This is a genomic window from Acinetobacter sp. 22512 (genome assembly GCF_052044755.1).
Classification (GTDB): Bacteria; Pseudomonadota; Gammaproteobacteria; order Pseudomonadales; family Moraxellaceae; genus Acinetobacter; species Acinetobacter pittii.
Window position 1 is genome coordinate 1 of sequence record NZ_JBQENP010000009.1, and the last position, 57,671, is coordinate 57,671.

The 57,671-nt window shown below is 40.1% G+C and carries 50 protein-coding genes and 1 pseudogene (1 of these 51 running past the window's edge); 33 read left to right on the plus strand and 18 right to left on the minus strand.

The window, feature by feature from the left end:
• Positions 1–422 precede the first annotated feature (422 nt).
• Both ACTJJG_RS11045 and ACTJJG_RS11050 read left to right on the plus strand, forming a co-directional pair.
• A complete protein-coding gene (locus ACTJJG_RS11045) occupies positions 423–980 on the plus strand; it encodes a TetR/AcrR family transcriptional regulator (protein ID WP_311080223.1) in 558 nt (185 codons plus the stop codon).
• 103 nt (positions 981–1,083) lie between these two features.
• On the plus strand, positions 1,084–1,728 hold the full coding sequence (locus ACTJJG_RS11050; RefSeq protein WP_311080221.1) for a glutathione S-transferase family protein: 645 nt from the start codon (positions 1,084–1,086) through the stop codon (positions 1,726–1,728).
• Between the two features lie 67 nt (positions 1,729–1,795).
• On the opposite strand, the gene ACTJJG_RS11055 is transcribed toward ACTJJG_RS11050, so the two are convergent.
• Entirely contained in the window at positions 1,796–2,080 is a 285-nt protein-coding gene (locus ACTJJG_RS11055; protein ID WP_001277471.1) for a DUF1330 domain-containing protein, read from the minus strand.
• 62 nt (positions 2,081–2,142) lie between these two features.
• The gene (locus tag ACTJJG_RS11060) at positions 2,143–2,805 is read right to left on the minus strand and encodes a GntR family transcriptional regulator (RefSeq protein ID WP_372552597.1); all 663 of its coding nucleotides are present in this window, start codon (positions 2,803–2,805) and stop codon (positions 2,143–2,145) included.
• 152 nt (positions 2,806–2,957) lie between these two features.
• On the opposite strand from ACTJJG_RS11060, the gene ACTJJG_RS11065 reads away from it, so the two are divergent.
• The 10 genes from ACTJJG_RS11065 to ACTJJG_RS11110 all read left to right on the plus strand — a co-directional run bounded on the left by ACTJJG_RS11065 (position 2,958) and on the right by ACTJJG_RS11110 (position 12,685).
• Complete coding sequence (locus tag ACTJJG_RS11065; protein WP_078224509.1) at positions 2,958–3,560, plus strand: amino acid synthesis family protein; 603 nt, start codon at positions 2,958–2,960, stop codon at positions 3,558–3,560.
• Complete coding sequence (locus ACTJJG_RS11070; RefSeq protein WP_017385537.1) at positions 3,529–4,320, plus strand: alpha/beta fold hydrolase; 792 nt, start codon at positions 3,529–3,531, stop codon at positions 4,318–4,320. The genes ACTJJG_RS11065 and ACTJJG_RS11070 overlap by 32 nt, the downstream gene beginning before the upstream one ends.
• 30 nt (positions 4,321–4,350) lie before the next feature.
• Positions 4,351–5,283 (plus strand): flavin-dependent trigonelline monooxygenase reductase component, encoded by a 933-nt coding sequence (gene tgnA / locus ACTJJG_RS11075; protein WP_372552599.1) that lies wholly within the window; start codon positions 4,351–4,353, stop codon positions 5,281–5,283.
• A 2-nt stretch (positions 5,284–5,285) separates the two neighbouring features.
• Positions 5,286–6,323, plus strand: a complete 1,038-nt coding sequence (tgnB, locus tag ACTJJG_RS11080; RefSeq protein WP_372552601.1) for a flavin-dependent trigonelline monooxygenase oxygenase component — start codon at positions 5,286–5,288, stop codon at positions 6,321–6,323.
• A gap of 11 nt (positions 6,324–6,334) precedes the next feature.
• Positions 6,335–7,804 carry a (Z)-2-((N-methylformamido)methylene)-5-hydroxybutyrolactone dehydrogenase gene (tgnC, locus tag ACTJJG_RS11085; protein WP_372552603.1) on the plus strand — a complete coding sequence of 490 codons (1,470 nt, stop codon included), beginning with the start codon at positions 6,335–6,337 and terminating at the stop codon, positions 7,802–7,804.
• Between the two features lie 121 nt (positions 7,805–7,925).
• A complete protein-coding gene (locus ACTJJG_RS11090; RefSeq protein ID WP_075382724.1) occupies positions 7,926–8,069 on the plus strand; it encodes a hypothetical protein in 144 nt (47 codons plus the stop codon).
• A gap of 38 nt (positions 8,070–8,107) precedes the next feature.
• Positions 8,108–9,514 (plus strand): purine-cytosine permease family protein, encoded by a 1,407-nt coding sequence (locus ACTJJG_RS11095; protein ID WP_017385541.1) that lies wholly within the window; start codon positions 8,108–8,110, stop codon positions 9,512–9,514.
• 25 nt (positions 9,515–9,539) lie between these two features.
• Positions 9,540–10,709 (plus strand): hypothetical protein, encoded by a 1,170-nt coding sequence (locus tag ACTJJG_RS11100; RefSeq protein ID WP_372552605.1) that lies wholly within the window; start codon positions 9,540–9,542, stop codon positions 10,707–10,709.
• 138 nt (positions 10,710–10,847) lie between these two features.
• Positions 10,848–12,305, plus strand: a complete 1,458-nt coding sequence (locus ACTJJG_RS11105) for an NAD-dependent succinate-semialdehyde dehydrogenase (protein WP_440608941.1) — start codon at positions 10,848–10,850, stop codon at positions 12,303–12,305.
• On the plus strand, positions 12,302–12,685 hold the full coding sequence (locus ACTJJG_RS11110; RefSeq protein ID WP_206221655.1) for a carboxymuconolactone decarboxylase family protein: 384 nt from the start codon (positions 12,302–12,304) through the stop codon (positions 12,683–12,685). The genes ACTJJG_RS11105 and ACTJJG_RS11110 overlap by 4 nt, the downstream gene beginning before the upstream one ends.
• Before the next feature lie 57 nt (positions 12,686–12,742).
• Here ACTJJG_RS11110 and ACTJJG_RS11115 read toward each other — a convergent pair whose 3' ends face one another.
• On the minus strand, positions 12,743–13,654 hold the full coding sequence (locus tag ACTJJG_RS11115) for a LysR family transcriptional regulator (protein ID WP_372552609.1): 912 nt from the start codon (positions 13,652–13,654) through the stop codon (positions 12,743–12,745).
• A 98-nt stretch (positions 13,655–13,752) separates the two neighbouring features.
• On the opposite strand from ACTJJG_RS11115, the gene ACTJJG_RS11120 reads away from it, so the two are divergent.
• Entirely contained in the window at positions 13,753–14,349 is a 597-nt protein-coding gene (locus ACTJJG_RS11120) for an NAD(P)H-dependent oxidoreductase (protein WP_372552611.1), read from the plus strand.
• 56 nt (positions 14,350–14,405) lie between these two features.
• Here the strand turns inward: ACTJJG_RS11120 and pobR are convergent, their stop codons facing one another.
• Positions 14,406–15,221: an IclR family transcriptional regulator PobR gene (pobR, locus tag ACTJJG_RS11125; RefSeq protein ID WP_017385546.1), complete on the minus strand. Its 816-nt coding sequence runs from the start codon at positions 15,219–15,221 to the stop codon at positions 14,406–14,408.
• A gap of 141 nt (positions 15,222–15,362) precedes the next feature.
• On the opposite strand from pobR, the gene pobA reads away from it, so the two are divergent.
• The gene (gene pobA / locus ACTJJG_RS11130; RefSeq protein WP_372552613.1) at positions 15,363–16,577 is read left to right on the plus strand and encodes a 4-hydroxybenzoate 3-monooxygenase; all 1,215 of its coding nucleotides are present in this window, start codon (positions 15,363–15,365) and stop codon (positions 16,575–16,577) included.
• A 149-nt stretch (positions 16,578–16,726) separates the two neighbouring features.
• Here the strand turns inward: pobA and alr are convergent, their stop codons facing one another.
• Positions 16,727–18,019 (minus strand): alanine racemase, encoded by a 1,293-nt coding sequence (gene alr, locus ACTJJG_RS11135; protein ID WP_039765601.1) that lies wholly within the window; start codon positions 18,017–18,019, stop codon positions 16,727–16,729.
• A 1,244-nt stretch (positions 18,020–19,263) separates the two neighbouring features.
• Here alr and ACTJJG_RS11140 point away from each other — a divergent pair.
• From ACTJJG_RS11140 to phnX, 7 genes are all read left to right on the plus strand, one after another.
• Complete coding sequence (locus ACTJJG_RS11140; protein WP_032056467.1) at positions 19,264–19,986, plus strand: UTRA domain-containing protein; 723 nt, start codon at positions 19,264–19,266, stop codon at positions 19,984–19,986.
• Positions 19,987–20,077: 91 nt separating this feature from the next.
• On the plus strand, positions 20,078–21,115 hold the full coding sequence (locus ACTJJG_RS11145) for a putative 2-aminoethylphosphonate ABC transporter substrate-binding protein (protein ID WP_032070488.1): 1,038 nt from the start codon (positions 20,078–20,080) through the stop codon (positions 21,113–21,115).
• A 22-nt stretch (positions 21,116–21,137) separates the two neighbouring features.
• Positions 21,138–22,340 (plus strand): ABC transporter ATP-binding protein, encoded by a 1,203-nt coding sequence (locus tag ACTJJG_RS11150; protein ID WP_372552615.1) that lies wholly within the window; start codon positions 21,138–21,140, stop codon positions 22,338–22,340.
• The gene (locus tag ACTJJG_RS11155; protein WP_372552617.1) at positions 22,334–24,043 is read left to right on the plus strand and encodes a putative 2-aminoethylphosphonate ABC transporter permease subunit; all 1,710 of its coding nucleotides are present in this window, start codon (positions 22,334–22,336) and stop codon (positions 24,041–24,043) included. The genes ACTJJG_RS11150 and ACTJJG_RS11155 overlap by 7 nt, the downstream gene beginning before the upstream one ends.
• A gap of 102 nt (positions 24,044–24,145) precedes the next feature.
• Positions 24,146–25,300 (plus strand): TIGR03364 family FAD-dependent oxidoreductase, encoded by a 1,155-nt coding sequence (locus ACTJJG_RS11160; protein WP_204084777.1) that lies wholly within the window; start codon positions 24,146–24,148, stop codon positions 25,298–25,300.
• Between the two features lie 26 nt (positions 25,301–25,326).
• Entirely contained in the window at positions 25,327–26,514 is a 1,188-nt protein-coding gene (gene phnW / locus ACTJJG_RS11165; RefSeq protein WP_372552640.1) for a 2-aminoethylphosphonate--pyruvate transaminase, read from the plus strand.
• 36 nt (positions 26,515–26,550) lie between these two features.
• On the plus strand, positions 26,551–27,366 hold the full coding sequence (phnX, locus tag ACTJJG_RS11170) for a phosphonoacetaldehyde hydrolase (RefSeq protein WP_069119006.1): 816 nt from the start codon (positions 26,551–26,553) through the stop codon (positions 27,364–27,366).
• Positions 27,367–27,590: 224 nt separating this feature from the next.
• Here the strand turns inward: phnX and ACTJJG_RS11175 are convergent, their stop codons facing one another.
• Positions 27,591–28,841 (minus strand): MFS transporter, encoded by a 1,251-nt coding sequence (locus tag ACTJJG_RS11175; RefSeq protein ID WP_032056460.1) that lies wholly within the window; start codon positions 28,839–28,841, stop codon positions 27,591–27,593.
• Between the two features lie 61 nt (positions 28,842–28,902).
• Positions 28,903–30,054, minus strand: coding sequence for an acyl-CoA dehydrogenase family protein (locus tag ACTJJG_RS11180; protein ID WP_000617420.1), 1,152 nt, complete (start codon positions 30,052–30,054; stop codon positions 28,903–28,905).
• 331 nt (positions 30,055–30,385) lie between these two features.
• On the opposite strand from ACTJJG_RS11180, the gene ACTJJG_RS11185 reads away from it, so the two are divergent.
• Both ACTJJG_RS11185 and ACTJJG_RS11190 read left to right on the plus strand, forming a co-directional pair.
• Entirely contained in the window at positions 30,386–31,603 is a 1,218-nt protein-coding gene (locus ACTJJG_RS11185; RefSeq protein WP_069119008.1) for a CaiB/BaiF CoA transferase family protein, read from the plus strand.
• Between the two features lie 186 nt (positions 31,604–31,789).
• A complete protein-coding gene (locus ACTJJG_RS11190; RefSeq protein WP_000996082.1) occupies positions 31,790–32,635 on the plus strand; it encodes an IclR family transcriptional regulator in 846 nt (281 codons plus the stop codon).
• 66 nt (positions 32,636–32,701) lie between these two features.
• Here ACTJJG_RS11190 and ACTJJG_RS11195 read toward each other — a convergent pair whose 3' ends face one another.
• Positions 32,702–33,511 (minus strand): enoyl-CoA hydratase, encoded by an 810-nt coding sequence (locus tag ACTJJG_RS11195; RefSeq protein ID WP_069119010.1) that lies wholly within the window; start codon positions 33,509–33,511, stop codon positions 32,702–32,704.
• Between the two features lie 230 nt (positions 33,512–33,741).
• Between ACTJJG_RS11195 and ACTJJG_RS11200 the strand changes: the two genes are divergently transcribed.
• A complete protein-coding gene (locus ACTJJG_RS11200) occupies positions 33,742–34,713 on the plus strand; it encodes an NAD(P)H-dependent flavin oxidoreductase (protein ID WP_069119012.1) in 972 nt (323 codons plus the stop codon).
• A 39-nt stretch (positions 34,714–34,752) separates the two neighbouring features.
• On the opposite strand, the gene ACTJJG_RS11205 is transcribed toward ACTJJG_RS11200, so the two are convergent.
• The 6 genes from ACTJJG_RS11205 to ACTJJG_RS11230 all read right to left on the minus strand — a co-directional run bounded on the left by ACTJJG_RS11205 (position 34,753) and on the right by ACTJJG_RS11230 (position 41,325).
• Complete coding sequence (locus ACTJJG_RS11205; protein ID WP_032052957.1) at positions 34,753–35,925, minus strand: MFS transporter; 1,173 nt, start codon at positions 35,923–35,925, stop codon at positions 34,753–34,755.
• Positions 35,926–35,988: 63 nt separating this feature from the next.
• A complete protein-coding gene (locus ACTJJG_RS11210) occupies positions 35,989–36,831 on the minus strand; it encodes an IclR family transcriptional regulator (protein WP_032052955.1) in 843 nt (280 codons plus the stop codon).
• Positions 36,832–36,940: 109 nt separating this feature from the next.
• Complete coding sequence (locus ACTJJG_RS11215) at positions 36,941–38,146, minus strand: 3-oxoadipyl-CoA thiolase (RefSeq protein WP_069119014.1); 1,206 nt, start codon at positions 38,144–38,146, stop codon at positions 36,941–36,943.
• A gap of 14 nt (positions 38,147–38,160) precedes the next feature.
• Positions 38,161–39,684, minus strand: a complete 1,524-nt coding sequence (locus ACTJJG_RS11220; RefSeq protein ID WP_069119016.1) for a 3-hydroxyacyl-CoA dehydrogenase — start codon at positions 39,682–39,684, stop codon at positions 38,161–38,163.
• 61 nt (positions 39,685–39,745) lie between these two features.
• Complete coding sequence (locus ACTJJG_RS11225; RefSeq protein ID WP_069119018.1) at positions 39,746–40,507, minus strand: SDR family oxidoreductase; 762 nt, start codon at positions 40,505–40,507, stop codon at positions 39,746–39,748.
• A gap of 29 nt (positions 40,508–40,536) precedes the next feature.
• Positions 40,537–41,325, minus strand: coding sequence for an enoyl-CoA hydratase (locus ACTJJG_RS11230; RefSeq protein WP_069119020.1), 789 nt, complete (start codon positions 41,323–41,325; stop codon positions 40,537–40,539).
• Between the two features lie 311 nt (positions 41,326–41,636).
• Between ACTJJG_RS11230 and ACTJJG_RS11235 the strand changes: the two genes are divergently transcribed.
• From ACTJJG_RS11235 to ACTJJG_RS11260, 6 genes and pseudogenes are all read left to right on the plus strand, one after another.
• Positions 41,637–42,791 carry an acyl-CoA dehydrogenase family protein gene (locus tag ACTJJG_RS11235; RefSeq protein ID WP_000617391.1) on the plus strand — a complete coding sequence of 385 codons (1,155 nt, stop codon included), beginning with the start codon at positions 41,637–41,639 and terminating at the stop codon, positions 42,789–42,791.
• Positions 42,792–42,849: 58 nt separating this feature from the next.
• Complete coding sequence (locus ACTJJG_RS11240; protein ID WP_019767847.1) at positions 42,850–44,133, plus strand: MFS transporter; 1,284 nt, start codon at positions 42,850–42,852, stop codon at positions 44,131–44,133.
• A gap of 47 nt (positions 44,134–44,180) precedes the next feature.
• Positions 44,181–44,849 carry a 3-oxoacid CoA-transferase subunit A gene (locus ACTJJG_RS11245; protein ID WP_000608704.1) on the plus strand — a complete coding sequence of 223 codons (669 nt, stop codon included), beginning with the start codon at positions 44,181–44,183 and terminating at the stop codon, positions 44,847–44,849.
• Positions 44,849–45,502 carry a 3-oxoacid CoA-transferase subunit B gene (locus ACTJJG_RS11250; protein ID WP_000116039.1) on the plus strand — a complete coding sequence of 218 codons (654 nt, stop codon included), beginning with the start codon at positions 44,849–44,851 and terminating at the stop codon, positions 45,500–45,502. The genes ACTJJG_RS11245 and ACTJJG_RS11250 overlap by 1 nt, the downstream gene beginning before the upstream one ends.
• 36 nt (positions 45,503–45,538) lie before the next feature.
• A pseudogene (dcaP, locus tag ACTJJG_RS11255) lies at positions 45,539–46,855 on the plus strand (outer membrane trimeric porin-like protein DcaP).
• Between the two features lie 18 nt (positions 46,856–46,873).
• Complete coding sequence (locus tag ACTJJG_RS11260) at positions 46,874–48,094, plus strand: MFS transporter (RefSeq protein WP_069119022.1); 1,221 nt, start codon at positions 46,874–46,876, stop codon at positions 48,092–48,094.
• A gap of 16 nt (positions 48,095–48,110) precedes the next feature.
• Here the strand turns inward: ACTJJG_RS11260 and ACTJJG_RS11265 are convergent, their stop codons facing one another.
• On the minus strand, positions 48,111–48,560 hold the full coding sequence (locus ACTJJG_RS11265) for a PaaI family thioesterase (RefSeq protein ID WP_079284144.1): 450 nt from the start codon (positions 48,558–48,560) through the stop codon (positions 48,111–48,113).
• A gap of 306 nt (positions 48,561–48,866) precedes the next feature.
• Between ACTJJG_RS11265 and ACTJJG_RS11270 the strand changes: the two genes are divergently transcribed.
• Positions 48,867–50,669, plus strand: a complete 1,803-nt coding sequence (locus ACTJJG_RS11270; RefSeq protein ID WP_032070495.1) for an acyl-CoA dehydrogenase C-terminal domain-containing protein — start codon at positions 48,867–48,869, stop codon at positions 50,667–50,669.
• Positions 50,670–50,866: 197 nt separating this feature from the next.
• A complete protein-coding gene (locus ACTJJG_RS11275) occupies positions 50,867–51,670 on the plus strand; it encodes a thioesterase family protein (protein ID WP_032056434.1) in 804 nt (267 codons plus the stop codon).
• A gap of 61 nt (positions 51,671–51,731) precedes the next feature.
• Here the strand turns inward: ACTJJG_RS11275 and ACTJJG_RS11280 are convergent, their stop codons facing one another.
• Positions 51,732–55,214, minus strand: a complete 3,483-nt coding sequence (locus ACTJJG_RS11280; RefSeq protein ID WP_372552619.1) for an indolepyruvate ferredoxin oxidoreductase family protein — start codon at positions 55,212–55,214, stop codon at positions 51,732–51,734.
• A 204-nt stretch (positions 55,215–55,418) separates the two neighbouring features.
• On the opposite strand from ACTJJG_RS11280, the gene ACTJJG_RS11285 reads away from it, so the two are divergent.
• Positions 55,419–56,360 carry a LysR family transcriptional regulator gene (locus ACTJJG_RS11285; RefSeq protein WP_005069913.1) on the plus strand — a complete coding sequence of 314 codons (942 nt, stop codon included), beginning with the start codon at positions 55,419–55,421 and terminating at the stop codon, positions 56,358–56,360.
• A gap of 248 nt (positions 56,361–56,608) precedes the next feature.
• Here ACTJJG_RS11285 and ACTJJG_RS11290 read toward each other — a convergent pair whose 3' ends face one another.
• Positions 56,609–57,511 carry a hydroxymethylglutaryl-CoA lyase gene (locus ACTJJG_RS11290; RefSeq protein ID WP_032056428.1) on the minus strand — a complete coding sequence of 301 codons (903 nt, stop codon included), beginning with the start codon at positions 57,509–57,511 and terminating at the stop codon, positions 56,609–56,611.
• Positions 57,508–57,671, minus strand: partial view of an acetyl/propionyl/methylcrotonyl-CoA carboxylase subunit alpha gene (locus tag ACTJJG_RS11295; RefSeq protein ID WP_032056427.1) — the 3' portion only. 1,828 nt of this gene lie beyond the right edge of the window; only the last 164 of its 1,992 coding nucleotides appear in the window; its start codon lies beyond the right edge, outside the window; its stop codon occupies positions 57,508–57,510. Before ACTJJG_RS11295 ends, ACTJJG_RS11290 begins: the two co-directional genes overlap by 4 nt.

Consider the following 57,671-nt stretch of genomic DNA (forward strand, 5'->3'; position numbering starts at 1 on the left):
TGGCATAGAGCACACCTCATAAGTTTTAAAAGTCTAACTTATGGGGTGCAGTTCAGAACGGGAGGGGGACACCTTCGGGTGTGCTGGCTCTATGACCAGTCCGTCAACCCTCTTTCGTTCTGCCACCATAAATTTAATGTCTGGCAGAACTCCAAATAAAAAGGAGTTGGCTTTGCACATCCATTATTTCTTGGCAGCCCTTGCCATAAGCTATCACGACACAGCTTAGACGTTTAAAGCAGTTTGATTGCCCTAAGGTTTTCAAGCTTTAAATCGTCACGACCAAAAAACTTAATCAACAATAAAACTTGAGATGTGCCAAGCACAGTCTTTATGGCTTTGCTGTGCCTTTTTTTCTCCCAAAAGGGGCACAGGCTTTTTTATCTCATTTACAAACAACAAGAATTTATAACGGTAAAACTATGCCAAAGTTAGTGCTTTCTTTCCGTGCCATACAAGTCATCAACAAGTCGATTGATTTATTTCACCATCGTGGCTTTCATACCGTTGGGGTAGATCGAATCGTCAAAGAGTGTGCAATCACCAAAGCGACTTTTTATAACTTTTTTCATTCAAAAGAGCGGTTTATTGAAATCTGCTTGATCGTCCAGAAAGAACGATTAAAAGAAAAAGTGGTCTCAATTGTTGAGTACGGCCAAGACACAAGCGCGACCGATAAACTCAAACAGCTTTATTTCTTACATACCGATGTAGAGGGGATGTATTACCTCTTATTTAAAGCCATGTTTGAAACGAAACTGACCTATCCAAAAGCCTATATCACCGCAGTGAGATATCGCACATGGCTGCTGAATGAAATCTATAGCCAGCTTATAAAACTAAAAACCGATGCGACCTTTCAAGATGCCAAACTATTTTTATATATGATTGAAGGCGCAATCATTCAGCTTTTAAGTTCAGATGGGGCAATCGATCGGGAAAAGATGTTGGATTGTTTTTTATGCAGTTTAGGTAGGTGATGTAAAATGCTGGGCTGATAACAAAAAATATTAGACCGGTCGTCTACTAATCTATATAGTGAGGCCTTACTTTGTTGACCTTCTAGTTTAAAAGAGAAAATTAATGTCTATTATTCTTCATCATTTAAATGCTTCACGCTCATTTCGCATTCTGTGGTTACTTGAAGAAATTAATCAACCTTATGAATTAAAAAGTTATTTTCGAGATAAAACTACAAATCTTGCACCTCAAGAATTAAAAAACATTCATCCTTTAGGAAAATCACCTGTGATTGAGCTTAATGGAAAAGTAATTGCAGAATCAGGTGCCATTGTAGAAATTTTGATTGAAAAGTTTGCTCCTCAACTTATGCCCGCGAAAGATACAGACAGTTATCTTGATTATTTACAATGGGTTCATTTTTCAGAAAGTTCGGCTATGGTTCCATATTTATTAAATATTTTTAATTCGATTGAGTTAAAAAATGGCACTCAATTAAAGTTCTTGGATCAATATGCGCATACTGAGTTAGATAAAGTATTTTCCTATTTAGATCAACAATTAGTAGGCAAAAAATTCTTAGTAGGCGATTGCTTAACGGGTGCAGATTTTATGATTGGTTTCGTAGTCTATGGTCTAATTAATTCTTTAAATATTCGATCAAAATATCTCAATATTGAGCAATATGTAAAAAGTCTCGAAAACCTAGAAAGCTGGCAAAAAGCCATGTCTATAGAACAAAATCTTCATCACCAAACCAATGCCTAAAAACGAAATACCCTTAAGCAATTAAAAATAGAATTGATTTCCCAAGTTGAGAAATCAATTCAGCAATTTAGATCCCTTCAACAAAACTCACCATGACATCACAGCAGCCTTGGCGTTTACTTTTGGCAAGCTGATATTCAGGTGAAAAATAACATTCACGTGCAGTTTCCATGTCTGGAAATTCAATGACCACGTGACGTTCAAACTCTTGTCCCTCTAAAACTTCTGAGGCACCACCACGCGCAAGAAACTTGGCGCCGTACTTTTGAAAAGCTTGCGGAGCAGTGGCCATATATTGTTTATATTGTTCCATATCATGAATGGTGACATGAGCAATCCAGTAAGCAGACATATCGTATTTCCCTATAATTCATTCAATAAAGGTTTATTTACCTTTTCCTAAAACTTGTGATTTCAGGCATCTAAAATATTTTTTGCGACAGCAGCAGCTTCGGCAATATGTTCAGCAACCGCTTGTTTTGCCTTTTCAGGGTCTTTGTGAAGGTAGATAGCTTCACACATATTTTTAATACGTTGATAACCTGAAATTTCACGCTTTGTTGATTTCATGGTCATGGCACGAAGACGGCTAATTCGGCCATTTAAGCGTTGTACCACTTCCCAAGCAATATGATGGTTTGCTGTAGTAAAGATGGTTTGATAAAGCTGGGTTGAGGTCGCAATAATCAGATTAATGTCATCGGCAGCAAAAGCAGCTTTAAGATCTTCTAATAGAAGCTTTAATTTTTCAGCAGTTTTCTCATCCAGGTTTTTAGTGCAGTCAGCCACAGCGCTTTGCTCTAACAAGAGACGAATTTCATAAATCTGTGAAGCGATGTCCCAGTTAAGTAGCGAAACAATAGGGCCTTTATTTGGCAAAATCTCGACTAAACCTTCTGCTTCCAAATAACGAATCACTTCGCGAACCACAGAACGGCTCACGCCGAGTTCTTCACATAACGTTCTTTCAACCAGTCTTTTTCCCGAAGGGAAATAGCCTGTAATAATGGCATTACGCACTTTATCTAAACACAGCTCTCGTAAAGTTACGGGCGGGTTTTCAATTTTAAGATTCATAAATAATTAAATTTTCCTGTTTTTTAACATGTTGAGTTTCATCACATGTTTTTCAATGAAAATTAGCATAGCAAACTCTTGCTTTTTTTTCAGTATGTATTATGGTATACCATAATACGAATGACAAGATAATTTACTTGCAAGGAAGAGCAATGGAACTTATACGTAAAACAGTGCTTCATGTAGAAACCACTTATGTAGATGGCGGTAAAGAAGCAGCAAAGCCTTTAAAAATGGTGGCAGCTGCAGCGGTCATTAAAAACCCGTGGGCAGGGCAAGGTTATGTAGAAAACCTAACACCGGAAATTCGCCGTATTGCGCCAATCTTAAGCGAGCATTTAACCAAACTTATTCTTGATGAAGTGGGTTCAGGTGATGTCGTTGAAGCTTTTGGCAAAAGTGCAGTGGTGGGCTTAAATGGTGAACTTGAGCATGCATCAGCTTTAATTCACACCTTACATTTTGGTAATACTTACCGTAGTGCTGTCGGTGCGAAATCTTATTTGGCATTTAACAATACCCGTGGCCCAGCAAACGCGCCGATTTTAATTCCAATGATGGATAAAAATGACGAAGGCCGTCGTTCTCATTACTTAACATTGCAATTTGCAATTCCAGATGCACCTGCTGCCGATGAGCTGGTTGTTGTGATTGGTGCAGCAACAGGTGGTCGACCACATCATCGTATTGGTGATCGTTATAAAGATTTGGAAGAGTTAGGTCATGATGTCAAAAACCCTGCAGCTGTCAAATAACCGTATAGCTCACTATTTTGAGCAAGGCGAAGGAGAGCCTCTGGTTCTGATCCATGGAGTGGGAATGCAAGCTGCGGCATGGTATCCACAAATTGAATATTTTTCTAAACATTATCATGTAATTTCAGTGGATATGCCGGGACATGGTCAAAGTACCAAATTACCGGCAGACGCAAAATTACAAGATTTTGTTGAATGGACCATCGAATTTATTACAGCCTTAAATCTAGGACCTGTAAATTTAGCGGGACATTCAATGGGATCACTGATTACGACAGGGGTTAGCGTTACCCGACCTGATTTGGTTAAACGAATGGCGGTGCTCAATGGAGTATATAAACGTACAACACAGGCACGTAATGCAGTCATCCAAAGAGCTGAAGAGTTAAAAACAGGCCGTATTGATGTCGAGACTCCACTACAGCGCTGGTTTGGCGAAAGTGAAGTCGAGCGTATAGCAGCAGCCAAAGTAAAAACTTGGCTCGAAAATGTCGACTTGTCTGGCTATACCACTGCATATTCTGCTTTTGCGCAAGGCGATGAAACCTATGCAGATGACTGGTCAAAGATCACTTGTCCTGCTTTGGTGTTGACCGGAACAGATGATCCGAACTCAACTGCAGAAATGGCTTTGCAAATGGCGAATCAGGCAAAGCATGGCACTGCAATAGTCATTGAAAATGAACGTCACATGGTGAACTTAACTGCACCTGACAAAGTGAATAATGCAATGCAAGCGTGGTTGGAAACCAGCGTTTAATTTGCCACACATTGCTGAAGGAATATAACAATGAGTGAAATGGATACTATCAATAAAATGCGTGAACTACGTGATGCTTTCGGGTCATTTATGACAGGCGTTACCGTGGTCACAACCTGTAAAGAAGATGGAACGCCACTTGGCTTTACAGCGAACTCTTTTGCTTCGGTGTCTTTGGACCCAGCTTTACTTCTAGTGAGTATTGCCAAGACATCAAGCAATTATCATAACTTTGCAAATGCCACACATTTTGCAATCAATATTTTGGCAGAAGAGCAAAAGGATGTTTCAAATACTTTTGCTCGTCCAAGCGAAGACCGTTTTGCAAATATTTCATGGTCAAAAAGCACTTGCCAAAATCCGCTGATCGATCATGTCAGTGCATGGTTTGACTGTACAACCTACCAAGTTGTCGATGCAGGTGACCACGCCATTTTAATTGGTAAAGTTGAAGATTTTGCTTCGACAGGTTTTGCAGGGCTTGGTTATTATCGTGGTGGATACTTCACTCCGGCCAAACTTTCTGCCGAGGTGATCTCTGGTCCTAAAGTGGTGATGAGTGCAATTATTGGTCATGAAAATACCATTTTACTTGAAGAAACTGCCGATCATAAATGGACTATTCCACATGTCATGGTAGATAAAGACGGTGCAGATAAAACGCTTGAGAAAATCTTTGCACAATATCAGCCAGATGCTTCTGCTAACTTCATTTACTCTGTATATGAAAACATTGAAAACCAGCAGCAATATATTTCATTTTTATGCAACACACCCGTAGCTCAAGCCACTAAAGGTCAGTTTGTCGATTTAAATGATCTTGAAAAGCTAGAGTTTGTAGACAGCGCTTTAGAAAGTATGTTGATGCGCTATCGCAAAGAAAACCATTTGAAAACTTATGGTGTTTATTACGGAAATCAGACAACAGGTACAGTTCGTCAAATCGTTAAAGAGGAAGTTTAATCATGCGTTTTTCATTATTTGTGCATATGGAACGTGTTTCTGATCAGCAAACCCAGAAGCAGCTTTATGATGAAATGATTGAGCTTTGTCAGATTGCAGACCGTGGCGGTATGCATGCGGTTTGGACAGGCGAACACCATGCCATGAACTTTACCATTGCACCAAACCCATTTTTAAATCTGGTCGATTTAGCCAATAAAACCAAAAATGTTCGTTTAGGTACAGGCACGGTGGTAGCGCCATTCTGGCATCCGATTAAACTTGCAGGTGAAGCTGCAATGACCGACATTATTACCAATGGCCGCTTAGATATTGGTATTGCTCGCGGTGCTTATTCGTTTGAATATGAACGTATGGTTCCGGGCATGGATGCATGGAGTGCTGGTCAGCGTTTACGTGAAATGATTCCTGCAATTAAAAACCTTTGGAAAGGCGATTATGAGCATAACGGGGAGTTTTGGCAGTTTCCAAAAACCACCTCGGCACCTCAACCGCTTCAACAACCGCACCCACCAATTTGGGTTGCTGCTCGTGATCCAAATAGCCATGAATTTGCTGTGCAAAATGGCTGTAATGTACAAGTAACGCCTTTGCATTTAGGTGACGAAGAAGTTGAAAAGCTCATGGGGCATTTCAATGCAGCTTGTGAAAAGTTCAATGAAATTCAACGTCCTGAAATTATGTTGCTCCGCCATACCTATGTGGCAGATAGCGAAGAAGATGCTCAACTGGCTGCAGATGAAATCAATACCTTCTATAACTACTTTGGTGCTTGGTTTAAAAATGAGCGTGAAATTAATCAAGGTTTAATCGCACCTTTAAGTGCTGAAGAAATAGCTGTACATCCTTTTTATACACCAGAAGCGATGCGCAAAAATAACGTGATTGGGCAGGCCCAAGAAGTGATTGACCGTTTAAAAGCTTATGAAGCGATGGGCTATAACGAATATTCTTTCTGGATTGATACGGGCATGAGCTTTGAACGTAAAAAAGCCTCATTAGAACGTATGATCAATGAAGTTATGCCGGCATTTGCATAGAGGCGAATATCATGACAGCAGATTTTCAGCTTTATATTAATGGTCAGTTTGAATCTGGTGCAGCGACTTTTGAAAGTATTAATCCTGCAACAGGTGAAGTTTGGGCACAGATGCCAGAAGCTCGAACCGATGAAGTCAACCGAGCAGTTCAAGCGGCATTTCAGGCATTAAAAGCACCGGAGTGGGCAGGTTTAACGGCCTCCCAGCGCGGTAAATTGCTCTATAAACTGGCTGATTTAATTGAAAAAGCTGCACCGCAACTGGCTCAAATTGAAACCAGTGATACGGGCAAGATTATTCGTGAAACATCGAGCCAGATTGCCTATGTCGCTGAGTATTATCGCTACTATGCAGGTATCGCCGACAAATTAGAGGGCAGTTTTCTACCCATTGATAAGACAGACATGCAAGCATGGATTGTTCGTGAACCAGTAGGCGTGATTGCTGCAATTGTTCCTTGGAACAGTCAGTTATTTCTATCGGCAGTAAAGGTAGGGCCAGCTTTAGCGGCAGGTTGTACCGTTGTGCTAAAAGCATCTGAAGACGGCCCTGGACCATTATTGGCTTTTGCTAAATTGGTCCACGAAGCGGGTTTTCCGGCTGGAGTGGTCAATGTAATTACTGGTTTCGGGCCTGAATGTGGCGCCGTGCTGAGTAGTCATCCTGATGTTGCCCATGTTGCGTTTACAGGTGGTCCAGAAACGGCACGGCACATTGTGCGTAACTCGGCTGAAAATCTTGCAAAAGTTTCACTCGAATTAGGTGGCAAATCACCATTTATTGTATTTGCTGATGCAGATATTCAAAGTGCGGTAAATGCTCAGGTCGCTGCTATTTTTGCGGCCACTGGGCAAAGTTGTGTTGCGGGTTCACGTTTACTGGTTGAAGAAAGCATTAAAGATGAATTTGTTCAGCGTTTGGTTGAGCGTGTACAAACTATAAAAATTGGTTTACCTCATGAAATGGCAACTGAGTTTGGACCACTTTGTACCCTACGCCAGCGCCAAAAAATTGAGCAAGTCGTTGCAAGTTCAATCCAGCAAGGTGCAAAACTGCTTACCGGTGGTAAAAGCCTTGAGCGAGCAGGGTATTACTATCCACCGACCATTTTAGATTGTACCGATGCACCTCAAGCAGATTGCATTACCACTGAACTATTTGGTCCGGTGTTATCGGTAGATAGTTTCAAAGATGAAGCGGAAGCCGTGCAAAAAGCCAATAGCACGCCTTACGGGTTGGCAGCAGGCGTTTTTACCACCAATTTAAGCCGTGCACACCGTATGACCAAAGTCATTGGGTCGGGAATTGTTTGGCTAAACACTTACCGCGCTGTTTCTCCACTTGCACCTTTTGGTGGACATGGGCTTTCGGGGCATGGTCGGGAAGGTGGCGCAAATGCTGTTTTAGATTACACCACCACCAAAACAGTTTGGTTACGTACCTCAGATGAGCCAATTGATGACCCATTTGTCATGAGATAAATCATGACTTGAGGTATGAAAATATAACGGGATTTTAATTTCAAGGATGAAAAAATGAATCAGTCAAACCCAGTAATCGCCTAAAGCTTTAATAGTTGAAAACGTAAAACTAGATGTATCGATGCTTAATCAAGTATTGATCGGACTGGCTTTACCTTTTTCTTGGCTAAAACAACACAAACAGAGAAATGAGCTGTTTGTAAAAGGAAATAAAAAGATGAAGCCGAGTCATATTGAAATGACTTTGGCTGGGCAGATTTTTTGATGTTGAGGAAATGAATTCCTCAAAGAGAGATTAAGGATATGAGCCAAAACGAAAATAGCAATAATGCTTTCGCTATCGAAAGTCATTCCATTGATTATGTTGCTCCCTCTGAACGTAATGGAAAAGTTCGCGATCTATTCACATTATGGTTTTGTACCAATATTGCACCGCTTGCCGTGATTACGGGTGCAATGTCAATTTTAACCTTTAACCTCAATATTGTAAGTGCATTGCTTGCGATCTGCTGCGGACATTTTTTTGGCGCAGCGATTCTGGCCTTAACCTCTGCACAAGGCCCACAGGTCGGCATTCCTCAAATGATTCAGAGCCGCGCACAGTTCGGGCGTTATGGGGCATTGCTGGTAGTACTGTTTACCACCCTCATTTATTTAGGTTTTTTCATCTCTAACATTATTTTGTCAGGCAAAACCCTTCATACCGTTGTTCCTGCCATTCCTGTGCCGACCGCAACCGTGATTGGTGCGATTGCAGCAACCACAATTGGCGTGATCGGTTATCACTTTATTCATAAGTTCAATAAAATTGGAACTTGGTTTATGGGTGGTTCGTTGCTTATTGGCCTCATGATTATGGTGCCGCATATTAATGCAGATGTACTTGCTAAAGGCTCTTTCAATATGAAAGGCTGGTTTGCCATGTTTGGGTTGTGTGCGGTATGGCAAATTAGTTTCTCGCCTTATACCTCAGACTATTCACGATATTTACCGAAGTCGATTGGTATTTATAAGCCATTTATCTTTACCTATTTAGGCGCATCGTTAGGAACCATTTTTGCGATGGCATTTGGGACGATTGCGGTCAGTATTGGCTCAACGGCGGATGCCATGGAAGCGGTAAAGTCAGGTACTGGTCTTTTTGGTTATGTTCTTATGATTTTGTTCTTATGCAATATCATTGGTCACAATGCCATGAACCTCTACGGTGCGGTTCTTTCCTGTATTACCTCTATTCAGACTTTTGCAGGGCAGTGGATGCCAAGCCGAAATATCCGAGTCGTGTTATCAATCATTGTATTAGTTCTAGCGACTTTAACAGCGCTTTGGGCATCAAGTAACTTTATTAGTTTCTTCTTGAATGTGATTTTTGCTCTGTTATTTATTTTGGTGCCATGGGTGTCTATTAATTTACTAGATTTCTATGTCGTGAATAAAAAGTCTTATGACATTCAATCCATCTTTGCACGTGATGGTGGTATTTACGGCAAATTTAATGCAAAAGCGCTTACGGCTTATTTCATTGGGATTGCGGTACAAATTCCATTCTTAAAAAATGCATTTTTCACAGGTGCACTGGCCGATGTAATTCCGGATGCGGATATTTCATGGGTGATTGGATTGGTGGTGAGTCTGGTGGTGTATTACGCCTTTAATCTAGGAAAGATTAAATGTTCTGCACCTGCATTAAACGCAAAATTACCTCAATAAGCATTGTAGTGAAAGGAATCCCACAATGAAAAAAAGCTATTTACAAGCGGCTCTAAGCACAGCATTGATGGCTGTAATCTATCCGAGTTACGCAGGTGTAAGTTTTGGAAATAGCGATGGTGAATACGGCAAGCTCACCGTATCAGGCTATGTTCGCGCTAACTATCAAGATAAACACTATGGCGAAACTGCTTCTGATCAAAAAATTCGTTTTGATGCTGCGCAGTTAAAACTAGACTACGAACGTGGACCGTTATTTGGTCATGCGGAATATCGTTGTTATCAATATGACCATCTATGTGATTTTTCTGCCTTAATTGATGGTTATGTAGGGTACAAATTAAATAAAACAGATCAAGTGGTGGCAGGTGTTCAGCCGATTCCATTTGGACCGGGACGTTTTTGGGGTAATAGCCTATATGGAAGTATGAGCACAACCGCAGGTTTAGAAGATGTTCATAATCTTGGTTTGAATTATCACTTTGAATTGCCCACAGCAACCAAGTTTGATGTGGGTTATTTTGCGGTAGATGGTGGAAACTATACTGGTTCTACCCAAGATTCAGGTCGCTACACTGCAAATTATGTGAGTTCAGACGATCCGAATAAAACCGATTTGCAAGAAAAGAACATGTGGGTAGGCCGAGTGACTCAAGATATAAATCTTGGAATTAATGGTTTAACCACACAACTCGGTGGCTCATATTGGACTTCTGATATTGAAAATAAAGCTGCTTCGAGTGATGGCCGTCGTCATGCGTGGACACTTTTTGGTAAAGCCAATTATGGCAATTTTAATGTAACCCTTACTGGTGGTAAAAATGACGTAACTAATCAGGATCAGCTCAATCCTAATCAGTCACTCATGGGCTCTTACGACAGTGAATATTATGTCGCGAACAAAGGAATGTTCTATACGGCAGATGTGGGCTACTCTTTCAAAAATGTTAAGCAGATCGGAAACATTACGCCGTACTTTATGTACAGTCAGTACGATAAAGATCAGGACAATATGAAAGATTCGATTCGTAATATTATTGGTGTGTCTATTGACCATAAACAGCTATCGTTGGTGGCTGAATACATCATGAGTAAAAATGACCCATTCATTGGGGGAACTCAAGATTCATTGGCAAAAGGGGATGATAACCAGTGGAATAAGTTGCTTAACTTAACGCTGTTTTATTATTTCTAAAGACATTTAAACATTCAGGCATACCGAAAATTTTTTTAAATTAATTTTTGGTATGCCATAATACAAAGTTGATGATGAGCAATTTAATTTATATATCGCTCAACTATCAATGCAGAAGATCTCAACAGGATAATGATCATGCAGCTTAATGAACTCGCTTTATTTCATCAGCAAGCCTTTGTTGCTGGAAAGTGGTGCGATGCAGACCATCAACAAACATCCGAAATTTTAAATCCGGCGACATTAGAGATTATTGGTACTGTCCCGAATATGGGCAAAGCTGAAGCTGAACGTGCCATTGAAGCTGCAAAAGAAGCTTGGCCGCTATGGAAAAATAAAACAGCAAAAGATCGATCAATTATTTTAAAAAAATGGTTCGATTTAATCATTTCAAATGTAGATGACTTGGCTTTTATTTTAACAAGTGAGCAAGGAAAGCCTTTAGCTGAAGCCAAAGGTGAAATTTTATATGCTGCCAGTTTTATTGAATGGTTTGCCGAAGAAGCAAAACGAGTATATGGCGATATTATTCCAAGCCCATATCCCGATGCTCGTATTGTTGTAAATAAACAGCCTATTGGTGTCGTTGCAGCCATTACGCCGTGGAATTTTCCGGCTGCCATGATTACGCGTAAGGTTGCTCCAGCCTTAGCGGCAGGTTGTCCTTGCATTGTAAAACCGGCGCCTGAAACACCTTTTACTGCTTTGGCTTTAGTGGACTTAGCTGTACAAGCGGGTGTGCCTGCTAAAATCTTTAGTGTGATTACAGGCGATGCAGCTCATATTGGTGATGCGATTTTTGAAAGTGATGTCGTACGCAAGTTTACTTTTACTGGGTCAACACCAGTCGGCAAAATGCTGCTTGAGCGTTCAGCAAAAACCTTAAAAAAAGTTTCCTTAGAGTTGGGTGGCAATGCGCCGTTTATTGTATTTGATGATGCCGATTTAGATGCAGCAATTGAGGGAGCACTCATTGCTAAATTTAGAAATGCAGGGCAAACCTGTGTCTGCGTCAATCGATTTTTAGTGCAGGCAGGCATTTATGAAAAATTTATTGCTGCCTTAAGCCAAAAAATTCAAAACTTTAATATTGGTAATGGATTAGAAGCAGGGCATGACATTGGGCCATTAATTAATGCCAATGCGGTGAAAAAAGTTGAAACTCATATTCAAGATGCATTAGATAAAAATGGTCGTCTTGTGGTTGGTGGTAAAAAGCATAAAGCGGGTGAATTGTTTTTTGAACCGACACTGATTGCAGATGTTACCGCTGATATGGATGTGGCAACTCAAGAAACGTTTGGTCCACTGGCAGCCGTATTTAAATTTGAAACCGAGCAACAAGCAGTTGAAATGGCAAATGCAACTGAATTTGGTTTAGCTGCATATTGTTATACCAAAGATTTAGGCCGTGCTTGGCGAATGAGTGAACAGCTTGAATATGGCATGGTCGGAATTAATAAAGGCCTTATTTCAAATGAAGTTGCGCCTTTTGGTGGAATTAAACAGTCTGGTTTAGGGCGTGAAGGTTCTAAATACGGTATTGAAGATTATCTAGAAATTAAATACACCTTGTTTGGAGGATTGAATATATGAGTAATGAAAAATTTGAAAAGGGTTTAGCAATCCGCAAACAAGTTCTTGGTGAAGAATATGTAAATAATTCAATCAACAATGCCGATGAATTTAACCTTCCTCTTCAAGAGTTAGTCACTGAATATTGCTGGGGAGCTGTTTGGGGACGTGAAGAATTAAGTAAGGCTGAACGTAGTTTAATTAATTTGGCAATGATTTCAGCTTTAAATCGTCCGCATGAATTAAAACTACATGTTAAAGGTGCACTTCGAAATGGTGTACCTAAAGAGAAAATTCGTGAAGTGCTTTTACAGGTTGCAATTTACTGTGGCGTACCTGCTGCTGTAGATAGCTTTCGAATTGCTAAAGAGGCAATTAAAGAATTTGAATCTGAGCAATAAACGTTGGCTTTGAATATTAAAAAAGGCCTTGTTCAAGTGGACAAGACCTTATCTATTTTAAGCTTGTTTGTTCAGTTCAGGGGGTAAATGCTGCGCTAAATAATCAATTGCAAGACGGGTTTTGAGTGGCATAAAAGGCAGTGTAGGCCATACCAAATGAATCGGAAAAGCAATGCTCGACATGGTTTCTAACACTTGTACGAGCTTACCTTCCTGTAATTCATTTTGAATGAGCCAGTCGGGTAGCCAAGCGATACCAGCTCCAGCAAGCGCTGCATTTTTAATGGCTTGTAAGTCATTTAAAAGAAGTTTTGCTTTGGGTTTTATAAATAAAGGCTCGTCATTTTCCTTTTGAAGTCGCCATTTTTGCATTTGACCAAAATGCGGATCGGCAATCGTCGCGTGGTGGTCTAAGTCGTCAATATTTTCTAATGGACCTGCTTCATTTAAATAATCAGATGAGGCACAAAGTAACATTCGATGCTCACCAATCTGTTTGGCAACCAGCTGAGTGGTGTCAGGTAGTGAACCAATTCGGATGCACAAATCAAAACCTTCTTCGACCAAGTCTACAGTTCGATCATTAAATGAAATTTCTAACTGTAAGTCCGCATGCTGCTGAGCAAATTTAACCATGAGCGGGGCAGCAAAGAGTTGCCCGAACAGCACTGGCACAGACATTCGTAAACGACCTGTTGCATTAATTTTCCCTTGGTCTAATAACGCCGCCGCATTTTGTATTTCACTTAACGCTCGGCGGCTATGCTCATAAAACAAAGCACCTTCATCAGTCATGCTGAGCGAACGTGTTGTTCTTTTAAATAAAGCAACGCCAAGCTGATCTTCAAGCCGAGCAATATTTTTACTAATGGCTGAGCGAGTTAAATGCAATTGCTCGGCAGCTTTTACAAAACTTCCAGCTTCAACCACAGTCACAAATATAGATATTGCACTTAGCTCATGTTGCATGATTGTTGCCTAAAAGGAACCAATGATAAGAAATAATATCACCACTGTTGAATTTATTGTGGAGTTAATATGGCTTCATCAAAAAAGTGGAGACGGTCATGGCTAAAATATTGGTATTAAAATCCAGCATTATGGGTGAGGGTTCACAAACCAATCGCCTAATCGATATCATGCTTGAACACCGTAAAGGCCAAGGTTTGCAAGATGACATTACCATACGCAATTTAGCTGAAATGAACCTGCCTGTATTAGACCTAGAAATTTTTCAGGCGCTTCGTGGGGCTGAAAATGTAAATCAAGACATTCAACGAATCGTTGCTTTGTCTGATGAATTAATTGCTGAATTAAAAAGTGCCGATTTATTGGTGATAGGCGCACCGATGTACAACTTAAATGTCCCGACTCAACTCAAAAACTGGTTTGACTTGGTGGCACGCGCAAGACAAACATTCCGCTACACCGAAACTTATCCTCAAGGTTTGGTGGAAGGGGTAAAAGCTGTGGTGGTAAGTAGTCGTGGCGGTATTCATGTTGGTCAAGAAACTGAGGCAGTAACGCCTTATCTCAAAGCGGTGTTAGGGCTAATGGGCATTCATGACGTCGATTTTATCTATGCAGAAGGCTTAGACATGCAGGCCTATCGCAGCAATGCATTAGATCTGGCAAGCCAGCAAGTGAAAGAATTCGCCATTTAAAATCATGAACTGAAACTCTTGTACCTCTAATTGTTCACAAGAGTTTCTAAGTCTATTTAAATCACATTTCTGAGCTCATTTGCTGTGTTGCGCAGCAATGGCAAAATTTGCTGAACCAAATAATCTTCTTGTACACGGTTGGTTTGAGACATGCAGTTAAGCGCTGCTATTGCTTGACCTTGTGCATTAAAAACAGGTACTGCAATCGCGATCACACCAAGCTCATGTTCTTCTTTGGAAAGACAATAATCCGATAACGAAATACCCTTAAGCACTTCAAAAAACTTTGACTCATCTACAATGGTAAACGGGGTTAAGCGCTTCAAACCATAATTTTTTACCCACGTATGCTGAGCTTCTTCGGGCAGTGCTGCCAGCAATACTTTACCTGTAGACGTGGCATGGGCAGGGAGTCGGTTTCCTAAGTGCATGCCATAAGGGCTAACACGTAAATTATCTTGCTGCGGTAAATAGCTACGGGCAATCGGCACCACTTCGTTATCGTCTAGCACCACAATTGAAAAAGTCAGAGATGTCTGCGCACACAAAAGATTTAAAAATGACTGAGCAACTTTAGGCAGATGGGCAGAGCTTAAATAAGAACTCGAAAAGCGCAGCACGCGATGCGTGAGCCAAAAGTAATGTTCATCTGTTTCTAAATAGCCTAAGTATTTTAAAGTTTTTAGATAACGCCTTGCCGCTGTACGGCTAATACCGGTTCGCTCAGCCACTTGAGTGACATTAAGCCGTTGTCGATCTGTTCCAAAAGCTTCCAGCAAAGCCAAGCCTTTTGCTAACCCTGCAATGTAGTCTTCTTGACGAATTTTCTCATGCGAGTTCGGGTGCTCTAAAAAAGCATCGAGAGAAGGCATCCTTTCATTCCTGTTATTTTGGTTGTTTCTGTCCGCTATCCGGACAAACTAAATGATAAACGGTTATTTTCGTCTTGGATACATAGTGCACAAAACTTAAAGCCAGTAATTTAAAAGTCAGGATGAAACAAGGATGAAGTTATGGATATTTTAAAGACACAGGTTGCAATTATTGGATCTGGACCAGCAGGATTATTGCTTGGACAACTTCTATATAAAGCTGGCATCGACCATATTATTGTTGAGCAACGTAGTGCTGAATATGTGGCTTCACGGATTCGTGCAGGAATTTTAGAGCAAGTTTCGGTCGACTTACTGAAACAAGCAGGCGTTGACCAAAACTTAAAAGACAAAGGATTACCACATTCGGGCATCGAAATCTTAACCAATGGTGAATTACATCGCGTTGATTTGGCAGCACTCACGGGTGGCAAACAAGTAACCGTATATGGTCAGACCGAAGTGACTAAAGATTTAATGACTGCGCGTGAAGCAGAGCAGCTCACTTCATTTTATGAAGCTCAAAATGTACAAGTGAAAGATTTTTACACTGCACCAAAAGTTGAGTTTGAGTACCAAGGTAAAGCCTTTCAAATTCAGTGTGACTTTATTGCTGGTTGTGATGGCTACCATGGCGTCTGCCGTGCCAGCGTGCCAGAAGATAAAATTAAAACCTTTGAAAAAGTTTATCCGTTTGGCTGGTTAGGGGTGTTGGCCGATGTGCCACCTGTAGCCGATGAACTCATTTATGTACAGTCAGAGCGTGGATTTGCTTTATGTAGTATGCGTTCAGAAACACGTAGCCGTTATTATTTACAAGTGCCTTTAACAGATCACGTCGAAGATTGGTCGGATGAAAAGTTCTGGGATGAGTTAAAAAACCGCCTAGACCCTGAAAGCCGCGAAAAGCTAGTGACGGGGCCTTCTATCGAAAAAAGTATCGCGCCGTTGCGCAGCTTTGTGACCGAACCAATGCGTTTTGGAAAACTATTTTTAGCAGGTGATGCTGCGCATATTGTTCCACCGACTGGAGCAAAAGGCCTAAACCTCGCGGCTTCTGATATTGCTTATTTATCAAGTGCGCTTGTTGAATATTATGTTGAAGGTTCTGAGCAAGGTATAAATGAATATTCAGATAAATGCCTACAACGTGTATGGAAAGCGGAGCGTTTTTCTTGGTGGATGACTCATTTATTGCATCGTTTTGAAACTGAGAGTGAGTTTGACCATAAGATTAAACAAGCCGAGTTAAGTTATGTGCTTGGCTCGATTGCAGGTAAAACCACATTGGCCGAAAACTATGTTGGTTTGCCTTATGAGATTAAGCAAATTGATAGTTTTAAGCACGCAAGCTAAAGGCTAGATAAAAAATAAAAAGGGCATGCAAATGTCCTTTTTTTATATAAAAACTGGATGGAATAAAATCGCTTAAAAGATGTGATTCGGCTATAAAGTAGCCCCAATACTATTCAAAATATAGGGCTACCTATCAATTCACCTAAAATTTAGTTGGCGTTTGCCGCAACTTTATTATTGGTTAATATCACTTGTTGCTGAGATTGAAGGGGTTTAATCACTTGTGGATTAGAGTTACTCCAAGGGATATAGGCTTCTGTCAAAATATGGCCTGTAAGGCTGGTTAAATCACTCGTTTTAACTTCCGCATTGCCTTGATGACCAAATAATACAACTTCATCACCTGCTTTTGCCTCTGGAATATCTGTTACATCAACCATAACTGTATTCATTGAGACTCGACCAACCACTGGCGCTTTTTGTCCATTGATTAATACAAAAGCCTTATTACTAAAACTACGACGGTAGCCATCCGAATAACCTACAGGGAGGTTTGCGAGTCTAGAGTCACGTTTCAAAGTATAGGTTTGGTCATAACCTACAGTTGAATCTTTCAGGTAATTATTAACCGCGGCAATTTGTGTTTTAAATGCCATCATGCCTTTAAATTCAGGGTGATTAGGAAAATCCCCATATATAATTGCACCTGCACGAACCATATCTAAATGTGATTCAGGAACGTTTACAGTAGCAAATGAATTAGCGGTATGTAATGTTAATTCTTTACGATTAAGTTTGGCTTTTTTAATCAACCATGCAGTTTGTTCATTAAATTGCGCCAGACGCTCACGAACAAATTTTTCATCTTCTACGGCATAGTGGGTCATAATGCCGTCAATTTTAAGATGGGGAAGTTTGGTGATCGCCACAGCTTGTTCTTTGCCTAGAGCCGTAGCCATTTCAAGACCATTACGGTCCATACCGCCTGAATTCAAAGCCAAGCTGTAATGAACAGTTGTATTGTTCGCTTCTGCCCATTTAGACATACGGGCAGCTTGGTCATAGTTACCTAAAAGCTCTTCAATATTTAACGCCTGTGCATTGATAATTTCACTATCTGTGGCGGTACGTAAACGTGTAATTTTGCCTTTATAGCCATGCTTGCGCACCATAGCCGCTTCAGCATTACTGGTAATTCCAATACAAGATACGTTTAACTTCATAACACTTGGCATAAGTAGGTCAATACTATGGCCGTATGCGTTAGCTTTCATGACTATACAAAGTTGTGTTTTGCCATTAAGTAACTGATTTGTCCTTTTAATATTATCTTCAAAAGCTTGAGTATCAATTTCTATCCATGCATTTGCTGTAGGTGCAGGGCTTACTTCATTTGTAACATGGGGAGTAAGTAAAGGCGCTGCATGAGCAAATTGCACCGAACCGAATAATATTAATGCACAGCTATAAGCGAGATGAGAAAATTTTGTTTTAAGTTTCATGAGTTTTTAATCTTTCCTGGCTAAATATAATTTAATGCTGGGTGGATTTTTATGGTTAAGTACTGAAATATAATTGATTTAAAATGTCACACGATTTGGTCTTAATAATACTTTCTCCTTAAAATATTATAGTCGCTATTAAGTAAAGTTTAATTTTGCTTAAACTGAATTGAAAAAATGCAAATCTAATTTCAATTAATCTTAATTAAATCTAAATATACATTCATAAAAAAACAAGAAGAAAAATTATTATAATTTTTTGAATGTTATTTTTTTAATCTATTTATTGGTGCTGTTTTTAATAAAATTTTTTAAAATATAACATTTGGTAAATAATTAACTTTATTATTACATAAGATTTTTTTATTTTTTAAATACATTTGATTGTATTTTTTATCAGTTGGTAAAATATAAAAAATGGTGAAATAAATAGCCGTAATTTTATTCAATAGAATATAAAAAATTAAAATTACTATATTTTTCATAAGCTTATTTATTATTTGTTAAAGTTGTTTTAAAATTTTGGATTATGTCATGTCAATTTTTAAGCATCTAATGTCATGTTTAATAGTTTTTAATAAGTTAATTTAAATTTTATAAATAAAATATTAATTAGATTGAATGAATAATTGGATGGTATTTAGCCGTAGGTGTTTGGTTTTGGTTTTGTGTAATAAATGAGCTGGTGTGTCTTATATTCTTTTTTTAATTCAATTTATTGTTTAATATTTTGGTTAAATTAAAATTTTATGTTTGTTTTGAAGTTAAGGAATTTTCTTAATATTTTAGTTTTTATTAAATGAATAATTTTATATTAAGACTTTATAAATATAAGATGATGAGTGTATTTTTTATTGCTTAGGATGGTTTGGCTTTTTCTTGATCATATTATTCTAATTCTACAAGGATGTAATATAGGAGGGCTGATATTGATTTTTAGTGCAAACCTTCAATTCCTGTGTAAGAGTCCGTATAGAAATATGAATTTTTATCTTAAAAAGTGTCTAACTAAATATGATGTAATGGCTATGCGATGCCGATTTTTCTTGATGAACAAATGAGCTAAGGAAAATTTTCAGAAGCTATTGTAGGCGTGAACACTCGATTTTTTTTATGAAAAAATGAATTGGAAAAAGCGTGGAATAGGACGCGTTTTGCTTAAAAGATCAGCATTAATAAAAGCTTTTGTCATATTTTTTCAGTATATTGCTATTAATTTCTTTATTTATAAATTCTAAGTTTGTATGGAACAGGACCAAGCTCGCATACCTAAATATATTCCTATCCGCGATGCAATTGCCCACGATATTGAATCTGGCGTATTAAAAGCCCACGCAAAACTCCCTTCGGAAAGGGTGCTTTCTGAACAATTCCAAACCACTCGTGTTGCTGCACGTGAAGCTTTGTTGGCTTTGGAAACTGATGGTTTGATTTATCGCTTAGATCGCCGTGGTTGGTATGTCCGTTCTCCTCGTATTATTTATCACCCGCAATCTACCAAAAACTTTAATCAGTTTGTGATTGAACAAGGCTATGAACCTTCGACAGAAGTGATTTCGAGTGAGCTGACTCAGGCTACTTCTTGGGATGCCAAGCATTTAAAAGTTGAAAAAGGGCATCCGATTTATTCAGTTTGGCGACGTCGTTGTATTAATGGACGACCTGTTTTGGTTGAGCATTTACGGGTGAATGCCGAGTTTTTCCCTGAGTTTTTAACTCATGATCTTAAGCAATCGATTACTTTACTGATGGCAAATCAATATGACTGCCATATCACTAGAGCCGACATTAATCTGTATCCAACCGCTTTATCGGAACAGCAGGCCAAAGCACTGCATGTCAATGTGGGCGCACTGGGTTTATATATTCGTCGTAGTAATAGAAATGAACAAGGCGTGATTACTGATGTCGACCAAGAATATTGGCTACATGATGTTTTAGATTTGCATTTTGAAGCGCGAGCATAAAAATACAATCTGGTTTAAACCAGATTAATTAAACTGTCATATAAAGCTGTTGAAATACGATCATCAAATAATTGCATTCGATGGTTTGCAGATGAAACAGTATGTTCAACAAACAATTAAACTCGGCACTGCATCAGTTTTAGGTGTAGTGGTCGCTATTCAAATGGGATGTTCATCAGCAACATCAAAACAATCAGAAGAAATTACAGTCTATACGGCAGTGGAAGCCGATCAGCTTAAGCAATACCAAGAAGAATTACATAAAGCCTATCCAGAGCTAAAAGTAAAATGGGTACGTGATTCAACAGGTGTGATTACCGCTAAACTTTTGGCAGAGCAGAAAAACCCACAAGCGGATGTAGTTTTTGGTGTGGCTTTAACCAGTTTGTTGGTCATGGAAAAAAAAGACATGCTTGAGCCGTTTAAACCTGAAGGCGTCCAAAATTTAAAACCAGAATTTGTAAGTCAAAAACCTGTACCGACTTGGACGGGTATGGATGCATGGGAATCTGCAATCTGTGTAAATAAAGTCGAATTAGAAAAGCGTAAGTTACCAATTCCAAAAACTTGGAAAGATTTAACCAACCCCATTTATAAAAACCTGATTGTGATGCCAAATCCGGCTTCGAGTGGCACAGGCTATTTAGATGTCACGGCTTGGATGCAAATTTGGGGCGAAAAGCAGGCATGGGACTATATACAGGCTTTAGATAAAAACATTTCACAATATCCTCATTCGGGTTCAAAACCTTGCAAGATGGCAGCACAGGGCGAAATCCCAATTGGTGTTTCTTTCGGCTATCCAGCCTTTAAATTAAAAGCAGAGGGCGCGCCTTTAGAAGTGGTTTATCCAAAAGAAGGTTTAGGCTGGGAAATGGAAGCTTCAGCAATTGTGAAAGGAACCAAAAAATTAAGCAGTGCACAGAAATTTATAAATTGGTCGGTAAGCAAAGCAGCAAATGAAGCCTATGCCCATAACTTTTCAATGGTGGCCTATAAAGGCATTGAAAATACCACTATGGACTTCCCGAAAAATCTTTCTCAAATGCTTGTGAAAAATGATTTTTATTGGGCGGCCGAGCAGCGTGAACGTATTTTGGCTGAATGGTCAAAACGTTTTGAAAAGTGATCTTTTGGATAAGGGCCTCATTATGCAAATTCCTTCGTCATTGCAATCATCGCTGCTAGGTCAAAACCAGAAGGGTGAGTTAGCAGGGCATTTACTGTCGTCATTAACGACCTATAAATATCCTGAACATAGCCCTTCGGTTTTAGAAGTAGTGGATATCCAAAAAAAGTTCCAACATTTTCAGGCCCTAACGCATATTAATTTAGACCTTAAAGCTGGCGAGTTCGTGAGCTTTTTAGGACCTTCTGGATGCGGTAAAACCACTTTGCTACGCATAATTGCGGGTCTAGAAAAACCTGATTATGGAAAGGTTATAAAAAAGGGCACAGACATTACGTTGTTAAGTGCTGAAAAGCGACACTGTGGCATTGTGTTTCAGAACTATGCGTTATTTCCAAACTTAAATGTAGAAGAAAATATTGCTTTTGGCTTAGACAAAAAGAAATGGGATAAGGCACAGCGTAGTCAACGAGTTCAGCAATTATTAGAACTAATTGAATTACCCGATATTGCTAAAAAATATCCAAATCAATTGTCGGGTGGGCAGCAGCAACGTGTTGCGCTTGCTCGTGCAATTGCACCGAATCCAGATATTTTACTGCTGGATGAACCCTTGTCTGCACTCGATGCTCAGGTACGTCTAAACCTAAGACAAAAGATCCGTTCGATTCAATCGCAGCTTAATTTGCCAACCATTATGGTCACACATGATCAAGAAGAAGCATTAAGCATTTCTGACCGTGTGGTTGTCATGAATCATGGCGTCATTGAGCAAATTGATACGCCGCACAATATTTATTACAAGCCACAAACCCAATTCGTTGCCAAGTTTATTGGCACCATGAACTTTTTGGCAGCCACTTGTTCGGTAGTTAATCAGCTCGAGGTTTTAGGTTTTATTGCTCTAAATTTGGAACAGCAAAAACTTAAAGCTGGGGAAAATTACAGCATTGGTTTTAGACCCGAAGCAGTCGAGTTAGTTGATGATTTTGGTAGTGATAAAGAATCGTTGTATTTGCCAGTTAAAGTAATAAGCACTGAATTTTTAGGCGCAAAACGTCGTTTGTTTTGCACTATTCATATCGATGGAATTGAGCAGGCAAAACACCTTTTGCAAATTGAAATTGAAAATACCAAGTTCAAATCTTTGCAAGAACTCATGTTTATAAAAGTGCCTAATCAGCTCATTCATATCTTTGACGAACAAGGGTACGCACTATGTTAAATGAAGCTGCTTCAGCGGTTTTAAAAACACAGCCGCGACGAAAAACTGAATATTCATTAAGATCAAATATTGCTTTAGCAAGCGTTGCAATCGCTTTGACTTTAGCAATTATTGCTCCTTTAATGATGCTGTTTGAAACCGCATTTTTTGATGAAAATCAAAATTTTGTTGGCCTTGAAAATTTTTATAATTATTTTGCAAGTCCAGCTTTACTCAGCTCTATATTTAACTCGGTGTGGGTTGCTTGTGCTGCTACTGTCATTACAGTATTTCTTGCCAGTATTTATGCTTTTGCACTCACTAATGTGAATATAAAAGGCAAAGGCTTCTTTAAACTGGTCGCTTTTTTACCCATTTTAGCGCCATCACTTTTGCCTTCTTTGGCATTGGTTTATTTGTTTGGTAAGCAAGGTGTGTTTAAACCTTTACTGGGCGATATACAAATTTATGGTCCAATCGGTATTTTAATCAGTTATTGCTTTTGGCTATTTCCAGCAATTTTGATGTTGATGATGGTGTCTTTTCGCAGTGTCGATCAGCGTTTAATTGAGGCATCTTTGTCGCTCGGCAAAAATATCTGGAAGACGCATTACCACGTCACACTACCTGCAATTCGCTATGGACTCATCAGTGCAAGTCTGGTGGCTTTTATTTATGTGTTGACCGATTTTGGTATTCCAAAAGTCATTGGCGGTTCATTTAACATGATGGCGCTTGATGTCTATAAACAGATTATTGGTCAGCAAAATATGAGCATGGGTGCGGTAATTTCCATCTTGTTATTGCTACCAGCAGTGTTCGTCTTTATTTTCGATCGTATTCAAAGCAAACGCCATGCACGGTTTCAAGCTTTTCAGGCTAAACCTTATGTTTCAGCATCGAATAAAAAACTTGAAGTTGTTCTGAGCTTATTTTGTGGTTTAGTTTCAGGTGCGATTTTACTGATTATCTTTACGGCAGTGCTGGCTTCATTCATTCAGTCTTGGCCTTATGATTTGTCTTTGACCTTAGCACATTACAGTTTTGAATATGTCGATGGTGGCGGTTGGGCAGCGTACTTTAACTCGGTTCGCATGGCACTCTTTAGTACGGTTTTTGGAACAGCACTGATTTTTATGGTGGCGTTATTAACCGAACGTTTTAAGGCACATCCACTCATTAAAAATTATGTACAGGCTTTAGTTTTATTACCCCTTGCTGTGCCGGGGTTGGTGCTAGGTATTGCTTATATTTTGTTTTTTAACCAGCAAAGCAACCCGTTAAATGTGCTGTATGGAACTATGACCATTTTGGTGATTTCAACCATCATGCATTATTATACCGTCCCACACCTGACTTTAACCAATGCCATTAAACAGATTCCGTTACAGCTCGATCAGGCAGCACAAACTCTAGGAACATCGAAGTGGAAAACCTTTTGGAAAGTATATTTGCCCATGTGTTTTCCAGCGCTATGTGATGTGTCGGTCTATGTTTTTGTGAATGCCATGACCACTGTGTCGGCTGCCATTTTCCTATATTCACCAGACACCAGTTTAGCTGCGGTAGCTGTTTTAAATATGGATGATGCAGGAGACACGGTTGCTGCTGTTGCGATGAGCATTCTCATTTTAACCACCTCATGTGTTGTAAAACTCATTCACTGGTTATTTACCCGAAAAATTATGGCAAGAAGTCAGCAATGGCATGAAAGCTCTCACTAAGCTTTAACTAAACACAATTTTTATTTAACCGACTGAAATGAAAATGCTTTGTTCAACAAGGCAAGGGTTTATTCATCCTAAATTTCGCAAATTGGAAGTCTTATGAATAACGCACAGTTTGATTTAATTGTTGTCGGAGCCGGTATTTTAGGTCTATCCGCTGCCATACAGGCACAAGAGCAAGGTTTAAAAGTCTGTATCTTCGAGAAAAATGCCAAACCAGTGGGGGCAACTCGTCGTAATTTCGGCATGGTCGGAACTTCGACATTAACCCATCCAGAGCAACAGTGGCGAAAGTACGCGCTTGAAACGCGTTCTTTTTATCAGCGTATTCAAGCTGAAACCGATATTTCGTTTGCTCAACGACAAGGTGTTTATCTCGCAAACACTGCACTTGAATGGCAGGTTTTAAATGAGTTTGCCGAGCGTGCAAATAACTATCAAATTCCAATTCATTTGCTAAAGCATGAGGAACTGGTCACCCAATTTTCTTATTTAAACCCCGAGCAGCAGTTTCAAGGCGGCTTGGTTTTTGAAGAAGACTATTCGGTCGAACCGCATGTGATTGGGCAGCGACTATTGGCATATGCCGAAAAAAACGGTGTGGAGATTTATACCAATGCCTGTGTTGTTCAAACCCAATATCAGCATGAAAGTTGTCTGGTTCGTTTGGCAAGTGGTGAGGCATATCGGGCAAATAAAGTTTTGATCTGCCACGGTGAAGTCATCGATGTTTTATATCCAGATCTCTTACAAAGTTTAAATCTGAAACGTTGTGGCTTACAAATGGCTATGACTCAACGGTTTCGCCAAAACTTAAATGCTTCTCTTTATTCGGGCTTATCCATTTCACGTTATCCAGCTTTTGAAATTTGCCCAAGTCATGCAGAGCTAGTTAAAGCGTCACAACAAGGCTTCATTAAAGAATTCGGTATTCATATTCTGATTAAACAAAACGAATTTGGCGAACTGATCGTAGGCGATAGTCATGAATATCATTCGATTAATGAAGCGCCTCAGTTCGAGCAGCGTGAAGAGATTAATGAGTTTATTCAAACGTACTGCCACGAAAAATTAGGGCTGACTTTACCTCCAATTCAAAAACGTTGGAATGGTTATTACCTGACCCATGAACATGAGTTGGCCTGTGTCACTGAAGCCGAAAAAAATATCTTTCTGGTGAGTGCGATTGCGGGTAAAGGCATGACCACAGGGGCTGGCTTTATGAAAGAAACATTAGAACAAAATATTTACTAGTTTGTAATCTGGTTTAAACCAGATTGATGTATATTGAAATGAACGCAAAAGAAATGAGTAACATTATGAACATGCAACCCCAACTCGATATGGATTTAGAAAACAAGTATTTGCTTCTTACTCCAGGGCCATTATCAACATCGGCAACAGTACGTCGTGTCATGCAAAAAGACTGGTGTACTTGGGACCAAGAATACAACTCGCTGGTACAAGATATTCGTAATCGACTGGTAAAGTTGGCAACCAGCCAACCTGAAAAATATACGGCTGTGTTAATGCAAGGCAGTGGAAGTTTTGCTGTGGAATCTGTGCTTGGGTCAGCTATTCCGCGTGATGGCAAAATCTTGATTATCAATAACGGCGCATACGGTACACGTATGGTGCAAATGGCACGTTGTCTAAATATTGAAGTGATCGAGCTGAACTATTTAGAAACCCAAACACCAGATTTACAAGAAATTGAGCACGTTTTAGAAGATAAAACCATTAGCCATGTTGCTTGTGTGCATTGTGAAACCACCACAGGTATTTTAAATCCAATTCAAGAGATAGGCCGTTTAGTTAAAGCAGCAGGAAAAATCTGGATTGTGGATGCCATGAGTTCATTCGGTGGTGTGCCTATGGATATTGCTGAGCTTGAAATTGATTTTCTAATTTCAAGTGCAAATAAATGTATTCAAGGTGTTCCGGGCTTTGGTTTTATTTTGGCAAAGCGTGATTGCCTAGAAGCATGTAAAGGTTTAGCTCGTTCGGTAAGTCTCGATTTGTATGACCAGTGGAATACAATGGAGCAGTATAACGGTAAATGGCGTTTTACCTCGCCAACCCATGTGGTACGTGCTTTTTATCAAGCCTTACTTGAGCTTGAGGCAGAAGGCGGAGTTGCTGCACGTTATCAACGTTATTTACAAAACCAACAAACCTTATCGCAAGGTATGCGACAACTGGGCTTTGAATTGGTACTCGGTGAAGAGTGCCCACAATCACCCATCATTACCACTTTTCTTTACCCAACAGCCGAGAAATTTAGCTTTCAGTCATTCTATGAAACGCTAAAAAAATCAGGCTATGTGATTTATCCGGGCAAAGTCACTGACCTTAACTGCTTCCGTATTGGCAATATTGGCGAAGTTTATATTCAAGACATTGAAGGGCTTCTTGCTGCGATTGCCAGCTACTGCGAAAGCCATCTAAATCAAGCTGTAACAGCATAACTTTTATTAAAACATTTGAATTAAAGGGAATACACCATGACGACCAACAATACACAAATTCAGGCTGTAGTTTTTGACTGGGCTGGCACAACTGTAGATTTTGGTTCACGCGCACCGATTTTGGCTTTTATGGCTTTATTTAAAGACAATAAAATTGAAATTACGGTTGAAGAAGCGCGTGCCCCAATGGGCTTAGAAAAACGTGACCATATTGCAGCTGTTTTAAAAATGCCGCGTGTAGCGGCTGCATGGCAGGAAGTATATGGGCAGGCGGCAACTGAAGCAGATATTGACCGTTTATATAAAGACTTTATTCCGTATCAGTTAAATTCTATTCCGAAATGTTCTGCTTTAATTCCGGGTGCATTAGCTACTTTTGAAAATATTAAAAAGCGTGGTGCAAAAATTGGGAGTAACACGGGTTATGCATCTATGATGATTGGGCGATTGGTTAAAGATGCTGCCGATCAGGGTTACCGACCGGACTGTATCGTTACTGCCAGCGACGTGAAATATGGCCGTCCATATCCTGAAATGTTATGGAAGAACTTAATTCAACTCGACGTATCTGATATCAAAACCGTTGTAAAAGTAGATGATACTGTGGTGGGAATTGACGAAGGTTTAAACGCAGGTTGCTGGACAGTCGGGCTTGCGATTAGTGGTAATGAAGTCGGTTTAAGCTATGAAGAGTGGAGCGCATTATCGGCTGATGAACAGATTGTGCTAAAAGATAAGGCATACCAAAAAATGAGTGCGTCGGGCGCTCACTATGTGATTGATAGTGTCGCTGACTTACCAAATGTACTCGATGATATTGAACGCCGTTTGGGGCAGGGTGAACGACCTTAAACAAATGTTTAGGTCTATATTTTTTTTAAGCTTAGCTCCCTTGGGAGCTAAGCTTACCTAAAAAATTAAAATGAAGAGTAATAAACTCTACATATGGGGAAATAAAGAGTAACTTTGAAGAGTAAATTCCTTATTTCCTGCTAACCATCTAAAACACATGTTTAGATCGTTAGACCATCAATCCTATAGTCATAAGACCTATAGGATTTTTTGTGATGGATCTTTTACGACTTTTGAGGGTCGTATAATTTTTCTTTAATGAATAGGGCTGGTATCACACCACAAATCAGGTAGGCAGCGCCCATCACGACAAAACCTAAACCAATTGAGCCGCCAGAGGCTAAGAAACCAATCGTTGCAGGGGCTAATGCAGCGCCTAAACGTCCAACATTATAGGCTCCACCAATGGCTGTACCGCGAATTGCTGTCGCAAAACTTTCGGTCATATAGGTGGCATTTACGCCATAAGGGATGCCGTAGAGGAAACCAAAGGTCACCAGTAAATATAGAATGTTGCTTGGCGAGTTATAAAACACAATTAAAGGTAGGAAAATAGCAGTGCCGATTGCACCAAAGGCATAAGTAAAACGACGTCCTAATTTATCGGCCATCATACCCGCAAGAACTTTACCTAAAATCATGGCGGTATATGTACCTACCATATAGGCGGTCATTTCCTTAAATTTCATACCGAGTTCACTTTCAAGGTATGACGGCATCCAGTTATTTACACCATAATAGCCAAACTGTAAAAAACCTGCCGTTAAAGCCCACAAGATAAACATATTGCGGTTTCGTTTATCTTGGAAAATAAGCTTAAATGCTGAAGTTTTTTGAGCATTCTGAGCCACGACTGGTTGTTGTAGTCGTGACTGTTGCCATGCTTCTGGTTCGGGTACAAGCACATGCATGAGAACAGCAATAATGACCGGAATAATCGCAACATAAAACAGCATGCGCCAGCCATAATCAGGAATAATCCAACCTGCAAGCAAAGTCGCAACAATATAACCAACCGTCCAACCTGCTTGTAAAGTGCCTAGTACTGTGGTGCGATAACGGGTTGGGACATATTCGGCCATGAGGGTATTACAGGCGATATAAAGTGAACCTAAACCCAGTGATGCAAAAAATCTTAAAATACCAAACTGAAGAAAGCTTTGGGTGAAACCTAAGCCACAGGTGAGGAGCGAGAAAGTTAAAATAGAAATAACAACAATGCGAACACGACCAAATTTATCGCACGCCCATCCCCCAAAAATTCCACCAACAGCCATGCCTGCCAGTGTGAAACTGCCAAGCATACCTGCTTGTACTGAACTTAATCCAAAATCTGCCTTAATACTATTTAAGCTATAAGACAGCATCATCAAATCTGCACCATCTACCAACAGTGCTAGAAAAGCAAAAGTAAAAGCTATTTTCCACGTATGAGGCTGTATACGAGAAAGACCTTCTTTGTAATTTGTAGCCATAATCCATTACCTACATTTGATAAAAAGCACTTCAAGTCGTTTTGAAGCGCTTAAAATTTGATTAAGACGCAGCGCGAATCATGTTTCGGGCAATAATCACTTGTTGAATTTGAGTGGTCCCTTCATAGAGACGGAACAAACGAACATCTCGATAAAAACGTTCAATGGCGTATTCACTGATGTAACCCGCACCGCCGTGAATTTGTACGCAGCGATCAGCAACACGGCCACACATTTCGGTTGCAAACATTTTTGCGCATGAGGCTTCAGTACTAACGTTTTGTCCTGCATCGCGTAGGCGTGCAGCGTCTAAGACCATACATTTAGCTGCATAAATTTCAGCTTTTGAGTCAGCAAGCATGGCTTGAATGAGTTGAAATTCGGCAATCGGTTGTCCAAATTGCTTGCGTTCGATGGCGTAATTTAAAGAATCGTCTAGCATTCGTGTTGCTGCACCGACGCTCAAAGCCGCAATATGCAAGCGGCCTTTATCGAGTACTTTCATGGCTGTTTTAAAACCAACACCTTCAACACCACCAATGAGTGCGGAAGCAGGGATGCGACAATTTTCGAAAATAACGTCACAGGTATGTGCGCCTTTTTGCCCCATTTTTTTATCGCGTTTGCCAAGAGAAATGCCCGGAGTTTGGCTATCAACAATAAAGGCAGAAATGCCGCCAGCACCTTTAATGTCAAAGTTTGTGCGTGCCATGACTGTAAATACACCAGCATGAGGTGCATTGGTAATAAAACGTTTGGTGCCGTTTAACACATAAAAATCGCCATCTTTTACTGCACTGGTTTTTAAAGATGCCGCATCAGAACCTGCATCCGGTTCGGTTAAGCAAAAAGAGCTGATCACTTCACCACGTGCTAAACGCGGTAAGAAAAAGGATTTTTGTGCTTCGGTACCATCAATAATCAGGCCACTTGAGCCAATGCCATTATTGGTCCCAATGAGAGAACGAAAAGCAGGAGAGGTACGACCCAATTCAAAAGCCACATAGACTTCTTCTTCCATCGTCAGGCCAAGACCTTCGTATTCTTCAGGAATGGTTAAACCAAATAAACCGAGAGCTTTCATTTGCTCAACGATATCTGGAGGAATTTCATCCGTTTCAGCGACTTCATTCTCATGAGGAATTAATACACCTTCAACAAATTGTCGAATCATATCAACAAGTTGATTTAAGGTTTCCTGATCTCGAATCATAGTCTCGTCCTTTTACTACATGCAGAAAACATCAATGTGATGTTCGTAAAATCACCAATATTTGAAGCGATAGTAATCAAAGGATGAATGCAAAACAATATATTTTGAAAATTAATTTCGCAATGCGATACTTTGTTTTTGATTTATGTTTGGCTAATTTATTGATTTATTTAAGCTATATTTTCTTATAAAAAATCATTATTTTTAGTGGAAAATTAAAGTTTGATTTTTAAAAAGAGCTGTGTATATTAAAAATATATATCGCTATGCGAAATTTTAAATGGATAAGTTTTCCTATAGGAAATGAGTCACAAAATATAGTGGGATGAAGATGGGTGCTTTAAATGGAATTCGGGTGCTTGACTTAAGTCGGGTATTGGCTGGACCTTGGTGTGGACAGATTCTTGCCGATTTAGGCGCAGAAGTAATCAAGATTGAAAGACCGAAAGTCGGTGACGATACCCGTTCTTGGGGGCCACCTTGGATGAAAGATGATTCTGGCCAAGACACTCAAGAAGCTGCTTATTATCAGTCCACTAACCGTAATAAACTATCTGTTGCCATCGACATTGCCAGTCCTGATGGCCAAGAATTGATTAAAGCCCTCATTCAAGACACCGATGTCGTGATTGAAAACTACAAAGCGGGTTCTTTGAAAAAGTACGGTTTGGACTATGAGTCTTTATCTGAGATTAACCCTAAACTGGTGTATTGCTCGATTACTGGTTTTGGTCAAAATGGTCCAAGAGCAGAAGAGCCCGGTTATGACTTTATTATTCAGGGCATGGGCGGACTCATGTCGGTCACTGGCGAGCGTGATGATTTGCCCGGCGGTGGACCACAAAAAGTAGGTGTTGCATTTTCTGACTTAGCCACGGGACTTTATTCTACGATTGCCATACAGGCTGCTTTACTCAACCGCCATGTGACAGGTTTAGGCCAATACATTGATATGGCTTTGCTTGATGTTCAAATTGCTACAATGGCAAATCAGGGAATGAACTATCTTTCATCGGGTAATATCCCTAAGCGTTATGGCAATGCACACGCCAATATTGTGCCTTATCAAGTGTTCAAAGCTTCTGACCGTGATTTTATTATTGCATGTGGAAATGACACTCAGTTTATTCAACTCTGTCGTAGTATTGGGTTACCTGATTTACCAAATGATGTACGTTTTGCCCGAAATGCAGACCGAATCAAGCATCGTGATGAAATTATCGGAATTTTACAAACTCACTTTTTAACAAAAACAGCAGATGAATGGGTCGATGCAATTTATGCCGCTAAAGTTCCCGTCGGTGTGATTAATAACTTAGAACAAGCTTTTCAAGAACCGCAAGTCATTGCCCGAGAAATGCTAGTCGAGATGAATCATCCTCAACGTGAAAAATTGAAGGTAATTGGCTCACCAATCAAACTTTCTAGAACACCCATTGAATACAAAACAGCACCGCCACTGCTGGGAGAACATACGCAGGCCGTTTTGGGAAGAGTGGTTTCTTCAGAAAAACTGGCTGAGCTCAAAGAAAAAGGTGTAATTGGGTAGGTGGCTTAAAAGCGGAAGGTTAAAATTATATTTAAAATCAGAAAATAAAATATTTAATCTTTCGCTTTAATGAGTTAAATGAAGTTATCTTTTAGATGCAGACTCGGATGTTTGCTCTTTTGCTATTTATAGAAAAAATAGATTATAATTTTCGCAGTGCGAAACAAAATATGGATTGGTATGACAATGAACGATGCAGTTGATGCAGAACAGACAGAAAAATTATTAGCGCCTTTAAGGCATGAATTATTACATCCGATTGAAGATATGCAGGATGAAAATGATCGCCAATTTATTACTGCATTAGCACGTGGTTTAGAGCTATTACGTTGTTTTACACCGAAGCATCAGCATTTGGGCAACCAAGAGCTTGCGCAGATGACAGGTTTACCAAAACCAACCATTACTCGCCTCACACATACCTTGTCGCGTTTGGGTTATATCAAACAAGTACCTAACTCAAGTAAATTCCAGCTTTCAGTTGGTGTTCTTGCGTTTGGTTATTCCATGCTGTCTAACGTGTCGATTCGCTCTATTGCTCATCCATATATGAAAAATTTGGCAGACTATGCTGGCGCTGCTGTAGCCATGGCAACACGTGATCGACTCAATATGATTTACCTTGATGTGGTGCAAGGCAAAGGCAATATGACCATGCGCCGTCAAGTTGGAACCTATTTACCGATTCATTTAAGTTCGATGGGACGTGCATGTTTAGCCGCAATGCCTGAAGATGAAAGAGAATTTTTACTTGATGCCATTCGTAGTAAGCACAAAGAAGATTGGATCAAAATTAACCGTGATTTAGACAAAGCTTTTAAAGACTACCAAGATTTTGGATATTGTTTTTCAATCGGGGAATGGCATAAAGATGTCAATTCGGTTGCGGTTCCTCTCATTCATGAACAACATGGTTTGTTGGTATTTAACTGTGGTGGTCCAAGCTTTATTATGAACCGTGAAAAACTCGAAGAAGATATTGCACCGCGTCTTTTACACATGGTGAATAATATTCGTACTGAGATTAGTTAAACGTATTTAATTTATTTATAAGAGCCAGCTTTGTTTTTTCAAGGCTGGCTTTTCAATGGGCGAGTTTTAGGTTGTTTGGCTGTGAAAGTTCGGTTTTCTTTTTTCTTTGAAAGCATTTAATGCTTCTTTAAACTCGGAACCTTGTAAACAACGCGAGAAAATAGTCGACTCATGATCAATACGATTGAGTAGATCATCAATTGGCATATCTCTTAGTAACTTTTTACTGAGCTGTAAGGCTTGGCTTGGTTTGTGAGCGAGTTTAATGGCCACATCTTCAACCGCTTGATCCAGCTTATCTGCTTCAAATATTTCATTTACCAGCCCATAATTTTTTGCTTGGTCTGCCGAAAACTTTTCACCGAGTAAAATAATTTCCGAAGCTCGAGCAAAACCCAATAATCTTGGCAAGATGTAACTTGAACCCGCTTCAGGTACAAGCCCCAAATTCACAAAGGGGAATTGGAAAATAGAGTTTTTGCTTGCATATACAAGGTCGCAATGTAGAAGCATGGTGCTGCCAATACCAATTGCTACACCATTTACTTTAGCAATAATCGGTTTTGGAAACGTTGCTAAGCTTTTTAAGAAAACAATCGAAGCGGGTGGTTCTGAAGTGGTGGTATCGCGTTTTTCAAATGCATTGACATCATTACCACTCGTAAATGCGGAGTCTTCACCAGTAAGCACAACCACATGAACGTCTTGATTAGTTGCAGCTTGATCTAATGCCTGACTTAGGGCCGCATACATTTCATAATTAATCGCATTCTTTTTAGTTGGATTACTCATGGTGAGCGTTAGTATATTTCTATCAAAATACTTATGAATTGTGCCTGTTTTAAGCTCGTTTTGAATTTTGTTGTTCTGCTCCATAATTCATTCCTTTAAATAACTTTCCGTTTAAAATTTCAACTGATTGAAATGATGCTATCGAAAAATAATTCCGTTATCAATTATTTTGTTTTATATTGTGGTATAAAATTTTGTATTGTGAAATTTTTAACTTAAATTGCTTTAAATGCTGATAGGATTTATGAGTAAATAAGCATCTAGCTCTGCTAAGGAAATGAGAAGCTAGCTATAGAACAGTGAGTGGAAAGAATATGAAGACCAAAATTACAGAATTATTTGAAATCGAGCACCCAATTATTCAAGGCGGTATGCATTATGTTGGTTTTGCAGAGCTAGCTGCTGCGGTTTCTAACGCGGGCGGGTTAGGCATTATTACTGGCTTAACTCAGCGAACTCCTGAAAATCTGGCAAAAGAAATTGCACGTTGCCGAGAAATGACCGACAAGCCTTTTGGGGTAAATTTAACCTTTTTGCCTACTGTGAATACTCCTGATTATCCGGGTTTTGTAGAAGCAATCATTAAAGGCGGAGTCAAGGTTGTGGAAACAGCGGGGCGTAATCCTGAACAGGTGATGCCATATTTAAAGGCTGCTGGTATTAAAGTAATTCACAAATGTACTTCGGTTCGACATAGCTTAAAAGCTCAGCAAATTGGATGTGATGCGGTTTCTGTAGATGGTTTCGAGTGTGGTGGTCACCCTGGTGAGGATGACGTGCCAAATATGATTTTATTACCTTTAGCAGCCGATGCATTAGACATCCCGTTTGTTGCTTCAGGTGGAATGGCAGACGGACGCTCACTCGCTGCTGCTTTAGCAATGGGAGCAGATGGAATTAATATGGGAACGCGCTTTATTGCGACTCAGGAAGCTCCTGTACATGCAAATGTGAAACAGGCGATTTTGAATGCAACCGAACGAGATACACGTTTAATTATGCGTGCTTTGCGAAACACAGAACGTGTCATGAATAATGCTGCTGTAGAAAAAATCGTGGCAAAAGAAAAAGCACTCGGCGATAACATTAAATTTGAAGATATTATCGAAGAAGTTGCGGGCGTCTATCCCAAAGTCATGATTGATGGTGATGTCAATGCGGGCGCATGGTCGTGTGGGTTGGTGGCAAGCTTGATTCACGATATTCCACCATGCGATGAACTGGTTAGCCGGATTGTCAAAGATGCAGAAGATATTATTCGTGGTCGGTTATTAGGGCTTTTATAACGAACCATTAGCCTACTTTATATAAAATCAGCACAAGCTTTAATTGTGCTGATTTTTTGCATCACGCACACAATAATAAAGACATAGCACGGCAAAAATTAAACCTAAAATACAGACACCTGTCCATCCGAAGTGTTTCCAAGCATAACTTCCTGCCGTTGTGCCTAAAGCGCCGCCAGCAAAGTAACCCGTCATATAAATCGCGTTAAAACGTGAGCGTAGTTCTTGATTAAGTTTAAATACAATACTTTGGTTGGTGACATGTACCGCAGAAAGAGAAGCGTAGAGAATGAGTAAGGCAATAATATAAAAGGCGAAATGGTAGGGTAAAAGTGAAAACAGAACCCAACTTAAAATAAGGCCAACGCCGCAATAAATTGAGATTTTATGAATATAGCCTTGGTCAATAAATTTGCCTGAAAAATTGGCAACGAAAGTTCCTAACACGCCAACAAAACCGAAAAGGCCAATGGTAAAGTCACTAAAAAAATAGGGCGCTGGAGCCAGAAGCAAAGACATGGTGGTAAAGGTTAAACTTACACAAGCAAATGTAAAACCACCAATATAAGTTCTGGTTCTTAACCGTCGATTTTGAATAAAAATCTGTGGAAGAGAGCGAATAGTTTTTACATAATTTTCAGATTTAGTCGGTGGAAATAACCCAATATTACGATGCAAAATAATGGCAATGATGAGTAACAGAAAACCACTGACCAGATAAATAATATTCCATGCAAAAAGTGTAGACATCAGCCCAGAAAGGGAGCGGGCGAGTAAAACCCCCATCATCAGTCCACTCAGTAGAAAGCCAACGACACGGCCGCTTTGTTGAATTGGAACCAGACTTGCAGCAAGCGGTAACAACAGTTGGGCTGCACTAGAAAATAGGCCAGTAATGACAGTACCAAGCAGTAAAAGATAAATATTGTGCGAAAACCCGCTAATAATTAATCCGCTTGAAGCCAATAACATAAAGATAAATAGCAGCTTGCGCTTTTCTAATATGTCACCCAACGGCATTAAAAAGAGTAAGCCACATGCGTAGGTGATTTGGGCTAGAGTTGGCACCCACGCTGTAGTTGTTTCAGTTAAATCTAGGCTTACACTAATTGAATGAATAAGTGGCTGACTAAAATAATTTCCACCTGTACAAATGCCTGCGGCAATTGCCATTAAAATAATGGTTGGGGTATAGAGTGCGTTTTTCATCATGCCTTAGTCATAATGAAAGTGGAACTTTAATCAACACAACCATGATTGTTTTAAGCACGACTGTTAGTGCGTTTCATTCAAAGCATCTTGAATATTGTGCACCATATGGATTAAACGTGGTCCAATTTCACCTTCAAGTTTTTCCGGATTTAAATGAAAACTTGGCGCACCACAGTTAAAAACATAAAGACCGTGTTTCGAACTGACCAAAGGTACAGCCACCGAGTTCACTTCTTTATGCCACTCACCTAAAGACAAACAATATCCATAATCTTGGTAATCACGGAAAGCTCGTTCTAATGAGCGTTTTATGGCTGGCCAGTTTTCGGGATTTTTTTGTTTCAACGCATCAAGTAGAAAATTGCGCTCACGTTCAGGGGTCGCAGCCAAGCATGCTCGGCCCATAGAACTACTATGAATTGGCAAAGTCGAACCAATTGGACGGCGCATATTTAAGGCTGTTTCAATTTGCACAACATCGATATACACCATATTTAAGCGGTCACGTGTTGCCATTGCTACAGGCGCTTGAACATACTGACTCATCTCTTCCATATATTGATGAGCAATATTACGAATCGAGATGTTAGATAAAGCTGCGTATCCTAAAGATAAGACACCAATATCTAATGTGTACTTGGTCGAGTTAGGCAATTGTTTTAAATAACCTAATGACACAAGAGTATTGGTAATACGTGCAATGGTCGGTTTAGGTAAACCTGTCATTTTTGCTAATTCTTGGTTACCAAGCACCTGATTATTTGCAGAAAAGCATCTTAAAAGTTCTAAACCGCGTGCTAAAGAAGCAATAAATTGCGGGTTGTTTTCCCGATGTATATGCGAAATAGGATCTAAACGTATCTCATCAAAATTTATTGGTTTTTCAGTTTCCATGTTTTGAGACATTCGATCCTCAAATATAATTAAAGCAATAGTTTTGCCATTATATTTCGCTCTGCAAAATAAATCCATTCATCACTGCGCTGTTGTGATGAATGGATATCTGGTTGAATGGTTATGAAACGTTTTCAATCACCATTGCAAGACCTTGACCTACACCAATACATAGGCTCACCACGGCATATTTCTTTTTACGGCGAATTAACTCGCGGGCTACTGTTAACGCAAGACGAGCGCCAGATGCGCCAAGTGGATGACCAACAGCAATTGCACCACCGTTGGGGTTCACACGCGGGTCATTAAAATCAACATTTAAACCTTTTAAACAAGATAAAACTTGTGAAGCAAAGGCTTCATTAATTTCAATAATATCCATGTCATCTAAAGTAAGACCAGCACGAGTAACTGCTTTTTTAATAGCTTCAATCGGGCCTGCACCCATAATGCGCGGTTCAATACCCGCAGCTGCCGCTGACAAGATTTTTGCCATTGGTTTTAGGCCATATTTTTGACCTGCAGCTTCTGAACCAATTAACAGGACTGCTGCACCGTCATTAATACCTGAGGCATTACCAGCAGTGACCACACCACCTTCAAAGAGTGGTTTTAACTTTGTGAGTGCTTCAACAGTTGAACTTGGGCGAGGATGTTCATCTTCTGAAACGAGTTTAGGTGGCAATTTTTTGCCTTGGAAAACCTCAATTGGAGTAATTTCATCGGCAAAGAAACCTTCTTCTTTGGCTTTTTGATATTTGGCTTGTGATTGAGCTGCAAATAAATCAGCTTGCTCACGGCTAATACCAAAGTCGGCTGCAACGTTATCGCCTGTTTCAGGCATTGAATGACCGCCGTACTGAGCAATAATTTTTTTATTTGGAAAGCGAGAGCCAATGGTGGTGTCATAAATTTTTGCATCACGGCTATAAGCACTTTCAGCTTTACCCATCACAAAGGGTGCACGTGACATACTTTCTACACCACCTGCAATATACAGTTCTCCTTCACCACAAGTAATGGCACGTGCTGAGTCAATCACAGCGCCTAAACCACTAGCACATAGGCGGTTTACCGTTTGGCCCGGCACAGTGACAGGTAAACCGGAAAGCAATAGTGCATTTCGTGCCACATTACGACTATCTTCACCCGCTTGGTTGGTATCGCCTAAAATCACATCTTCAATATCAGCACCCGGAACACCAGTTTTTTCTAGTAGTTTTTGAATGACAGTTGCGGCTAAATCATCAGGGCGAATTGAGGCAAGTTCACCCGCATGACGGCCAAATGGACTACGTAAACCATCATAGATATATGCATTTAACATTGAGAAATTCCTTTTCAAGACTCGTGAGTAAAAGTAAGAGGTAAATGAAGTGCGACACGACGCTGTAACCACGGGCTAGGGCGGTAACGTGGGTCATGCGTAAGTGCTGTTATACGGTTTAGAATGAGTAAGATTTTTTCGCTACCGACTTGATCTCCCCATTCAATTGGGCCAAATGGATAGCCTAAGCCAAGACGTACCGCGGCATTAATATCATCTACCGTGGCAACATTTTGCTGCGCAATATCACAGCCTAAATTAATGACCATCGCTAAAACACGCTGCGCAACAAAGCCAATACTTTCAGCAATCATGCTCACCAGATTTCCATCTAGATTGAAAATTGAGTGAGCTGCCTGACGGTATTCAGGTTTGGTAACAAGTGAAGGCATTAAGGTACGATGCTTTGCAATGCCATAAAGCATGTCTATAGCAACAGCTTGTTCGGGGTTACCTCCTAGACGGGTCGCCGCTTGGGTTGTGTCTTCACCATAACAAGCGAGTAAACATAAACTATCTGTTTGTGGTTCAGAATTGGTGTCTAAGGTAATATTTTGCTGAGTTAAATAATCTTCGAGCTGTTTTTTATCGTCTAAAAAATCTGCCGCAATCCAAACTTTTGGATATTGTGCTAAACGCTCTACAAACTTCGCAGGTTGTTCACCTGTTTTTGAACCAGTTTCATAGTTATAAAAACCTTGATTAACTTTACGTCCAAGTTGTTTGGCATCTAGCATTTGTTTGGTGAGCGGGTTTGGTTTGTAGCGGGCTTCTTCATAGTATTGGTGATAAATCGACTCCATGACTGGATGAGAAACATCAAGACCTGTTAAATCGAGTAATTCAAAAGGACCCATTCTAAAACCAACGCCGTCACGTAAAATTCGATCAATTTCACTGATATCACAGACGTTCTCATTTAAAATTTTAAGCGCTTCTGTTCCATAAGCTCTGCCCGCGTGATTAATAATAAATCCAGGGGTGTCCTTCGCTACAACAGGGCGGTGACCAAATGCACGAGACAGATCGTTTAAAGCATCAATAATAAGTGGATCTGTTTTTAAACCACGAATGACTTCGACCACTTTCATGAGTGGAACTGGGTTAAAAAAATGATAACCCACAACACGCTCAGGCTTTTTACAGTTTGCCGCAATGGCTGTAATAGAAAGAGAAGAGGTGTTTGAGGCTAAAATTGCATTTTCTGAAACGACGTCTTCAAGCTGCTGCATCAAGCTCTGTTTGATATCTAGACGTTCAACAATTGCTTCTACAATCAGATCGCAATTTTTTAAATCTTCAATTTGATGAGCAACAATTAAATGGTTATTTGCCGCTGCTGCTTGCTCAGGTGTAATTTTATTTTTGTCGACTAACTTTTGAAATGTGACAGCCAGTTTTTCTTTGGCCTGTTCTGCTGCACCTGCTTTGGCATCATATAAATAAGTGGTATGACCTGACTGCGCAGCAATTTGAGCAATGCCACTGCCCATAATACCGACACCAATCACAGCCATGCTTTTAATATCATAAGTCATGTCGATCATCCTGATGATTAATCTATATTTGAAATTAAACGGAAAAATAGGGTTGGGTGATTTAGCTTAAGCATTGTTTATCACCATCAATGGGTAAGATTTGCCCTGAAATTGAGCGACCACTGTCTGACGCTAAAAATAGGCATAAATCTGCAATATGCTTTGGATTGACAAAATATTTGAGCGACTGATTTTTCAGTGCATTTTGAGTCACTTCTTCAAGTGAGGTATTTGCTACATCGGCGCGGGCCTGTAATACGCGTTGAACCCGATCACCATCGACTGCACCCGGAAGGATAGCGTTAACTCGAATATTGTCTGCACCAAGTTCCATAGAAAGCGTTTTGGTAAAACCGATCAGTCCCCATTTTGAGGTGGAGTAAGCTAATCGATATGGATAGCCTAAGCGTCCGGCAATAGATGAAATATTAATAATCACGCCTGCTTCTGCTTTCTTTAAATAGGGAATTGTTAATTGGGTAATTAAAAAAGTGCTATTCAGGTTTAAATTTATAACTGTATTCCAATCTTCAAAACTTAGCTCATCTGCGGCAACAGTCGGGCCTGAAATGCCTGTGTTATTAACTAAAATATCAATACCGCCAAGTTTCTGAACTGCATGACTAAACATGAGTTTAATTTGCTCATGATCAGCTAAATCACAGGTATATATGTGCAGCTTTGGATAGTCTTTTTGAAATTGTTCTAGGCTTTTAGCATTAATATCACAAACAAAAACTTCATCATGATTGTTTAAAAATGCTTCGGCAATGCATCGTCCAATCCCTGAACCACCTGCACTAATTAATACTTTTCTGGTCATGCTCATTCCTTTGTTATTATCTTTTTAAATTATTTACCTTGATAAGACGGTTTACGTTTTTCAATAAAAGCTTGAACACCTTCATTTTTATCTTCGGTAGAAAACAGTAATTGGAATGCTTTTCGTTCTAGGGTTAAGCCTGCATTTAATGGAACATCTTCGCTCATTAAGGCAACTTCTTTAATTTGTTGCAGGGCAATAGGAGGCATTTTTGCGAGGCTTTGCGCCATTTGAATCGCAGTTGGAATAGTTTGGTCATCTTCTGTGACTTGTGAAACAAGACCGATGATATAAGCTTCTTCGGCTTTCACCATGGCACCCGTCATAATCATGCGCATGGCATGAAATTTACCCACAGCGCGGAACAAACGTTGTGTACCACCTGCACCCGGCATTAACCCGACTTTAATTTCCGGTTGGCCAAAGGTTGCGCCTTTACCTGCAATAATAATGTCAGCGTGCATTGCAAGTTCGCAGCCACCACCTAATGCATAACCATTTACAGCAGCAATCACCGGTTTAGGGCACTGAGCAATCGCGTTCCAGTAACGTTCCGTATGACGCAATAACATTTCTGTGGAAGTTGCGGTTGCCATTTCTTTTAGATCTGCGCCTGCGGCAAAGACTTCTTCACCACCTGTGAGCACAACCGCATTGATCTCATCGTTAAAACTTAATTCGGTAAAAGCTTGTGCTAGTTGTTTGCGAACCTCTGTATTCAGTGCATTTTTTGCTTCAGGTCGGTTTATTTTTACAATCGCTATTTTTTGAATAGAAAAGTCGACTTCTACGAAATTATTCCCTGTTAATACACTCATTTTTGAATTCCTTGTTTCGCATATCAAAACTATATTCCTTTTATGATGCTTATTTTGGAATTTATTTCAAGCCTTATTTAGTCTGTTCTAACGATTATGATCTATAAAACAAGATAAGTTATTGATATTGTGTAATGGTATAATTTTAAATTTCGTTAAACGAAATTAATTTTCAAAAAAGCTTGAAATTTGTATTTTTGTTCTCGTACTATGAAACACATCCGCAGTAAACAAGATTTAAAACATGATATCCAGACAAGCTGGAGATGGCTGATGGGTACGATGGAAATACATAAAAAGGGAGATCACAGATGATCCGTGATGAAGGGATGTTGGAGCAGTTACTTTCAACAATTCGAGATTTTGTAAAAAATGAATTGATCCCTCGTGAAAACGAAGTGGTAGAGAAAGACAAAATTCCGGATGACATTGTGCAGCAAATGCGTGAGCTTGGTTTGTTCGGCCTCACAATTCCCGAAGAATATGGTGGCTTAGGTATCACCATGGAAGAAGAAGTCAGAGTTGCATTTGAACTTGGACAAACTTCACCAGCTTTTCGTTCTTTAATTGGGACTAATAACGGTATTGGTTCAAGTGCAATTTTGATTGATGGCACAGAAGAGCAAAAGCAAAAATATTTACCTCGTTACGCAAGTGGCGAAATTATTGGTTCATTTTGTTTAACCGAGCCTGAATCTGGCTCTGACGCTGCCTCTTTAAAAACCAGCGCAGTTAAAGACGGTGATTTTTATGTGTTAAACGGCACCAAACGTTTTATTACCAATGCACCTCATGCTGCAACTTTTACCGTAATGGCTCGAACCAATCCTGAAATTAAAGGGTCTGGTGGTATTTCAGCTTTTTTAGTTGAGGCAAATACGCCTGGCATTACGTTGGGCAAAATTGACCAAAAAATGGGGCAAAAGGGTTCGCACACTTGTGATGTGATTTTTGAAAATTGCCGTGTGCCTGCTTCTGCATTGATTGGTGGCGTAGAAGGTGTTGGTTTTAAAACGGCGATGAAAGTGCTTGATAAAGGGCGTTTGCACATTGGTGCCTATAGCGTGGGTGTTGCCGAACGCATGTTAAACGACGCATTGCACTATGCGATTGAGCGTAAACAGTTTGGTCAACCTATTGCAAACTTCCAGTTGATTCAAGCCATGCTTGCCGACTCAAAAGCCGAGATTTATGCAGCTAAATGTATGGTTTTAGATGCAGCTCGCCGTCGTGACAATGGCGAAAACATTAGCACAGAAGCATCATGCGCCAAAATGTTTGCGACTGAAATGTGCGGACGCGTTGCTGACCGCTGTGTACAGATTCACGGTGGTGCAGGCTATATCAGTGAATATGCCATTGAGCGTTTTTATCGCGATGTGCGTTTGTTCCGCTTATATGAAGGAACCACGCAAGTTCAACAAATTATTATTGCTAAAAACATGATTAGGGAAGCTACAGCCTAATAAAAAATCAAATGCCATGAGGCATTGGATGCCTCATGTTCCTTCTGAGGATATGGACATGACAACAGAAACAGTTACCCAAAATACGGCTAGCAGTGAAGCTATCCAAACACCAAAAAAGATTTGGATTACCGCATTTATATTCGCTTTTTTAACATTGTTGTGTGATGGGGCAGACTTAGGTTTTTTGGCATTGAGCCTGACCAGTCTTAAAACAGAATTTCATTTAACGGGTGTACAAGCTGGAACGCTAGGTAGCTTAACGCTTTTCGGTTCCGCTGTGGGTGGTCTGATTGGCGGCTGGGCGTGTGACCGTTTTGGGCGAGTTCGCATTATTGTATTCTTTATTGCTTATTCTTCAGTTTTAACCAGTGCACTGGGTTTTACTGATTCTTATATGCAATTTGCAGTTTTAAGAACATTTGGAGCGATGGGCTTAGGCGCACTTTATATTGCCTGTAATATTTTAATGTCTGAAATGGTGCCAACCAAACATCGCTCGACCGTTTTGGCTACTCTCATGACTGGTTATACACTGGGTTCTTTACTCGCGACCTTATTAGCTGGACATATTATTCCTGAACATGGCTGGCGTTTCCTTTACTGGATTGCAATTGCGCCTGTGGTGTTGTCAGTTTTAATGCACTTTTGCGTACCTGAACCTGAGTCTTGGAAAAAAGCGCGTCAATTAAAAGCGTTAGAAGTTGCTCAAAGTAACCAGCCTAAAAAACGTCAAAATCCATATTTTGAGATTTTAAGAGATAAAAAACATGGCACCATGTTTGTGCTTTGGATTATTAGTACTGGTGCATTGCAGTTTGGTTATTACGGCGTAAGTAACTGGTTACCGGCTTATTTAGAGTCTGATCTAGGCATCAAGTTTAAAGAAATGGCGATGTATATGGTCGGTACCTTCCTGATTATGATGTTTGCCAAAGTAATCGCAGGGATCGTTGCCGATAAATTAGGACGCCGCGCTGTATTCGCTTTTGGAACCATTGGCACAGCCTTATTTATTCCGGTCATTGTCTATTTAAATACACCAACCAATATTTTATGGATGATGCTGTTCTTCGGTTTCCTTTACGGTATTCCGTACGCAATTAATGCCACCTATATGACAGAAAGCTTTCCGACTTCTATTCGAGGCTCGGCAGTGGGTGGTGCTTATAACATTGGCAAAGTGCTTTCAATTTTCTCTCCATTAACAATTGGTTTTCTATCGCAAAACGGTTCTATTGGCTTAGGACTCTTGGTGATGGCTGCGGCTTATTTTATCTGCGGTGTAATCCCATTGTTATTTATTAAAGACCGACTATTTAACCCGCAAAAGGCAGAGTGACAGATCAATCTGTCACCTTAAATTAAGGATGAAAAGGGACAAGTGAGATGATAAATAAAATCACCAGTGACATTGAACCGATTTTAAAAGCTATTCCTGATGGGGCAACCATCATGACAGGCGGGTTTGGTGTGACGGGGCAACCTGCTGAATTAATTGAAGCCTTAATCGATTTAGGAAAAAAAGAACTCACCGTTGTAAATAACAATGCGGCCTCTGGTGACCGTGGCCTAACCAAGCTCATTATTGCTGGCTGTGTTAAAAAAATGATTTGTTCATTTCCAAAATCTGCTGGATCAACCGTTTTTCAAGACTTATATAGAGCTGGAAAAATTGAGTTAGAACTGGTTCCACAAGGTAATTTGGCTTGTCGTATTCAGGCTGCTGGTGCAGGTTTGGGCGCTATTTTTACGCCGACTGGTTATGGCACTAAAGTTGCCGAGGGTAAAGAAACCCGAACCATCAACGGTAAAAACTATGTACTTGAATATCCACTTGAAGCTGATTTTGCACTGATTTATGCCGATAAAGCTGACCGCTGGGGCAATTTAACTTATCGCAAAGCAGCCCGCAATTTTGGGCCAATTATGGCAAAAGCCGCCAAGACCACGATTGTTCAAGTGAATGACACCGTAGAGCTAGGAACGCTTGACCCAGAGTGCATTATTACACCGGGAATTTTTGTTCAGCACGTTGTAAAAGTAGGAGATATCTAATGTCAGTTCAAAAACGTTCTCGTGAAGATATTGCCAAGCTCATTGCCAACGACATTCCTGAAGGTTCCTATGTCAATTTAGGTATTGGCTTACCAACCAACGTTGCTAAATTTTTGCCTAAAGACAAAGAAATCTTTCTACATTCGGAAAATGGGGTTTTAGCTTTTGGTCCACCACCACAACCTGGTGAAGAAGACCAAGATTTGGTTAATGCCGGAAAAGAACTTGTCACTTTGTTAGATGGTGGATGCTTTATGCATCATGGCGACTCGTTTGACATTATGCGTGGTGGCCATCTGGACATTTGTGTGATTGGTGCATTCCAAGTTGCGGTAAATGGAGACTTGGCAAACTGGCATACCGGTAAAGCGGATGATGTACCAGCAGTCGGCGGTGCTATGGACTTGGCGGTCGGCGCAAAAACGATTTATGTCTATATGGAGCATGTCACTAAAAAAGGTGAGCCCAAAATTGTAAAAGAACTGAGCTATCCAATAACGGGTGAGCAGTGTGTAAACCGTATTTATACCGATTTATGCATTATTGAACTCAAGGACCAAAAAGCTTATGTCAAGGAAATGGTAGACGGCTTAACTTTTGATGAATTACAGGCAGTCACGGACTGTGAACTAATTGATGCACGTGTAGCCTAAATACACACGGAAAAACGCTTCTTTAAGGATTAAAAGATGAAAAAATTAATTTTAGCTGCAGCTTGTGCTGCGGCTTCAGGGACTATTTTTGCAAATTCTTCAGATACGACAGAACAAAGAATTAATTTGCTAGAAACCGAGCTGCAAAAATTAAAAGCAGAACTTGCTGCTCAGAAACAAACTCAAAATAATTTACAGGTCAAACAGGTGAAAATTGAAGAGAACATTGAAAAAACTAAAGCGACTGTAACAGAGAAGCCTGTTGCTCCTTCGTGGGTCACTTGGACGGATAACGTTTAGGTTTACGGTATTGCCCGTATTGATGCGGCGGTCGATTTTAAATCTTCACCAGATTCGGGTGGTAGAACGACCAGCAGTTTGTACCGAACACCTTTTGAAAGTGAAAAACGTTCAAACCATGCACGTTCCGATGCCATGATTAATGCAAGCCGATTAGGTGTTTATTTTAATAGCCCAAATAAAGCAGTTACAGGGAATATTGAAGCCGATTTCTTTGATAGCTCTAACATGGGAACGGGGGATGGTAAATTCCGCATCCGCCATGCATTTTTTACCTATAAAGACTGGACCTTTGGTCAAACATGGTCACTCATGTCTAATATGGAAACCCGTACAGAAGCTGTTGATTACACCCAATTTGTGGGAACCTCTTATACGCGTACTCCTCAAATTCGCTATGACTGGAAAATTGATGCCAATAATGATTTAAAAGTAGCTTTGGAATATACAGGTTCGAGAGTCTCGGCATTTCCAACTTTAACGGGTCGCTATACCTTTAAACAGGGGCCTCTAACGGCACTTGCTCAAGGCTTTATTAATGAAAAGTCTACAGATGTCGCAACTGCCACGGTGAAGAAAGTAAGCTGGGGTGCTGGAGGCGGTTTAAAATATCAACTCACGCCACAACAATCAGTACAAGCAAATTATCAATATATTGTCGGTGATCAAAAATTTATGCCGTATACCACCCAAAGCGGGTTGGCAAATTCAACAAATTTAAATGCCGCGGGTGATTTCTCTTTAAACGAAGACAAAACAGATTTGGTTATGAATAAGTTGAATAGCATCAATATTGGTTATTCATATAAATTCAATGAGCAATGGCGTGCAAACTTATCGGCTTCAATGTTTGATTATGATGACGACACTGCTTATGCCAAACTCAACCCAGATGCCAACAAACGTCTAACGGACTACGCAGCTAACGTCTTTTATTCACCGATTGAGCAAATGGATATTGGTATGGAATATCATCAAGGCAAACGAGAAGTATTTGATGGCAGAACCGCTGATGTATCACGCGTAAACTTTGTATCGATGTATAAATTCTAAAATGGGACGTAATTAAAAATGGAAAAAATAGTTGAGCCCAATGCAGAAAATATACTGTCAAAAAGCTTTATTTTTATCATGGCAATGACATGTGGAATTTGTGCGGGTTCAAACTATTATAACCAGCCTTTAATCTATTCGATTGCTGAAGCATTAAAAGTTAATGCTGATCAAGTTGCTTTAACTATTGTGATTAGCCAACTGTCATATGCAGTTGGCCTTTTTATATTAGTTCCTTTAGGCGACTTCTTTGAAAAGCGAAGTTATATTTGCTTGCTCATGTGTTGTACAGGCCTTGCCCAAGTAGGGTTATCTTTAAGTCAAACCTTGCCAGCTTTATATGGCTTTACCTTTTTAGCCACATTCTTTTCAATTGCGACACAAGTTTTAGTTCCTTTCGCCGCAGGTTTAGCTAGTCCTAAAAAAAGCCCTCAAGTTGTAGGCACTCTCATGAGTGGTTTGTTTTTGGGAATATTGTTGGCGCGTTCTATTGCAGGCTTACTTTCTACAGTTTGGTCTTGGCATGCGGTTTATTTAATTAGTGGAATTGTCATTTTGGTGTTTGCTTGGGTGATGTGGGTGAAGTTGCCAGTTGCACGTAAGTCTCATCAACTCAATATTCTACAGATTTATGGTTCATTATTTTCATTAGCAGCTCATCAGCCTCATTTACTGCGCCGTGGTTTGGCAGGGGGAATTGGCTTTGGAATTTTGGCTCTGATTTTTACTACTATGACTTTTATTTTGGCGAATGAGCCTTATCACTTTAACGATTTCCAGATTGGTTTATTTGGGATTGTTGGACTGGCAGGTGTGTTTGCGACCCCTTGGGCAGGTAAGAAAATTGCAGCAGGACTTGAAAATAAAATTGCAGTAATTTGCATGGGCCTATTAATAAGTGCATGGATACCACTATTTTTTGCTCAGCAGTCTCTGGTTGCCTACGCTGTTGGTGTGATTATGGCGTACTTCGGTTTGTCAGCATTTCATGTGCTTAACCAAAATTTGGTCTATCGAATTTCGGCCGAGGCACGTTCCCGTATTAATTCAATTTATATGACCTTATATTTTGGCGGAGCCGCCTTAGGTTCTTTTATTGCGGTGTATGCATGGAAACATTGGGGATGGGAAGCATGTGCAGCCTTAGGTTTAGCGATGGCAATAACAAGTTTCTTGATTGATCGTTTAGATTTTTATGAAATGGGCAAGATTGCCAAGCAAGAAAAGCTCCATAAATAGGAGCTTTAAAATTTTATTATTTGCGAATAATCATTAAGGTTGCTGAAGCAAAAGCATACACTTTGCCGTTCTCATCTACGATTTTACCTTCGGTACTAATAATATTCCGGCCCGCATTAATCAACTCGGCTGTCGCATAGTAAGACGTATCAACCTGCATGGGGCGGATCATTTTTACATTTAAATCAATGGTTCCATAACCAACGCCATGTTCAAGTAATGTATGAGCTGCGCTGCCTGTTGCTGTATCTAAAGCTGTGGCGCAAAAGCCGCCGTGTACACCGCCTTGTATATTTCTATGTTCTTTGCGAGGAGTAACTTTATAAGTTGCTTTACCTTCGGAAACTTCAACGAGTTCCATTGGTATGGTGTGAGCCATAGGTGATGGAGAAACTTCACCATTTTTTAAAGCGGTTAAAAATTCAAGACCTGTGTATTTCGGGCTTTCCATAAATCGTCCTTGCATGATTAAGCAGTCTAATCACCATACTATAAATTGATTTTTTACGGAATAAAATTTTGCAATACAAAATAAAAAATTATTCTAGTTAAACGAGACTAAATACTTTTTATCTTATATTTATTTTAAAAACATATAGTTATATTTTTTATCTATGGCTAAGCTAGGATGATTTTATTAAATTAGTGAAAATGTATTTTGCTATAAGAAATTTTTTGATATTTTGGTGAGATTGAAACAATAAAAGTCCATTTTAAGGAAAAAACGATATCTGCCCCTATAACAAAGGCAGTAACGTGGAAGGGAAAAACTATGCCTTTATACAAAGCTCCATTACGCGATATGCAATTTGTGCTGCATGAAATGCTTCAAACAGAACAGAACTACCAAGGTTTAAGCAAATATCAGGAAAGTGTAAATCGAGAATTAATTGATCAATATTTAGAAGCAGCAGCAGATTTTTGTGAAAATGAGTTGGCACCGATTAACCAAAATGGTGATCAGGAAGGCTGTCATTTAAATCAAGGCGTAGTCACAACACCAAAAGGTTTTAAAGAAGCCTACCAAAAATATGCCGAGCTTGGGTTTACTTCATTAACCGCCGATCCGGAATATGGTGGGCAGGGCTTGCCGACATTGCTGCGGATTGCGATTTCTGAAATGTTATGTGGTTCTAATTGGGCTTGGGCGATGTATCCCGGCTTATCTCATGGCGCGATGAGAACAATTGAGCACCATGGTGCCGAGCAACAAAAACAGAAGTTTTTGACTAAACTCATTAGTGGTGTCTGGACTGGAACCATGTGTTTAACCGAGTCACATGCGGGTTCGGACCTTGGATTAATTAGAACAAAAGCAGAACCAAATCCGGACGGTAGCTACTCCATTACGGGTGAAAAGATTTTTATCTCGGCGGGTGAGCATGATCTTTCAGAAAATATTATTCATATTGTTTTAGCTCGTTTGCCTCAAGCACCCGCAGGGACCAAAGGCATTTCTTTATTTATTGTGCCTAAATTTAATGTGAGTGATGATGGTCAGGTGCTGGACCGTAATAAAGTCGTTTGTAGTGCGATTGAACATAAAATGGGGATTCATGGAAATGCCACCTGTGTACTGAATTTTGATGGTGCCAAAGGTTATTTGATTGGTCCGGAAAATCGCGGGCTCAATTGTATGTTTACCTTTATGAATACCGCACGTATTGGAACGGCAGTACAAGGGCTTGCTGCTTCTGAAATTTCATTTCAAGGCGCATTAAGTTATGCCAAAGAGCGCCTTGCCATGCGTTCGCTATCTGGTTCTCAATATCCTGAGAAAAATGCCGACCCAATTATTGTGCATCCCGCTGTACGTTCGATGTTAATGACGCAAAAAGCGTTTTCTGAAGGCGGCCGTGCACTGGCTTACTTTTTAGCTCAGCATGTCGATATTGTCGAAAGTTCAAACGATCAGGAACAGCAAAAACACTCTGATGAATTACTGGCTTTTTTAACGCCAATTGCCAAAGCTTTTTTAACAGAATCAGGTAATGAGTCTGCCAAGCATGGCGTTCAAGTATTTGGTGGCCACGGCTTCATTGTTGAGCATGGTATGGAGCAAATTGTACGTGATGCGCGTATCTCAACATTGTATGAGGGAACGACCGAAATCCAGTCTTTAGATCTACTTGCACGTAAAGTCCTCAAGTCAGAAGGCAAACTTCTAAAAAATATGACCGACTTAATTGATCAATTTATTGGTCAACAGCAATCCAATGAAGTCTTGAAACCTTATTTAGAAAAATTAGCTGAGCTTAAGCAGCAATGGCTGTCACTGACCAAAACGATTGCAGAGAAAGCCAAGCACAACCCTGAAGAAATAGGGGCTGCTTCAGTAGATTATCTTTATTTTTCCAGTTACGTCGTGTTCGCTTACTTATGGGCTCGAATGGCACAAGTTGCCCATGAAAAATTAGAATTGGGTACACAAGAGGAAGCTTTTTATAAAGCAAAATTAACTACTGCTAAGTTTTTCTATCAAAAGCTTTTGCATCGTACACAGAGTCATGCTGCTTCTATCGAGTCTGGTGCTGACGCTGTGATGGAGCTCGATCAAGATGCTTTTGCTTTTTAGTGAATAGTCATTTTTAGAATCACTAGGTAAAAATTTATGTACGGAATTTTACCTAGTGATTAAATTTGTAATTTTAGACTCATCAGTTTTTGGTAGGAAAAACCAGTTGAGCCAAAGAAATAGAGGGTTAACATAAGCATTAAAACGTGAATTTTCATCAAATATTGATGTTGGATAAGGACTACGGAAAGAAAATCATGAATGCTTATTATCAATTACTGAATAGAACAATTGGTCCTCAAGGTGAAGTCATTGCTCATTATTGCTCAACTGTCCATGCACAAGGGGCTTGGAACCCTCATGAACAGCATATGGCACCTGCAAGTGGTGTAATCGCAGCAGAGTTAGAACAGTTTTCACCGCGACAAGATATGCGAATTGGTCGAATTAGTTTTGATATTTTTGGATTGATTGCATTTGGTGAGTTTACGATTAAAACACATGTGATTCGTGCCGGTAAAACCATTGAATTGATTGAAGCCGAAATGCAAGCACAAGGTAAAACCTGTATTGTGGCTAGAGCATGGCGCATGTGTACTCAAGACAGTTCCGATATTGCTGGGCTTGAAGATCAGCCAGTTCATCATCCAGATACCTTTACAGAATGGACAGGTATGAAAAGATGGCCGGGTGGTTTTATCCAGACACTCGTCACTAAAACTGATGATCAGCATCGCGCAGGCAAAGGGATTGTTTGGCTGAATAATGATAAAGAAATCGTGGAAGGGCAGCCGACCACAGATTTTGCGCATTTAATTGGCATGGTAGATGCGGCAAACGGCATTGTCCCAAGACAAGAAGGCGAATTTACTTGGGGCTTTCCAAATCTTGATTTGCAAATCCACATGCACCGTTATCCGCAAGGGAAATGGCTAGGTCTGGAAACCGTTCAGCAATATGGTTCGGATGGTATTGGTTTAACCAGTGCAGTTTTACATGACGTACATGGTCCATTTGGACGAAGCGAGCAGATTTTGACTTTACGTAAAATGGCTAAATAAATTTTTGAGCCAATAAAAAAGTCATCCCTAAGGATGACTTTTTTATTTTGAGATTTAATTTTTAGTTACGGAATTTGAGCAATGTTGGTGTAAGTTCATCCCAACGTTGTTTTGCAGCGTCCATTGCTTTCATTTTGATATGCCCATAACCACGAACTTCTGCCGGTAATTTTGCAATTTGTTCAGCAACTGCCAAGTTATGATTGTCTGGTGCTTCAACAAGTGCTTCAACAAATGCGATGTAACGATCACGCCATGCTTGTTCGTGTTGACGCTCTTCTTGACGTGCAAATGGGTCAAGGAAAGTTTCACGAAGCCATTGTAAGCGAGCAAGCATCATCATTGGGAAGCGCATCCAGTAACCAAACGCACGTTTACGGACATTTTTTAGACCACCGAGTAATGCTGGTGGGGCAAGGTGATACGTTAAACGTAAGCCTTTACCAAACTGGGTTTCAATTGATTCTTTGAAGCTTTTACCTGTTAAAAGACGTGCAACTTCATATTCATCTTTATACGCCATGACTCTATAAAGCTGAGTTGCAATCGTACCTGTTAATTCTTCTGGTAACTTTTTAGCAGCTAATTCTACAAGCGTACGGTATTTACTTGCGTAAGCTTCGTTCCAGTAGTCTGTTAGACGAGCACAACGATCTTCAACAAGTTCAGCCAAAGTTTGCGGAGTTTTGGTTTTTGGCATTGCTGCAAGTAAACGAGCAGCTAAAGTCGGGTCACTTGCAAGATGACAACCTACACGGAAAGCTTCGAGGTTCTTTTCAACAGCCGTACCATTTAGGCGAATTGCTTTTTCAATGCTTTCACGCAGTAATGGAATACGACCAGATTGCCAAGCCATACCTAGTAATAACTGGTTGGTATAAATTGAATCACCTAAGAGTTGTGTTGCAATTCGAGCTGCTGGCAGAGAAACCAGTTGACCTTGACGAACACGACCACGAAGACGATCAATTAAATCGCTAATAGGCGCATACCAGTCACGAGATTTAATAAACTCAGAAGTAGGAGTACTGTCTTCATTCACAATAACCAAAGCATCATCTTTTAAGCGAGAGAGAGCAGCACTACCACCAGCAACTACAGCATCTGCACCGATGAGTAATTCACATTGGCCCGCTGGAATTTTGGTAGAAGAAATTTGCTCATCAGTTGCTGCAAGTTGTACGTATGAATAAACCGTACCACCTTTTTGCGCAAGACCTGCCATGTCCATCACACGGGTTGCTTTACCTTCGAGGTGAGCTGCCATACCAAGCAGTGCACCAATAGTCACAACACCTGTACCGCCAATACCACCAACCATAATACGACTTGGAACGTCATATAACTGAGGAATAACTGGTGATGTTGGCCAGCCTGCACCAATACCTTCAAATTTAGCAGGACGTTTCATATCACGTGTATGAACAGTCACAAAACTAGGGCAGAACCCTTCGGCACAAGTGAAGTCTTTATTACAGCTACTTTGGTTAATTTGACGTTTAGTGCCTAAAGCTGTTTCTACTGGCTCAATCGATAAGCAGTTTGATTTTTTTGAACAGTCGCCACAGCCTTCGCAAATATCACTGTTAATGTATAAACGCTCAGCTGGGTCAGGATAGGCATCACGTTTACGACGACGGCGTTTTTCACTGGCACAGGTTTGTACATAAATTAAAGCGGTCACACCTGTAATTTCTCGAAGCTCGCGTTGAACTGTATCGAGTTCATTACGGTGGCGAATTTCGACACCCGGTGCAATGCCATCTTCTTCGTTTAATAGTTTAACTTCATCAGTAACAATAACTTGTTTTTTAATGCCTTCGGCAGCGAGCTGGCGAGTTAACTGCGCAACACTCAAATGTCCATCTACATGCTGACCACCTGTCATAGCGACTGCATCGTTGTAGAGGATTTTGTAGGTAATATTGGTTTTTGCAGCGATAGACTGACGGATTGCTAAGTAACCAGAGTGGAAATAGGTTCCATCACCAAGGTTAGCAAAAATGTGTTTTTCATTGGTAAATGGTGATGCACCCACCCAACTTACACCTTCACCGCCCATTTGAGAGAATGTTTCGGTACCGCGGTCAAGTGAAACTGCAATATAGTGACAACCAATACCGCCTAATGCACGGCTACCTTCAGGAACTACGGTTGAAGAGTTATGAGGGCAACCACTACAGAAATAAGGTTTACGTTCTGCAAGATCAATAACACGTTTTGATTCTTGCTCTGCTTTTAATAGTAAGTCGATTCTGCTTTGGATTTGTGTTTTTAAGCTTTCTGGAATATTGAGTCTTAAGAAGCGAGCAGCCAGCATTTTTGCAATAGGTTCAGGCTGGTACTCATAGTGACCAATGAGCGGTGCTTCTTCAATAGAAGTACTCCATTCGCCTTTGCCGTCAGTTGCTTTACCAATCACATGTGGACGTTTGCCATCAGGCAGTGAGTACAGCTCATCTTTAATTTGTGTTTCAATAATTGGACGTTTTTCTTCAATAACGATCAGTTCTTGCAAGCCTTCGGCAAACTCACGAACACCTTGAGGTTCTAAAGGCCAAATCATCCCAACCTGATAAACACGTAGCCCAAGTTGTTGGGCAGTTTCATCTTCAATGCCTAAAATACGTAAGGCTTCAATGGTATCTAAATAACCTTTACCACTTGCAGCAATACCAATACGGGCATTTTCACAAGGCCATGTAACGGTATTGATTTTGTTGGCGCGGGCATAAGCCAAAACAGCAGGTAAACGGTATTTATAAAGACGTTCTTCTTGCTGAATGCCGTGATCTGGCCAACGAATGTTAACGCCACCCTCTGGGAAATTGACATCTTCTGGTATAACTGGAGTCACTCGGTCTAGATCGACATGAACAGAAGCAGAAGTTTCTACAATTTCACTCACCAGCTTCATTGAAGACCAAAGGCCAGAAAAACGTGAAACCGCAATGGCGTGAACACCAAAGTCTAAAATTTGTTGAACGGATGTTGGGTAGAAAATTGGAATACCGCAACCAATCATGACATGTTCAGACTGATGCGGGATTGTAGAAGATTTACATGAGTGGTCATCACCAAATAAAGCAACGACACCACCACGTTCAGAGGTACCAGCTAAGTTAGCATGGCGGAGTACATCGCCTGAACGGTCAACACCCGGGCCTTTACCATACCACCATGAAGACACTCCATCATATTTGCCTTGGCCTGAAAGGTTAACTTGTTGGGTACCCCAAATTGCGGTAGCAGCCAAGTCTTCGTTTACACCAGGTTGAAATACAACATTATGGGATTTAAGTAATCCTTGAACTTGCCAAAGGAAACTATCATAGTTACCAACAGGAGAACCGCGATAACCAGAAATAAAACCAGCAGTATGATAACCATTCATCGCGTCACGGCGAGTTTGGGCAAGAGGCAACCGAACAAGTGCCTGAATGCCGGTCATATATGCTGTACCGTTATCACTTACATATTTATCTTCAAGTGACACATCCTTTGTTGCAATAATATTTGGAGTGACTTTTGTAGCTATATTCATTTATATCTCCTTAGAATTTTTAGTAGCTCGGACTACTTTCTTTTTTCAACATCCAGTTGAATATTTGGAGCAAGTGACATACGAAATAAAAAAAGATCGGTTCCTCTTCTTAAAAAGAATTAGTGCCAATGTATGTACATTTAGTCATTGTGGTTGATCTAAACTGGTGCAACAATCCGTAATTTAGGAAAACATATTTACGTTATGCGCAAAAATCTCGATGGTGGACTATTGCATGCAATGCATGCATTCCTGAAAGTGATTGATAGCGGGAGTTTCACAGCAGCAGCTGAGCAGATGGATCTGACCACAGCACAGGTTTCACGTCTTATCAGCGAGCTAGAAACACGCTTAGGTACAAAATTAATACAACGCTCAACGCGCCAGCAGGCACTGACCGATATTGGTGCGACTTACGCAGAGCGGTGTCGTCAAGTCATTTCAATGGTGGATGAAGCGGAGTCGGAAGTAACAGGAACAGCATCTAAACCCAAAGGCCGTTTACGTGTATTAAGCATGGGAAGCTTTGGGCATCATTATGTTTTTCCAGTGATGGCCGAGTTTTGTAAGCATTATCCCGAATTAACCGTGGAATATACGACTTCACAGTACGTTCCAGACTTGTTGGCAAAAGGGGTGGATGTCAGTCTTTATCTGACTGAATCATTAACAGATTCTCGTTTTGTCGCACGCAGAATTGGCACTATCTTTTCTGTTTTATGTGCTTCACCTGCTTATTTAGAAAAGCATGGTATGCCGAAGTCCCCAGAAGACTTAAAAAATCATGCTTGTTTACGCCTGGTAAACCCATCTATTACACCAGATTGGCACTTATTAAATACAAGTGGTGAGTCTTACCAAATCGACATTGGCGGACAACTCATTGCAGATAATCCTGAGTTATTGTTAGATGTGGTGCAACAGGATATGGGAATCGCATTATTGCCGATGTTTTCGGCTTTAGATGCAGTTCAAAATGGAAGATTATGTCATATCTTACCAGAGTGGCGTTCGCCTGATATCGGGGTTTATACCTTATTGCCTTCACGCCATTTTATTGATGCCAAAACACGTGCATGGTTAGATTGGGTGGAAGAATATATTTCTCCAAGAATTGAAATGGATGCATCTTATTTTTATAAATAATGAGATAAATTTTTAAGGATTAAGATAAAAAAGGATGAAGAATAATACGGTTTAGAATAAAAATAGGGTAGAGAATGCTTCTTTTGAAAGAGGCATTTAATACAGAGATAAATAATAGATTTTAAAAAATTGCATGAGGGAATTAGTCCCAATTCCTGAATGAAATGAGATAAAGATGAGATAGGATGATCTGGTACTTCGCCTAATATTAAGCCTTATACCAGATGCTGAACTACTTTAATTTATGATTAGGCACACTTGGTTTGCCAATACGCATTTGCATAATTCGACAAGCTTTTTCGGTTTAATACATTGCTAATATTTTTGCTGGCTTGCATCAGTTTTTCTAAGTCAATGCCAGTTTCAAAGCCCATGTGTGACAGCAAATAAAATAGATCTTCGGTTGATACATTGCCAGAAGCACCTTTGGCATAAGGGCAACCGCCAAGTCCTGCAAGGGACGAATCAAAAACACGAATGCCTTGCTGTAAAGACTGATAAATATTGGCAATCGCCATGCCATAGGTGTTGTGGAAATGTCCTGCCAAAACCTTGCTGTCGAGTTCCGCAAGACAGGCCTGCCAAACCTTTTGAACGCGATCTGGTGTTGCTGTACCAATGGTTTCACCTAAAGATACTTCATAGCACCCCATGTCATAGAGTCGTTTAACTACTTTCACCACTTGCTCAGGTGCAATTGTGCCTTCATAGGGACAATCGACAATACAAGAGACATAACCGCGTACACGGATGTTATGTGCTTTTGCCGCGCTCATGACATCGCTAAATTTCTCAAAGCTCTCGTCGATTGAGCAGTTAATATTTTTACGAGTAAAACTCTCAGAAGCTGCGGTAAAAACCGCAACCTCTTTGCATCCTACTGCTTGAGCTGTCTCAAAACCTTTGATATTGGGCGTGAGCAGGCTAAATTGTACATCGGTTGTTTGAGGTAACAACTTAAATAGCTCGTCACTTTGAGCCATTTGCGGCACCCATTTTGCTGAAACGCATGAACCCACTTCAATCGATTTTAGGCCTGCATTAATCAGGTCATTAATAAAATTTAAACGCTGTTCGACGGTTAAAGCCTGCTTTTCGTTTTGGAGGCCATCTCTGGGACCGACCTCCACGATTTTGACAAACTCACTCATGCAACTTCCTCCTGAGCAGGCTGAAATTCCACAAGCTCATCGCCAGCTTTGACCTGATCGCCGACTTGGAAATAGGAGTCTACAATCACGCCATCTTTAGGGGCACGGATGGTATATTCCATTTTCATTGCTTCAAGCGTCATTAAAATATCGTCTTTTT

Excerpts from the sequence above, each read along its gene's own strand:
- ACTJJG_RS11205 (WP_032052957.1), bottom strand. The coding sequence starts at position 35,925 with ATGATGAAAAACGCACTCTATACCCCAACCATTATTTTAATGGCAATT.
- ACTJJG_RS11070 (WP_017385537.1), top strand. The coding sequence starts at position 3,529 with ATGATGTCAAAAACCCTGCAGCTGTCAAATAACCGTATAGCTCACTAT.
- ACTJJG_RS11155 (WP_372552617.1), top strand. The coding sequence starts at position 22,334 with ATGTTAAATGAAGCTGCTTCAGCGGTTTTAAAAACACAGCCGCGACGA.
- ACTJJG_RS11275 (WP_032056434.1), top strand. The coding sequence starts at position 50,867 with ATGAATGCTTATTATCAATTACTGAATAGAACAATTGGTCCTCAAGGT.
- ACTJJG_RS11100 (WP_372552605.1), top strand. The coding sequence starts at position 9,540 with ATGAAAAAAAGCTATTTACAAGCGGCTCTAAGCACAGCATTGATGGCT.
- ACTJJG_RS11145 (WP_032070488.1), top strand. The coding sequence starts at position 20,078 with ATGAAACAGTATGTTCAACAAACAATTAAACTCGGCACTGCATCAGTT.
- ACTJJG_RS11210 (WP_032052955.1), bottom strand. The coding sequence starts at position 36,831 with ATGTCTCAAAACATGGAAACTGAAAAACCAATAAATTTTGATGAGATA.
- ACTJJG_RS11105 (WP_440608941.1), top strand. The coding sequence starts at position 10,848 with ATGCAGCTTAATGAACTCGCTTTATTTCATCAGCAAGCCTTTGTTGCT.
- pobR (WP_017385546.1), bottom strand. The coding sequence starts at position 15,221 with ATGCCTTCTCTCGATGCTTTTTTAGAGCACCCGAACTCGCATGAGAAA.
- tgnB (WP_372552601.1), top strand. The coding sequence starts at position 5,286 with ATGCGTTTTTCATTATTTGTGCATATGGAACGTGTTTCTGATCAGCAA.
- ACTJJG_RS11215 (WP_069119014.1), bottom strand. The coding sequence starts at position 38,146 with ATGTTAAATGCATATATCTATGATGGTTTACGTAGTCCATTTGGCCGT.
- ACTJJG_RS11160 (WP_204084777.1), top strand. The coding sequence starts at position 24,146 with ATGAATAACGCACAGTTTGATTTAATTGTTGTCGGAGCCGGTATTTTA.
- ACTJJG_RS11110 (WP_206221655.1), top strand. The coding sequence starts at position 12,302 with ATGAGTAATGAAAAATTTGAAAAGGGTTTAGCAATCCGCAAACAAGTT.
- ACTJJG_RS11240 (WP_019767847.1), top strand. The coding sequence starts at position 42,850 with ATGACAACAGAAACAGTTACCCAAAATACGGCTAGCAGTGAAGCTATC.
- ACTJJG_RS11140 (WP_032056467.1), top strand. The coding sequence starts at position 19,264 with ATGGAACAGGACCAAGCTCGCATACCTAAATATATTCCTATCCGCGAT.
- ACTJJG_RS11065 (WP_078224509.1), top strand. The coding sequence starts at position 2,958 with ATGGAACTTATACGTAAAACAGTGCTTCATGTAGAAACCACTTATGTA.
- ACTJJG_RS11115 (WP_372552609.1), bottom strand. The coding sequence starts at position 13,654 with ATGCAACATGAGCTAAGTGCAATATCTATATTTGTGACTGTGGTTGAA.
- tgnA (WP_372552599.1), top strand. The coding sequence starts at position 4,351 with ATGAGTGAAATGGATACTATCAATAAAATGCGTGAACTACGTGATGCT.
- ACTJJG_RS11250 (WP_000116039.1), top strand. The coding sequence starts at position 44,849 with ATGTCAGTTCAAAAACGTTCTCGTGAAGATATTGCCAAGCTCATTGCC.
- ACTJJG_RS11055 (WP_001277471.1), bottom strand. The coding sequence starts at position 2,080 with ATGTCTGCTTACTGGATTGCTCATGTCACCATTCATGATATGGAACAA.
- ACTJJG_RS11180 (WP_000617420.1), bottom strand. The coding sequence starts at position 30,054 with ATGATTCGAGATCAGGAAACCTTAAATCAACTTGTTGATATGATTCGA.
- ACTJJG_RS11225 (WP_069119018.1), bottom strand. The coding sequence starts at position 40,507 with ATGACCAGAAAAGTATTAATTAGTGCAGGTGGTTCAGGGATTGGACGA.
- ACTJJG_RS11230 (WP_069119020.1), bottom strand. The coding sequence starts at position 41,325 with ATGAGTGTATTAACAGGGAATAATTTCGTAGAAGTCGACTTTTCTATT.
- ACTJJG_RS11290 (WP_032056428.1), bottom strand. The coding sequence starts at position 57,511 with ATGAGTGAGTTTGTCAAAATCGTGGAGGTCGGTCCCAGAGATGGCCTC.
- phnX (WP_069119006.1), top strand. The coding sequence starts at position 26,551 with ATGACGACCAACAATACACAAATTCAGGCTGTAGTTTTTGACTGGGCT.
- ACTJJG_RS11235 (WP_000617391.1), top strand. The coding sequence starts at position 41,637 with ATGATCCGTGATGAAGGGATGTTGGAGCAGTTACTTTCAACAATTCGA.
- ACTJJG_RS11190 (WP_000996082.1), top strand. The coding sequence starts at position 31,790 with ATGAACGATGCAGTTGATGCAGAACAGACAGAAAAATTATTAGCGCCT.
- ACTJJG_RS11175 (WP_032056460.1), bottom strand. The coding sequence starts at position 28,841 with ATGGCTACAAATTACAAAGAAGGTCTTTCTCGTATACAGCCTCATACG.
- ACTJJG_RS11285 (WP_005069913.1), top strand. The coding sequence starts at position 55,419 with ATGCGCAAAAATCTCGATGGTGGACTATTGCATGCAATGCATGCATTC.
- ACTJJG_RS11090 (WP_075382724.1), top strand. The coding sequence starts at position 7,926 with ATGCTTAATCAAGTATTGATCGGACTGGCTTTACCTTTTTCTTGGCTA.
- ACTJJG_RS11185 (WP_069119008.1), top strand. The coding sequence starts at position 30,386 with ATGGGTGCTTTAAATGGAATTCGGGTGCTTGACTTAAGTCGGGTATTG.
- ACTJJG_RS11245 (WP_000608704.1), top strand. The coding sequence starts at position 44,181 with ATGATAAATAAAATCACCAGTGACATTGAACCGATTTTAAAAGCTATT.
- ACTJJG_RS11120 (WP_372552611.1), top strand. The coding sequence starts at position 13,753 with ATGGCTAAAATATTGGTATTAAAATCCAGCATTATGGGTGAGGGTTCA.
- ACTJJG_RS11280 (WP_372552619.1), bottom strand. The coding sequence starts at position 55,214 with ATGAATATAGCTACAAAAGTCACTCCAAATATTATTGCAACAAAGGAT.
- tgnC (WP_372552603.1), top strand. The coding sequence starts at position 6,335 with ATGACAGCAGATTTTCAGCTTTATATTAATGGTCAGTTTGAATCTGGT.
- ACTJJG_RS11060 (WP_372552597.1), bottom strand. The coding sequence starts at position 2,805 with ATGAATCTTAAAATTGAAAACCCGCCCGTAACTTTACGAGAGCTGTGT.
- pobA (WP_372552613.1), top strand. The coding sequence starts at position 15,363 with ATGGATATTTTAAAGACACAGGTTGCAATTATTGGATCTGGACCAGCA.
- ACTJJG_RS11260 (WP_069119022.1), top strand. The coding sequence starts at position 46,874 with ATGGAAAAAATAGTTGAGCCCAATGCAGAAAATATACTGTCAAAAAGC.
- ACTJJG_RS11265 (WP_079284144.1), bottom strand. The coding sequence starts at position 48,560 with ATGCAAGGACGATTTATGGAAAGCCCGAAATACACAGGTCTTGAATTT.
- phnW (WP_372552640.1), top strand. The coding sequence starts at position 25,327 with ATGTATATTGAAATGAACGCAAAAGAAATGAGTAACATTATGAACATG.
- ACTJJG_RS11220 (WP_069119016.1), bottom strand. The coding sequence starts at position 39,684 with ATGACTTATGATATTAAAAGCATGGCTGTGATTGGTGTCGGTATTATG.
- ACTJJG_RS11195 (WP_069119010.1), bottom strand. The coding sequence starts at position 33,511 with ATGGAGCAGAACAACAAAATTCAAAACGAGCTTAAAACAGGCACAATT.
- alr (WP_039765601.1), bottom strand. The coding sequence starts at position 18,019 with ATGAAACTTAAAACAAAATTTTCTCATCTCGCTTATAGCTGTGCATTA.
- ACTJJG_RS11150 (WP_372552615.1), top strand. The coding sequence starts at position 21,138 with ATGCAAATTCCTTCGTCATTGCAATCATCGCTGCTAGGTCAAAACCAG.
- ACTJJG_RS11270 (WP_032070495.1), top strand. The coding sequence starts at position 48,867 with ATGCCTTTATACAAAGCTCCATTACGCGATATGCAATTTGTGCTGCAT.
- ACTJJG_RS11050 (WP_311080221.1), top strand. The coding sequence starts at position 1,084 with ATGTCTATTATTCTTCATCATTTAAATGCTTCACGCTCATTTCGCATT.
- ACTJJG_RS11045 (WP_311080223.1), top strand. The coding sequence starts at position 423 with ATGCCAAAGTTAGTGCTTTCTTTCCGTGCCATACAAGTCATCAACAAG.
- ACTJJG_RS11095 (WP_017385541.1), top strand. The coding sequence starts at position 8,108 with ATGAGCCAAAACGAAAATAGCAATAATGCTTTCGCTATCGAAAGTCAT.
- ACTJJG_RS11200 (WP_069119012.1), top strand. The coding sequence starts at position 33,742 with ATGAAGACCAAAATTACAGAATTATTTGAAATCGAGCACCCAATTATT.